Annotated in this window: 53 protein-coding genes and 1 other RNA gene (2 of these 54 cut by a window edge); 20 read left to right on the top strand and 34 right to left on the bottom strand. The window is 63.6% G+C overall.

The annotated features are described in order from the left end of the window. The 12 genes in view from murB to mraZ are tightly spaced (at most 54 nt apart) and all read right to left on the bottom strand, a layout consistent with a single transcriptional unit that may run on beyond the window. Positions 1-774 carry the 5' portion of a UDP-N-acetylmuramate dehydrogenase gene (gene murB, locus FJ941_RS00755; protein ID WP_140502424.1) on the bottom strand. It extends 192 nt beyond the left edge of the window, so only the first 774 of its 966 coding nucleotides appear in the window; its start codon is at positions 772-774; the stop codon falls past the left edge of the window. Further along, positions 771-2,171 (bottom strand): UDP-N-acetylmuramate--L-alanine ligase, encoded by a 1,401-nt coding sequence (murC, locus tag FJ941_RS00750; protein WP_140502423.1) that lies wholly within the window; start codon positions 2,169-2,171, stop codon positions 771-773. Before murC ends, murB begins: the two co-directional genes overlap by 4 nt. Then, complete coding sequence (gene murG, locus FJ941_RS00745; RefSeq protein WP_140502421.1) at positions 2,168-3,295, bottom strand: undecaprenyldiphospho-muramoylpentapeptide beta-N-acetylglucosaminyltransferase; 1,128 nt, start codon at positions 3,293-3,295, stop codon at positions 2,168-2,170. The genes murC and murG overlap by 4 nt, the downstream gene beginning before the upstream one ends. Position 3,296: 1 nt before the next feature. Then, a complete protein-coding gene (gene ftsW / locus FJ941_RS00740) occupies positions 3,297-4,448 on the bottom strand; it encodes a putative lipid II flippase FtsW (protein ID WP_140502420.1) in 1,152 nt (383 codons plus the stop codon). Further along, entirely contained in the window at positions 4,448-5,848 is a 1,401-nt protein-coding gene (gene murD, locus FJ941_RS00735; protein WP_140502419.1) for a UDP-N-acetylmuramoyl-L-alanine--D-glutamate ligase, read from the bottom strand. The genes ftsW and murD overlap by 1 nt, the downstream gene beginning before the upstream one ends. Before the next feature lie 8 nt (positions 5,849-5,856). Further along, complete coding sequence (gene mraY, locus FJ941_RS00730; RefSeq protein WP_140502418.1) at positions 5,857-6,939, bottom strand: phospho-N-acetylmuramoyl-pentapeptide-transferase; 1,083 nt, start codon at positions 6,937-6,939, stop codon at positions 5,857-5,859. 17 nt (positions 6,940-6,956) lie between these two features. Next, complete coding sequence (locus FJ941_RS00725) at positions 6,957-8,438, bottom strand: UDP-N-acetylmuramoylalanyl-D-glutamyl-2,6-diaminopimelate--D-alanyl-D-alanine ligase (protein WP_140502416.1); 1,482 nt, start codon at positions 8,436-8,438, stop codon at positions 6,957-6,959. Then, positions 8,435-9,883, bottom strand: coding sequence for a UDP-N-acetylmuramoyl-L-alanyl-D-glutamate--2,6-diaminopimelate ligase (locus tag FJ941_RS00720; protein WP_140502414.1), 1,449 nt, complete (start codon positions 9,881-9,883; stop codon positions 8,435-8,437). Before FJ941_RS00720 ends, FJ941_RS00725 begins: the two co-directional genes overlap by 4 nt. A 54-nt stretch (positions 9,884-9,937) precedes the next feature. Further along, a complete protein-coding gene (locus FJ941_RS00715; protein WP_140502413.1) occupies positions 9,938-11,662 on the bottom strand; it encodes a penicillin-binding protein 2 in 1,725 nt (574 codons plus the stop codon). Further along, positions 11,659-12,054, bottom strand: coding sequence for a hypothetical protein (locus tag FJ941_RS00710; protein ID WP_140502412.1), 396 nt, complete (start codon positions 12,052-12,054; stop codon positions 11,659-11,661). The genes FJ941_RS00715 and FJ941_RS00710 overlap by 4 nt, the downstream gene beginning before the upstream one ends. 4 nt (positions 12,055-12,058) lie before the next feature. Further along, positions 12,059-13,075: a 16S rRNA (cytosine(1402)-N(4))-methyltransferase RsmH gene (gene rsmH / locus FJ941_RS00705; protein WP_140502410.1), complete on the bottom strand. Its 1,017-nt coding sequence runs from the start codon at positions 13,073-13,075 to the stop codon at positions 12,059-12,061. Beyond that, entirely contained in the window at positions 13,072-13,545 is a 474-nt protein-coding gene (gene mraZ, locus FJ941_RS00700; RefSeq protein WP_140502409.1) for a division/cell wall cluster transcriptional repressor MraZ, read from the bottom strand. Before mraZ ends, rsmH begins: the two co-directional genes overlap by 4 nt. Before the next feature lie 406 nt (positions 13,546-13,951). Between mraZ and FJ941_RS00695 the strand changes: the two genes are divergently transcribed. Beyond that, positions 13,952-15,067 (top strand): cystathionine gamma-lyase, encoded by a 1,116-nt coding sequence (locus FJ941_RS00695; protein ID WP_140502407.1) that lies wholly within the window; start codon positions 13,952-13,954, stop codon positions 15,065-15,067. Positions 15,068-15,126: 59 nt separating this feature from the next. On the opposite strand, the gene FJ941_RS00690 is transcribed toward FJ941_RS00695, so the two are convergent. The 3 genes from FJ941_RS00690 to FJ941_RS00680 form a co-directional block, all read right to left on the bottom strand. After that, a complete protein-coding gene (locus FJ941_RS00690; RefSeq protein WP_246673649.1) occupies positions 15,127-15,441 on the bottom strand; it encodes a type II toxin-antitoxin system RelE/ParE family toxin in 315 nt (104 codons plus the stop codon). A 36-nt stretch (positions 15,442-15,477) separates the two neighbouring features. Then, positions 15,478-15,877: RNase P RNA component class A (rnpB, locus tag FJ941_RS00685), an RNA gene on the bottom strand. 65 nt (positions 15,878-15,942) lie between these two features. Further along, positions 15,943-16,527, bottom strand: a complete 585-nt coding sequence (locus FJ941_RS00680) for a transglycosylase SLT domain-containing protein (protein WP_246673663.1) — start codon at positions 16,525-16,527, stop codon at positions 15,943-15,945. On the opposite strand from FJ941_RS00680, the gene FJ941_RS29275 reads away from it, so the two are divergent. Next, on the top strand, positions 16,448-16,666 hold the full coding sequence (locus FJ941_RS29275; RefSeq protein WP_246673665.1) for a hypothetical protein: 219 nt from the start codon (positions 16,448-16,450) through the stop codon (positions 16,664-16,666). The two genes, FJ941_RS00680 and FJ941_RS29275, sit on opposite strands and share 80 nt — an antisense overlap. 208 nt (positions 16,667-16,874) lie before the next feature. On the opposite strand, the gene FJ941_RS00675 is transcribed toward FJ941_RS29275, so the two are convergent. From FJ941_RS00675 to FJ941_RS00665, 3 genes are all read right to left on the bottom strand, one after another. After that, on the bottom strand, positions 16,875-17,630 hold the full coding sequence (locus tag FJ941_RS00675) for an N-acetylmuramoyl-L-alanine amidase (protein WP_140502405.1): 756 nt from the start codon (positions 17,628-17,630) through the stop codon (positions 16,875-16,877). Continuing rightward, positions 17,627-18,346 (bottom strand): DnaJ family molecular chaperone, encoded by a 720-nt coding sequence (locus tag FJ941_RS00670; RefSeq protein WP_140502403.1) that lies wholly within the window; start codon positions 18,344-18,346, stop codon positions 17,627-17,629. The genes FJ941_RS00675 and FJ941_RS00670 overlap by 4 nt, the downstream gene beginning before the upstream one ends. Before the next feature lie 149 nt (positions 18,347-18,495). Next, a complete protein-coding gene (locus FJ941_RS00665) occupies positions 18,496-18,708 on the bottom strand; it encodes a hypothetical protein (RefSeq protein WP_140502402.1) in 213 nt (70 codons plus the stop codon). A gap of 184 nt (positions 18,709-18,892) precedes the next feature. Here FJ941_RS00665 and FJ941_RS00660 point away from each other — a divergent pair, with 184 nt between their 5' ends. Genes FJ941_RS00660 through FJ941_RS00650 form a run of 3 tightly spaced genes read left to right on the top strand, consistent with a single transcriptional unit; the run spans position 18,893 to position 24,518 of the window. Next, complete coding sequence (locus FJ941_RS00660; protein ID WP_140502401.1) at positions 18,893-22,525, top strand: hydantoinase B/oxoprolinase family protein; 3,633 nt, start codon at positions 18,893-18,895, stop codon at positions 22,523-22,525. 32 nt (positions 22,526-22,557) lie between these two features. Then, complete coding sequence (locus FJ941_RS00655; RefSeq protein WP_140502400.1) at positions 22,558-23,856, top strand: DUF3419 family protein; 1,299 nt, start codon at positions 22,558-22,560, stop codon at positions 23,854-23,856. After that, positions 23,853-24,518 (top strand): class I SAM-dependent methyltransferase, encoded by a 666-nt coding sequence (locus FJ941_RS00650; protein WP_140502398.1) that lies wholly within the window; start codon positions 23,853-23,855, stop codon positions 24,516-24,518. Before FJ941_RS00655 ends, FJ941_RS00650 begins: the two co-directional genes overlap by 4 nt. Here FJ941_RS00650 and FJ941_RS00645 read toward each other — a convergent pair whose 3' ends face one another. After that, positions 24,519-25,898 (bottom strand): serine hydrolase, encoded by a 1,380-nt coding sequence (locus FJ941_RS00645; RefSeq protein WP_140502397.1) that lies wholly within the window; start codon positions 25,896-25,898, stop codon positions 24,519-24,521. Between the two features lie 288 nt (positions 25,899-26,186). On the opposite strand from FJ941_RS00645, the gene FJ941_RS00640 reads away from it, so the two are divergent. Next, entirely contained in the window at positions 26,187-26,987 is an 801-nt protein-coding gene (locus FJ941_RS00640; RefSeq protein WP_140502396.1) for a GH25 family lysozyme, read from the top strand. Between the two features lie 342 nt (positions 26,988-27,329). Continuing rightward, complete coding sequence (locus FJ941_RS00635) at positions 27,330-28,508, top strand: lytic murein transglycosylase (protein ID WP_140502395.1); 1,179 nt, start codon at positions 27,330-27,332, stop codon at positions 28,506-28,508. A gap of 19 nt (positions 28,509-28,527) precedes the next feature. Here FJ941_RS00635 and FJ941_RS00630 read toward each other — a convergent pair whose 3' ends face one another. After that, the gene (locus tag FJ941_RS00630; RefSeq protein WP_348640733.1) at positions 28,528-29,205 is read right to left on the bottom strand and encodes a LysR substrate-binding domain-containing protein; all 678 of its coding nucleotides are present in this window, start codon (positions 29,203-29,205) and stop codon (positions 28,528-28,530) included. 351 nt (positions 29,206-29,556) lie between these two features. On the opposite strand from FJ941_RS00630, the gene FJ941_RS00625 reads away from it, so the two are divergent. Continuing rightward, positions 29,557-30,288 carry an SDR family oxidoreductase gene (locus FJ941_RS00625; protein WP_140502393.1) on the top strand — a complete coding sequence of 244 codons (732 nt, stop codon included), beginning with the start codon at positions 29,557-29,559 and terminating at the stop codon, positions 30,286-30,288. On the opposite strand, the gene FJ941_RS00620 is transcribed toward FJ941_RS00625, so the two are convergent. Next, on the bottom strand, positions 30,285-31,505 hold the full coding sequence (locus FJ941_RS00620) for an alanine racemase (RefSeq protein WP_140502392.1): 1,221 nt from the start codon (positions 31,503-31,505) through the stop codon (positions 30,285-30,287). The genes FJ941_RS00625 and FJ941_RS00620 overlap by 4 nt on opposite strands. A gap of 311 nt (positions 31,506-31,816) precedes the next feature. On the opposite strand from FJ941_RS00620, the gene FJ941_RS00615 reads away from it, so the two are divergent. Further along, the gene (locus FJ941_RS00615; RefSeq protein WP_140502391.1) at positions 31,817-32,734 is read left to right on the top strand and encodes a DMT family transporter; all 918 of its coding nucleotides are present in this window, start codon (positions 31,817-31,819) and stop codon (positions 32,732-32,734) included. 439 nt (positions 32,735-33,173) lie between these two features. On the opposite strand, the gene metF is transcribed toward FJ941_RS00615, so the two are convergent. Next, positions 33,174-34,091 carry a methylenetetrahydrofolate reductase [NAD(P)H] gene (gene metF, locus FJ941_RS00610; protein WP_140502389.1) on the bottom strand — a complete coding sequence of 306 codons (918 nt, stop codon included), beginning with the start codon at positions 34,089-34,091 and terminating at the stop codon, positions 33,174-33,176. Next, complete coding sequence (locus FJ941_RS00605) at positions 34,091-35,113, bottom strand: metalloregulator ArsR/SmtB family transcription factor (protein ID WP_140502388.1); 1,023 nt, start codon at positions 35,111-35,113, stop codon at positions 34,091-34,093. The genes metF and FJ941_RS00605 overlap by 1 nt, the downstream gene beginning before the upstream one ends. A 225-nt stretch (positions 35,114-35,338) precedes the next feature. On the opposite strand from FJ941_RS00605, the gene tsaA reads away from it, so the two are divergent. The 4 genes from tsaA (at position 35,339) to FJ941_RS00585 (ending at position 38,258) form a co-directional block, all read left to right on the top strand. Continuing rightward, entirely contained in the window at positions 35,339-35,863 is a 525-nt protein-coding gene (gene tsaA / locus FJ941_RS00600) for a tRNA (N6-threonylcarbamoyladenosine(37)-N6)-methyltransferase TrmO (protein WP_140502387.1), read from the top strand. Beyond that, positions 35,860-36,174: a DUF2293 domain-containing protein gene (locus FJ941_RS00595; protein ID WP_140502386.1), complete on the top strand. Its 315-nt coding sequence runs from the start codon at positions 35,860-35,862 to the stop codon at positions 36,172-36,174. The genes tsaA and FJ941_RS00595 overlap by 4 nt, the downstream gene beginning before the upstream one ends. 133 nt (positions 36,175-36,307) lie before the next feature. After that, positions 36,308-37,264 carry a D-amino acid aminotransferase gene (locus FJ941_RS00590; RefSeq protein WP_140502384.1) on the top strand — a complete coding sequence of 319 codons (957 nt, stop codon included), beginning with the start codon at positions 36,308-36,310 and terminating at the stop codon, positions 37,262-37,264. Between the two features lie 154 nt (positions 37,265-37,418). Next, a complete protein-coding gene (locus tag FJ941_RS00585) occupies positions 37,419-38,258 on the top strand; it encodes an SDR family oxidoreductase (RefSeq protein WP_140502383.1) in 840 nt (279 codons plus the stop codon). A gap of 74 nt (positions 38,259-38,332) precedes the next feature. Here FJ941_RS00585 and FJ941_RS00580 read toward each other — a convergent pair whose 3' ends face one another. Next, positions 38,333-38,950 carry an MOSC domain-containing protein gene (locus tag FJ941_RS00580; RefSeq protein ID WP_140502382.1) on the bottom strand — a complete coding sequence of 206 codons (618 nt, stop codon included), beginning with the start codon at positions 38,948-38,950 and terminating at the stop codon, positions 38,333-38,335. A gap of 4 nt (positions 38,951-38,954) precedes the next feature. Continuing rightward, on the bottom strand, positions 38,955-39,596 hold the full coding sequence (locus FJ941_RS00575; RefSeq protein ID WP_140502380.1) for a TetR/AcrR family transcriptional regulator: 642 nt from the start codon (positions 39,594-39,596) through the stop codon (positions 38,955-38,957). Positions 39,597-39,714: 118 nt separating this feature from the next. Here FJ941_RS00575 and FJ941_RS00570 point away from each other — a divergent pair, with 118 nt between their 5' ends. The 3 genes from FJ941_RS00570 to FJ941_RS00560 all read left to right on the top strand — a co-directional run bounded on the left by FJ941_RS00570 (position 39,715) and on the right by FJ941_RS00560 (position 41,248). After that, positions 39,715-40,137: a hypothetical protein gene (locus FJ941_RS00570; protein WP_140502379.1), complete on the top strand. Its 423-nt coding sequence runs from the start codon at positions 39,715-39,717 to the stop codon at positions 40,135-40,137. Between the two features lie 11 nt (positions 40,138-40,148). Beyond that, positions 40,149-40,565 carry a glyoxalase/bleomycin resistance/extradiol dioxygenase family protein gene (locus FJ941_RS00565; protein ID WP_140502763.1) on the top strand — a complete coding sequence of 139 codons (417 nt, stop codon included), beginning with the start codon at positions 40,149-40,151 and terminating at the stop codon, positions 40,563-40,565. Positions 40,566-40,681: 116 nt separating this feature from the next. Further along, positions 40,682-41,248 carry an isoprenylcysteine carboxylmethyltransferase family protein gene (locus FJ941_RS00560; protein WP_140502377.1) on the top strand — a complete coding sequence of 189 codons (567 nt, stop codon included), beginning with the start codon at positions 40,682-40,684 and terminating at the stop codon, positions 41,246-41,248. 11 nt (positions 41,249-41,259) lie between these two features. On the opposite strand, the gene FJ941_RS00555 is transcribed toward FJ941_RS00560, so the two are convergent. The 3 genes from FJ941_RS00555 to ettA form a co-directional block, all read right to left on the bottom strand. After that, positions 41,260-42,381, bottom strand: coding sequence for a beta-ketoacyl-ACP synthase III (locus FJ941_RS00555; RefSeq protein ID WP_140502376.1), 1,122 nt, complete (start codon positions 42,379-42,381; stop codon positions 41,260-41,262). Between the two features lie 118 nt (positions 42,382-42,499). Beyond that, positions 42,500-43,270, bottom strand: a complete 771-nt coding sequence (gene tam, locus FJ941_RS00550; RefSeq protein WP_140502375.1) for a trans-aconitate 2-methyltransferase — start codon at positions 43,268-43,270, stop codon at positions 42,500-42,502. 45 nt (positions 43,271-43,315) lie between these two features. Further along, positions 43,316-44,965: an energy-dependent translational throttle protein EttA gene (ettA, locus tag FJ941_RS00545; RefSeq protein WP_027141609.1), complete on the bottom strand. Its 1,650-nt coding sequence runs from the start codon at positions 44,963-44,965 to the stop codon at positions 43,316-43,318. Positions 44,966-45,214: 249 nt separating this feature from the next. Between ettA and FJ941_RS00540 the strand changes: the two genes are divergently transcribed. Then, positions 45,215-46,501, top strand: a complete 1,287-nt coding sequence (locus tag FJ941_RS00540; protein ID WP_140502373.1) for a GGDEF domain-containing protein — start codon at positions 45,215-45,217, stop codon at positions 46,499-46,501. A gap of 49 nt (positions 46,502-46,550) precedes the next feature. Here FJ941_RS00540 and FJ941_RS00535 read toward each other — a convergent pair whose 3' ends face one another. Continuing rightward, a complete protein-coding gene (locus FJ941_RS00535) occupies positions 46,551-47,558 on the bottom strand; it encodes a ribonuclease (protein ID WP_140502372.1) in 1,008 nt (335 codons plus the stop codon). A gap of 186 nt (positions 47,559-47,744) precedes the next feature. On the opposite strand from FJ941_RS00535, the gene FJ941_RS00530 reads away from it, so the two are divergent. From FJ941_RS00530 to FJ941_RS00520, 3 genes are all read left to right on the top strand, one after another. Further along, positions 47,745-48,677 (top strand): alpha/beta hydrolase, encoded by a 933-nt coding sequence (locus FJ941_RS00530; protein ID WP_140502371.1) that lies wholly within the window; start codon positions 47,745-47,747, stop codon positions 48,675-48,677. Positions 48,678-48,776: 99 nt separating this feature from the next. Further along, complete coding sequence (locus tag FJ941_RS00525; protein ID WP_140502369.1) at positions 48,777-49,952, top strand: CaiB/BaiF CoA-transferase family protein; 1,176 nt, start codon at positions 48,777-48,779, stop codon at positions 49,950-49,952. Then, the gene (locus tag FJ941_RS00520; RefSeq protein ID WP_140502368.1) at positions 49,949-51,598 is read left to right on the top strand and encodes a thiamine pyrophosphate-binding protein; all 1,650 of its coding nucleotides are present in this window, start codon (positions 49,949-49,951) and stop codon (positions 51,596-51,598) included. Before FJ941_RS00525 ends, FJ941_RS00520 begins: the two co-directional genes overlap by 4 nt. Before the next feature lie 54 nt (positions 51,599-51,652). Here the strand turns inward: FJ941_RS00520 and FJ941_RS00515 are convergent, their stop codons facing one another. From FJ941_RS00515 to FJ941_RS00495, 5 genes are all read right to left on the bottom strand, one after another. Beyond that, positions 51,653-52,096: a CHRD domain-containing protein gene (locus FJ941_RS00515; RefSeq protein ID WP_140502367.1), complete on the bottom strand. Its 444-nt coding sequence runs from the start codon at positions 52,094-52,096 to the stop codon at positions 51,653-51,655. Positions 52,097-52,289: 193 nt separating this feature from the next. Further along, complete coding sequence (locus FJ941_RS00510; protein WP_140502365.1) at positions 52,290-53,261, bottom strand: ABC transporter substrate-binding protein; 972 nt, start codon at positions 53,259-53,261, stop codon at positions 52,290-52,292. Positions 53,262-53,301: 40 nt separating this feature from the next. Continuing rightward, entirely contained in the window at positions 53,302-54,456 is a 1,155-nt protein-coding gene (locus FJ941_RS00505; RefSeq protein WP_140502364.1) for an ABC transporter permease, read from the bottom strand. Next, entirely contained in the window at positions 54,453-55,331 is an 879-nt protein-coding gene (locus FJ941_RS00500; protein ID WP_140502363.1) for an ABC transporter permease, read from the bottom strand. The genes FJ941_RS00505 and FJ941_RS00500 overlap by 4 nt, the downstream gene beginning before the upstream one ends. A gap of 293 nt (positions 55,332-55,624) precedes the next feature. After that, positions 55,625-56,415, bottom strand: the 3' portion of a protein-coding gene (locus FJ941_RS00495; protein WP_140502361.1) for an ABC transporter ATP-binding protein. It continues 1 nt past the right edge of the window; the window shows 791 of its 792 coding nt (coding positions 2-792); its start codon straddles the right edge of the window (only 2 of its three bases are visible, at positions 56,414-56,415); its stop codon occupies positions 55,625-55,627.

The following is a 56,415-nucleotide window of genomic DNA, read 5'->3' as shown; positions in this document are numbered from 1 at the left end:
CTGCGCGCCACCGATCATTAGGCCGCGGCAACCCGCCTTGTCGATTTCCTTCCAGGCCGAGGTGCCTTCCGGATTCTTGAAGGTCGAGCCGCCGGTCTTCTCGCGGATCGGCTGCACGGTCTCGCGATGGTTCTGCACCGCATCCATCGCCGTCTTGATCACCGCTTTGTCCTCGGCAAAGCCTTCGAAAACGGCCGAGGTGAAGATCAGCCCGACGGGCGCCGCCGAATGGCGGTAGGCATATCCCATCTCGGCATTGCTCAGCGTCTGGACATTGCCCTTGCGGTCGAGCGCCCGCACCTCGACGACGTGCTCGCGCGTCTCGACGCCATTGGCGCCGGCATTCATCCTGAGCGCCCCGCCGATGGCGCCTGGAATGCCGTGGTAGAAATGGAAGCCGCCAATGCCGGCCTCGAGCGCCACCGCCGCCACACGCTTGTCGGGCGTGGCGGCACCTGCCTTGATCCTGATCGGGGAAATGACTTCAGCCTCGCCAAAGCCCTTCGCGGAAAGCCTGACGACAAAACCCGGGATGCCGCCGTCGCGGACCAGAAGGTTCGAACCGACGCCGACGATCGTCAGGGGGATCTCTTCGGGAACCGCCCTGAGGAACGCCGCAAGGTCCTCCTCGTCCGCGGGCTGGAACAGCGCCTCGGCAAGGCCGCCTGCCCGGAACCAGGTGATCTTGTCCATCTCGGCATTCGGCGTGATGCGACCGCGCAGGCCGGCCAGCCGGTCGCCAAGTCTGTCGATCAGGGCCTGGCCGTTCATCATGAGGCGGCAAGCTCCTTCGGCAGAGCATAGGCCCATTGGGTGATATTGCCGGCGCCCAGGAAGACGACGAAGTCGCCGGGCTTGGCGATGTCACGGATGACGGGTGCGATATTAGCCGGACCCTCGATATAGCGGGCGTCGCGATGGCCACCGGCGCGGATGCGCGACACCAGCGCGTCCGAGGTCACGCCGTCGATCGGCTCTTCGCCGGCGGCGTAGACCGGGGCGACCATCACCGTGTCGGCATCGTTGAAGCAGGCGGAGAACTCATTGAACAGATCGTGCAGCCGGGTGAAGCGGTGCGGCTGGGCAATGGCGATGACACGCCCATTGGTGGCGCTGCGCGCCGCCTTCAGTACCGCCGAAATCTCGACCGGGTGGTGACCGTAGTCGTCGAACACGTCGACACCATTCCAGGAACCGGTATGCGTGAAGCGGCGCTTGACGCCGGCGAAGGAAGACAGGCCCTTCTTGATCGCTTCGGCGGAGAGGCCGAGTTCGTGCGCGACCGCGATCGCGGCCGTCGCGTTGGATACATTGTGGTGACCAGGCATCGGCAGGCGCAGGCCCGCTATCGTTGTCTGGCCGCGCCCCTTGCGGTCGCGGATGATGACATCGAACTCCGAGGTCGCCCCCGCCATGCGGTGGTTGGTGAAGCGCACGTCGGCCTGTGCGTTCTCGCCATAGGTGATGACGCGCCGGTCCTCGATGCGGCCGACCAGCGCCTGCACTTCCGGGTGATCGGTGCACATCACGCCGAAGCCATAGAAAGGCACGTTCTCGACGAACTGGCGGAACGCTTCGCGCACATTGTCGAAATTGCCATAATGATCGAGATGCTCGGGATCGATGTTGGTGACGACCGCGATGTCGGCCGGCAGCTTGAGGAAGGTGCCGTCGCTTTCGTCGGCTTCGACCACCATCCACTCGCCGTCGCCCATGCGCGCATTGGTGCCATAGGCATTGATGATGCCGCCATTGATGACGGTCGGGTCGAGCCCACCGGCTTCAAGCAGTGTCGCCACCATCGAGGTAGTCGTCGTCTTGCCATGCGTGCCGCCGATGGCAACAGCCTGGCGGAAACGCATCAGCTCGGCAAGCATCTCGGCGCGGCGCACGATCGGCAACAGTTTTTCACGCGCCGCCTTCAGTTCGGGATTCGACTTCTTGATCGCGGTCGAGACCACGATGACCTCGGCGTCACCGAGATTCTCGGCCTTGTGGCCGACGAAGCATTCGATGCCCTTGTCGCGCAGCCGCTGCACATTGGCGCTGTCGGCCTGGTCGGACCCTTGCACCTTGTAGCCGAGATTGTGCAGCACCTCGGCGATGCCGCTCATGCCGATGCCGCCAATGCCGATGAAATGCACGAGGCCAATGGTCTGCGGCATCTTCATGGGTGCGTTCCCTTCCTGAAATCCGATACTGTTTTGCGGGACGCAATAGCCTCTGTGAGGTCGGCGAGCAACCGTGCCGCGTCGGGCCTGCCGACCGACTTGGCCGCGGCGGCCATCGTCGCAAGCCGCTCCGGTTGGTCCATCAGGGCGCCGAGCAGTGCCGCGATACGCTCGGACGAAAGCGACGATTGCACATACACTTCGCCGCCGCCAGCGGCAGCGAGCGCTGCCGCATTCGCTGCCTGATCGTGGTCGAGTGCAAAGGGATAGGGGACCAGCAGCGCCGGCCGGCCGATAACTGCGATCTCCGAGACAGTCGAGGCGCCGGAACGCGAGATCACCAGATGCGCCGCCGCAATGCGCGCCGCCATGTCGGTAAAAAACGGCGAGACCTCGACGGCGACGCCAAGCGCGGCATAGGCCGCCTTCACCCGCGCCACGTCGTCCGCGCGAGCTTGTTGAGTAATGACAAGGCGTCTGCGCTGTGCATCGGAAAGCAGCGCGACTGCCCCCGGCATCGCATCGGAAAAGAATTGGGCGCCCTGGCTGCCGCCGAACACCAGCAGGCGGAAAGGCTCATCCCTGGTTGAAGCGACGTAAGGTGTCCTGGCTGCTTCGAGCACAGCCGGCCTGACCGGATTGCCGGTCGTCACCGTCTTGGCGCCGGCCGCACTCTCATCCTGCGGCAGGAAGCCGCCGGCTATCGCATCGACATGGCCCGACAGCGCCCGGTTGGCGCGCCCCATCACCGCGTTCTGCTCATGGATCAGCGTCGGAACCTTGCGCCGCGTCGCCGCATAGAGCGGCGGCAAGGTCGGATAGCCGCCAAAGCCCACGACGGCCTCCGGCTTGATCCTGCCGATAATGGCGGAGGCCTGACGCACGCCGCTCCAGATTTTCCAGAAGGCGCCAAGCAGGGTGAAGGGATTTTTCGAGCCTAACGTCGCCGACTGGATCGGATGGACGGCCGCCGCCGGGAAACGGGCGGCAAACCGCTCGGCCCGGGTGTCGGTCGCCAGATGCACCGCCCAGCCGCGCTCGATCAGTTCGTGCGCCAGCGCTTCGGCTGGAAACAGATGTCCGCCGGTTCCACCCGCCGCGAGAAGGATAACGCCTCTGGCCATGTCACTCCGCCGGCATGGTGCGCTGCGGCAGCGCAAAGCCCATCTGCTTGCGCTTTTCCGGCCGCTTGCGCGTCAGCGCCAGCACCATGCCCATCGAGATGGCGATGGCGATCTGCGAGGAGCCGCCATAGGAGATGAAGGGCAGCGTCATGCCCTTGGCCGGCACCAGTTGCAGGTTGACGCACATGTTGATGACGGCCTGCAAGCCGAACACGGTGACCAGACCGCCGACGGCATAGCGGGTGAAGTCGTCATGCTCCTTGAGCGCCGTGTTGAGACCGCGCAGCACGATGAAGGCGAAGATCGACATGATGAAGAAGCACATGATCAGCCCGAACTCCTCGCCCGCGACCGAGAAGACGAAGTCGGCATGGCTGTCGGGGATGACCCGTTTGACGGTGCCCTCGCCCGGCCCGACGCCGAACCAGCCGCCATTGATCAGCGCATCGCGGCCCATGTCGACCTGGAACGTGTCGCCTTCGCCGGTGAGGAACTTGTCGATGCGCAGCGCGACGTGCGGAAACACCGTATAGGCGGCGAAGACGCCGCCGACGCCGGCGGCTCCCAGCACGATGATCCAAAGCCATGGCAGTCCCGCCATGAAGAACATAATGCCCCAGGTGCCGGTGGTCAGCATGGTTTGACCAAGGTCCGGCTGCGCTACCAGCAGCGACACGACCAAGACCAGGAGCAGCATGGCGAACAGATTGCCGGGAATGTCGGGCTGGCGCTTGTGTTCGGCGAACAGCCAGGCGCACATGATGACGAAGGCCGGTTTGAGGAATTCCGAAGGCTGGATCGACAGGCCGGCGAGCGACACCCAGCGGCGCGCGCCCTTCACCTCGACGCCGACATAGAGCACCGCCACCATCAGCACCAGCATGAGGCATAGCATGATCAGCGACATGCGCCGGATCTGCCTGGAATCGAGGAAGGAGACCGCCAGCATCACGCCGAGCGCAGGCACGGTGAAGATGATCTGTCGGGTGGCGAAATGGAAACTGTCGAGGCCGATGCGTTCGGCGACCGCGGGGCTTGCCGCGAAGGACAACACGATGCCGAGCCCCATCAGCGACAGGAACGCCGCCAGGAACCAGCGATCGATGGTCCACCACCAGGTTGCGACCGGACTTTTGTCGAGACGGCTCTGCATTATCGTGCCCCTCCGATGGGTTTGACACCATCTATAGCGCTCGCAGCTTGCCTGAAGGCTTCGCCGCGGACCTCGAAATTCTTGAACTGGTCGAAACTGGCGCAGGCCGGCGACAACAGCACCACTGCCTCGCCGCTGTCGTCTTTGGCTGCGTCATGCGCGGCGTGCTCGACCGCGGCGGCCAGCGTGCCCGAGATCTCATAAGGCACGGCCTCGCCGAGCGTCGCCGAAAAGGCGGGTGCGGCCTCGCCGATCAGAAAGGCCTTGGCGATGCGCGGGAAGAAGCCGCGCAGCGGCTCGATGCCACCTTCCTTCGGCAGGCCGCCGGCGATCCAGTAGATGCGGCTGAAGCTGGACAGCGCGGGTGCCGCGGCATCGGCATTGGTCGCCTTGGAATCGTTGACGAACAGCACATGGTCCTTGCGGCCAACCTGCTCCATGCGATGGGCGAGACCCGGAAAGCTTTCCAGTCCGGACTGGATCTCGCCGAGGTCGAGCCCGACCTTGAGGCAGGCGGCGACGGCGGCTAGAGCGTTCTGCGCATTGTGCTGGCCACGCAGCGAGCCGATGCCTTCGAGGAAGGCGACCCGGCTGTAGCGGCCATGCACGGCCTCCATCATGTTGGTGCCGTCGGCGAAATAGCCGTCGGTCAGCGGCAGACGCTTGGAAATGCGGATGACCTGCCGCCCTGCCCGCTCCAGCCGATCGGCGATCTGCGCGCACCAGGAATCGTCGATGCCGATGATCGCCGTCTCGCTGCCTGCCACCAGCCGCTCCTTGATCGAGGCGTAGTGCTGCATGGTGCCGTGGCGGTCGAGATGGTCGGGCGTCAGATTGAGCAGGATACCGGCCGTCGGATTGATCGAGGGCGCAAGGTCGATCTGGTAGGACGAGCATTCGACCACGTAGTGGCGATCGGGCTTCGGCGGATCGAGCGTCATCACCGCGCGGCCGATATTGCCGCCCATCTGCGTGTCGCGTCCGGAGGCCTTGAGAATATGCGCCGTCAGCGCGGTCGTTGTCGACTTGCCGTTGGTGCCGGTGATGGCGATGAAGGGAGCATCCGGCGAACGCTGCGTCCGCTCCCTGCAGAACAACTCGATATCGCCGATGACCTCGACGCCCGCCCCGCGCGCCAATTCCACGGTCCAGTGCGGCTTGGGATGGGTCAGCGGCACGCCGGGCGACAGCACGAAGGCGGAAAACCCAGCCCAGTCGGCGCCACGCAGATCGCCAGTGGCGATACCGGTGGCTGCCGCCTTGGCGACACTGTCGGGATTGTCATCCCAGGCCAGCACCTCAGCGCCGCCCTCGATCAGCGCGCGCGCCGTGGCGATCCCCGAGCCGCCGAGTCCGAAGAGCGAAACACGCTTGCCTGCGAAGGATGCGGCGGGGATCAAATGGCGGCCTATCTGAGCTTGAGGGTGGAGAGGCCGACCAGCGCCAGGATGACGGCGATGATCCAGAAGCGGATCACCACCTGGCTTTCGGTCCAACCGAGCTTTTCAAAATGATGATGGATCGGCGCCATCAGGAACACGCGCTTGCCGGTCATCTTGAAGTAGCCGACCTGGATGATGACCGAGAGGATTTCGACCACGAACAGGCCGCCGACGATGACGAGCACGATCTCGTGCTTGGTGGCGACCGCGACCGTGCCGATCAGACCGCCCATGGCGAGCGACCCGGTGTCGCCCATGAAGATCGCCGCGGGCGGCGCGTTGAACCAGAGGAAGCCGAGGCCGGCGCCGATGACCGCGCCAAGCACGACCGCCAGTTCACCGGTGCCGGGCACGAAATGGATCTGCAGATATTCGGCGAACACCGCGTTGCCCGAGAGATAGGCGATGACGCCGAAGGACGCCGCCGCGATCATGATCGGCACGATCGCCAGACCGTCGAGGCCGTCGGTCAGATTCACCGCATTGCCGGCGCCGACGATGACGAAGCAGGAGAACGGAATGAAGAACCAGCCGAGGTTGATGATGAATTCCTTGGCGAAGGGGAAGGTCAGCGACGACGAGAACGGCGCCTGGCCATTGTGCATGATCGCCCAGGCGGCGATGCCGGCGATAATGAATTCCAACGCAAGCCGCGCCTTGCCGGAGAAGCCGAGATGCGACTGCTTCGTCACCTTCAGATAATCGTCGTAGAAGCCGATCAAGCCGAAGCCGAGTGTCACCAACAGCACCACCCAGACATAGATGCTCGACAGGTTCGCCCACAAAAGCGACGAGCCGATGATGCCGGACAGGATCATCAGGCCGCCCATGGTCGGCGTGCCCGCCTTCTTGAAATGGGTCTGCGGCCCGTCGGCGCGGATCGGTTGACCCTTGCCTTGCCTGAGCCGCAGCGAATTGATGATGGTCGGCCCGAAGATGAAGACGATCAGCGCCGAGGTGATCAGCGCGCCGCCGGTGCGGAACGTGATGTAGCGGAAGACATTGAAGACAGAGACCTTGTCCGCGAAATCGACCAGCAGTGTGAACATGCGCTTTCGTTCCCCGACTAGGTCTGGTTACTGGTTATCGTCTTGGCCGGGAATTTGCCCAGCAGCGCATCGACCAGTTTTGCAAAACCGATGCCCTTCGACGATTTGATCATCACCACGTCGCCCGGCTTCAGCGCGGCGAGCAGCACCGGCTTCAACTCCTCGACGCCGGCGCGGTATTCCGTCCTGATATCGCCCGGCAGCGCTTCCGCCAGCGACCGCATTTCCGGCCCGCCGAGAAAGACTGTCCGCGTGCCCGTGCCGACGATGAGATCGGCAAGAGCGGCATGCAGCTTGGCCGAGTGGTCGCCGAGCTCCAGCATATCGCCAAGCACGGCGATGCGCCTGCCCTCGCCCGTCACCGGCGTCGCATTGAGCAGCGCCATGGCGGCCGCCATCGAGGCCGGATTGGCGTTGTAGCTCTCGTCGATCAGCGTGATTTGGCCACCGGGCTGGTCCGAAGCCGAGCCACCGGGCTGGCCCGAAGTCGAGCCGCCGGGGTGCCGCAGCACGTGGCGCTTGCCGCGCCCGCGCTCGGCCGAGAGATCGGCCAGCGCCAATGCAACTTTGTCGAGATCGGCGCCAATCAGATGCGCGGCGCCAAGCACCGCCAGCACGTTCTGCACCATGTGCCGGCCGGGAGCTCCGATACGGGCGATCATATCGTGGCCGCTGATCCTGGCGGCGATGTCGGAATGATCGGCATGCAACTCGCACTTGACCAGCTTGAAGGTCGAGCGAGCATTCTCGCCGAAGCCATAGACATGCTCGACGCCGGCAGCCTGTGCCATCTTGTCCAGCAGCTTGAAACGCGCATCGTCGCGGTTGAGCACCGCGGCACCGTCGGGCTCCAGACCCTCGAAAATCTCGGCCTTGGCCTTGGCGATCTCGTCCAGATTGCGAAAGAAGCCAAGATGCGCGGCCGCGATCATGGTGACGATGGCGACATGCGGCCGCACCATCTTCACCAGCGGCCGTATCTCGCCGGGATGATTCATGCCGATCTCGAACACGGCATAGTCGCAGTCAGCCGGCATGCGCGCCAGGGTCAGCGGCACCCCCCAATGGTTGTTGAAGGACTGCGCCGAGGCATGCACCTTGCCAACGGCTGAAAGCACGTGGCGAAGCGCCTCCTTGGTTGTGGTCTTGCCCGCGGAGCCGGTCACCGCGATGATCCTGGCCTGCGAGCGGGCGCGCGCCGCGACACCGAGCTTTTCGAGCGCAACCAGCACGTCCTCGACGACGATGATCGGCGCCGTCAGCCGGCCAAGAGACGGCAACTTGCCTTCCGCCACCACCAGCACGCCGGCGCCGGCCTTGATGGCGGCGGTGACGAAGTCATGGCCGTCCATCGCCTCGCCCTTGATGGCGAAGAAGGCCTCGCCCGGCTGCAGGCTGCGACTGTCGATCGAAATGCCCGATATGCCTTCGGGCATGGGGCCGAGCGGCCGCCCGTCCGTGGCGGCAACCAGCGTTTCGGATGTCCACAGCAAACTCATGCGGCACGCTCCCTGAGCGCGGCGCGCACTTCCTCATGGTCGGAAAAATGCAGGGTTTCAGAGCCGATCGTCTGGCCTTCCTCATGGCCCTTGCCGGCCACGATCAGCGTGTCGCCGGCATGCAGCATGCCGACAGCCTCGTGGATTGCCTTGCGCCGGTCGCCGATCTCGATGGCACCGGGCGCAGCGGCGAGAATGGCGGCGCGGATGGTCTCGGGCACTTCGGAGCGCGGATTGTCGTCGGTGACGATGACGACATCGGCGAGCCGGGTCGCGATCTCGCCCATGATCGGTCGTTTTCCCCGGTCACGATCGCCACCGCAGCCGAACACGACCATCACGCGCCCGGTGGTGAACGGACGCACCGAGGACAGAACATTCTCCAGCGCATCGGGCTTGTGGGCGTAATCGACATAGACCGGCGCGCCGCTCGCCGTGGTGCCGACCAGGTCTAGCCGGCCCGGCGCGCCTTTCAATTTCTCCAATGCTGCCAAGGCTTTGGCGACAGGTGTTCCTGTGGAAATGGCAAGCCCCGCCGAAACCAGCGCATTCGCTATCTGGAAATCGCCGGCGAGCGGCAGGTCGATCTCGTGGATCACACCGTCGGCCTCGACCTCGGCACGCTGGCGATGACGCTCATGCTCGACCCGCTTCAGCCTGAGGAAATCGCCATGGCGGCCGACCGTCAGCACGTCGAGCCCAGCGGCCAGCGCCGCCTTTATCGTCGGTTCCGACCACGGATCGTCGGCGAAGACAACGGCCGGTGCGCCCTTCGGCAGCAGCGTGTCGAACAGGCGCAATTTGGCGCGATGATAATCCTCGATCGTCGGGTGGTAATCCATGTGGTCGCGGCCGAGATTGGTGAAGCCGCCAGCCGAGAGCTTCACCCCATCGAGGCGGCGCTGGTCGAGCCCATGGCTGGAGGCCTCCATCGAGGCGTGGGTAACGCCGGCATCGGCCAATTCCCTCAACAACTGGTGCAGGGCGACCGGATCGGGTGTCGTCAGCGAACCATATTCGTTGCGGCCGGGCGCGACCACGCCGGTGGTGCCGATCGAGGCGGCTGCGTATCCCGCCTGCTCCCATATCTGCCTGGTGAAGGCGGCGACCGACGTCTTGCCGCTGGTACCGGTCACGGCGACCATGGTTTGCGGCTGTCTGCGGAAGTAGCGGGCGGCACTCAACGCCAGTGCCAGGCGCGGATCATCGACCGCCAGCACCGGAACCGGCAAATCGGCAAGGGCGCTGCCCGCGACGATCGCGGCAGCGCCACGCCGGGCCGCGTCGGCGGCGTAGCTGGCGCCATCGGCCCTGGTGCCGGCAAGCGCGAAAAAGAGGACGCCCGGTTTTACCTGGCGGGAATCCGACGAGATGCCGGAAACCTCCAGATCGGCGGAAGCTGTTCCTTCGACTGGCAGGATACCGGCTAGATCTTTGAGCTTCATCGAGTCCCGTTCACCGCAACAAAATAGCGCGCAGTTGCCGGCGCGCCCCAAGAATCACTGATAGGAAACCAGCGTTGCACCATTTTCATGGCTGAAATCTGGCTTCACGCCAAGCATGGCCGCTGCACGCCTGATGATATTGCCTGCCATTACCCCTGCATTGTTGGCCGCGACGTCGGTCATCCCGGGCTTTTCCGGATGCGGGGCGTCGGCGATCGTGAACACCAGATATTGCGGATCATCCATCGGGAAGGCGGCGACAAAGGTGTTGAAATTCAACTCCTTCGAGTAACGGCCATTGATGACCTTCTCGGCCGTTCCGGTCTTGCCGCCGACGCGGTAGCCGGGAACCCGGGCGTTTCTGGCCGAACCCTTCTCGGCGTTGAGCGAATAGAGGTAGCGCATGCCCTCGACAGTTTTTTCGGCAACCACTTTCTTGGCCGCCGCCATCGCATCCTCTTGGCTGCGGACCAGGAATGTCGGCTGCATCAGGAATCCGCCATTGACCAGCGCCGCGCAGCCGACAGCCGCTTGCAGCGGCGTCGTCGACACGCCATGGCCGAAGGCGATGGTGAACGAATTGACCTGCTTCCAGACCTTCGGCTCGGTCGGGCGGGCAACTTCGGGCAGTTCGGTCTGCATCTTCTCCAGAATGCCGAGGCGATGCAGGAATTCGCGATGCGCCTCGATGCCGACCAGCTCGGCCTCCCTGGCCGACCCGATATTGGAGGAATAGAGGAACACCTCCGGCAACGACAGCACGCGGTTCTTGCCGTGGAAATCGTGAATGGCCTGGTGGCCGACCCGGATTGGATGCGAAGCGTCGAAGCGGCTCGACATCGTCGCCTTGCCGGAATCGAGCGCCATGGCCGAGGTGAAGCTCTTGAACGTCGAGCCCATCTCATAGAGTCCCGCCGACATCCGGTTGAGCCGGTCCTTGTCCTGCGCATTGTATGGATTGTTCGGATCGAAATCCGGCACCGACGCCATGGCGACCACTTCGCCGGTCTTGACGTTGAGCACGACGGCGCCAGCCCCCATGGCGCGATAGCGTTCCAGGCCGGCGGCGATCTCGTCGCGCACCACATGCTGGACGCGCAGATCGATCGAAAGCTTGACCGGTCTGAGATCCTTCGCCACCGCCAGGCCCGACGCCTGCAGGTCGCTCAGGCCCTGCTCATCGATATATTTCTCCATGCCGGAGATGCCCTGGTTGTCGATGTTGGTCAGGCCGACAATGTAGGATGAGGTTTCGCCGCTCGGATAAAAACGGCGCTTTTCGGTGCGGAAGCCAAAACCGGGAATGCCGAGCTGCATAATGTCGGCCTGCTGCTTGGGCGTCAGCTGCCGCTGCAGCCAGACGAAGCCGGCGCCGCTCTTCAGCTTGTGATAGGTCTGCTCATAGTCGATCTCGGGCAGCACCGTCGACAGCTTTTCGATCGCCTCGTCGGCATCGACGATGCGGCGCGGCTCGGCGAACAGCGACGCTGTCTTGATGTCGGTGGCCAGCACTTCGCCGTTGCGATCGACAATGTCGGGACGTGACGCGGTCACCCGGCTTTGCGGACCGCCCGACAGGTCGGGTGTCTGGAAACCGAGATAGACCAGCCGTCCGGATATAGTCGAGAAAATGCCGAAGAATACCGCCATCGTCATCACGATGCGCGCCTTGCCCTTGCCGCCGGTCGCCTTGCGGGCGCCTTCGACCACGATCGACCCGTCCTCGCCCGTCCTGGCGCGGCCTACCGTGGCGAAGCGTTTCAGCAGTTTGCCGATCATTGGGCGATGTCTCCGGTCACGACGGGATCCTTGTCGCCCAAGGGCGCCTTGTCGGAATTGTCGGCCATGGCGCCTTGGCGCCCGTTCAGGATGTCCTGGATGTCGAGGGCCTTGGCCGGCAGGTCGCCCAGGCCCACGATCTGCCGGGCACTGACCGGCTCCAAAGCGAGCTGCGATTTGTAGAGCTCGGCGAGCTTCTGCAGCCGCGACGGCTGGGTGAGCAAGCTCCAGTCGGCCTTGAGAAGGTCGATCGTGTCCTCCTCGTAACGTATCTCGGCATGGATCTTCTGCACGGCCGCCAACTGGTCCTCGGCCTCGCGCTTGGCCTTGTAGGTCAGGGCGGCGGCCGAAACCATGACGGCGATCAGGACAATATCGCTGGTACGAAACACGTGCTTACCTCTCCCCCGGCCGGTCGATGCCAGGAAGTTTTGGAAGACCGAAGATCGAGAAATCGCCGCTGCGCGCCGGAGCCTCGGTGCGGATCGCCGCACGCAGTCTGGCCGAGCGGGCGCGCGGGTTGGCCGCAACCTCGGCGTCGCCTGCCGTCACGCCGCCACCAGCCTTGCGGAAAGTCGCGGTGCGCGCCTGCGCCTCCGGCATGTGGCGCGAGCCGGTCATGGCGTCGGCGCGGTCGGCGATGAAACGCTTGACGATGCGGTCTTCCAGCGAATGGAACGTCACCACGACAAGGCGGCCGCCGGGCTTCAGCGCGCGTTCGGCCGCGAACAGTGCCCTGGCCAATTCACCAAGCTCGTCATTGACGAAGATGCGCAGCGCCTGGAAGACGCGCGTCGCCGGATGGATCTTGTCCTTCGGCGCGCGGCCGATATGCGTCTCGATCGCGTCGGCGAGTTCCAGCGTTCGCTCGAACGGGCGTTTTTCCCGGCGCGCCTCGATCATGCGGGCGATACGGCCGGCGTGACGCTCCTCGCCGAGGAAGCCGAAGATGCGGGCAAGGTCGCCCGGCTTGAAACTGTTGACGACATCGGCGGCGCTCAGTCCCGCCTGCGCCATGCGCATGTCGAGCGGTCCGTCGTTGCGGAAGGAAAAGCCGCGCTCGGCCTGGTCGAGCTGCATCGAGGAGACGCCGATGTCGAGCACGACGCCGTCGGCGCTTTCGACGTGTTCGTCGAGCGTCGAGAACGGCGCCTGCACGAGCCGCAGCCGGCCCCCGGACCACGCCTCGAGGTCGCGGCCGGCCGCGATGGCATCCGGATCGCGGTCGATGGCAACGACGGACGCGCCGGCCGCCAGGATGGCCTTGGTGTAGCCGCCGGCGCCAAACGTACCGTCGATGATGATGTCGCCCTCTGCCGGCGCCAGCGCTTCCAGCACTTCGCCAAGGAGGACCGGAATGTGGCGGACCGATCCGCCAACGGCGTTGATATCATCGCCGTGGCCCACCGTCATTCCGGTCGCTCCCCAGCCTTGGCCTCGTGAGCCTTCGTCCGCTGCCGAAGCTGCAAAAGCCTGGCCCGCGCCTGCGCTCCATAGGTCGCAAGCCGTCCCGGCTCCCAGATCTGAAAGAAATTGCCGCGCCCGACAAAGGCCACCTCCGCCGAGATGCCGGCATGCTCGCGAATGAAATCGGTCATGGTGATGCGGCCGTCCTGGTCGAGTTTCAGGAATGCGCCGTCGCCATGGCAGAAGAACGACATGTCGTCCGCAGTCTGCAGGAACGGGTCTTCCCGCGCGATGCGCTGCTCGTAGCGGTCGAGCAGATCGAGCCCGCCGACATCCATCGCCGGCAGGTCCAGGCAGCGCAGCGCGTAGAGCTCCGAATAGCCGCGCTTCTGCACCACGGCACGAAAATGCGCAGGAACGGACACCCGCCCCTTCGCATCGATCCTGCTCACCGTGTTCGACAGAAACCGGTCCATCACACGTTGCGGCCGCTTGCGCCGCCGCACCCCTCTTCATCGTGCCGCACGCGCCACCGCCGCGCATTGCCTGCCCCGCACCCACCTCGTCCACACGGGCGAAAACCGGCAAACGCACAGCCGCCGCGGCTGCCCGATTGGCGTACGCTCTACCCTGACGCGGAACGAAGGCTTTGATGTCTGGATGGGATATCATGGGGCACTATGGGCGTCAACGGGAATAGGCTTCTCAAACACGCGCACCATGCCGACGAGAAGGCTTTGACAGCACGTCTCGTCTTTATGGTCTATTAAGCCTAACGAACCGTTTAGAGCCTGCCTGGCCCAACTTGAGGCGCCTTGCCGCGAGCCGCGGCCGGGCATAGCGTCTCGCCCTTCTCACCGATCACCAAGGGATTTGAAATCGATGTCTGAAACTGCGAAGTCGCGCGCTGCAGCCCTTCCCCATTTGCGTCGCGGCGGGTTTGCCATGGGCGATTCCATTCCCCTGCCCCTGACCATGGCCGCCATTTTCCATGCTCCGGGCGATGCCACCGGCTTCAACCAGTACGGCCGCTTCAGCAACCCGACCTGGGATGCCGTCGAACACATGTTGTCTCATTTGGAAGACGCGCCTTGCGTCGGTTTTCCCTCGGGGATGGCGGCGATCTCGGCGGCATTCTTTGCCGTGCTCAAGGCCGGCGACCATATCCTGCTGCCTTCGGACGGCTACCATACCACCAGGGCGCTGGCCGATCGTTTCCTGAAGCCGCTCGGCGTCACCTACGATGTCAGACCGACATCGACTTTCCTCGACGGCGGCTTCGATGGCTACCGCCTGGCCTTCGTCGAAACGCCAGCCAATCCGGGGCTGGACATCTGCGATATCGCAGCTGTCTCCGAAGCCGTTCACAAGGCCGGCGCGCTGCTGGTGATCGACAACACGACGATGACGCCCTTCGGCCAGCGCCCTCTCGATCACGGCGCCGATATCGTTGTCGCCGCCGACACCAAGGCGCCCAATGGCCATTCCGACGTGCTGTTCGGCCATGTCGCCAGCCGCAATGCGGATATCATCGCCGCCGTGACCGGCTGGCGCGAGGTCTCGGGCAGCATCCCCGGCCCATTCGAAGCCTGGCTGGTGCATCGCGGCCTGGAAACACTCGATGTGCGCTTCGACCGTATGTGCTCATCGGCGGAAGTGATCGCGCGGCGCCTGCAGGGGCATCGGGCGATCACCGGCCTGCGCTATCCCGGACTGGAAGGCGATCCCTCGCACAATCTTGCCCGCGCCCAGATGGAGCGCTTCGGCTTCCTCATCTCCTTCGAACTCGCTTCCGAGCAGAAAGCCGAGGATTTCATCAACAATTGCAGCCTGATGCAGGCCGCGACCTCCTTCGGTGGCGTCCACACTTCGGCTGAGCGGCGGCTTAAGCGAGGCGATGCGGTTCCGGCCGGCTTCGTTCGCTTGTCGGTAGGCTGTGAGCCCGTGGAAGAACTCTGGAAGGCGATCGAGGCCTCGCTGGGCAGGATCAGCGGCTGACAAATCGACAAGCGGTTCAGTGTTTGATAGACTCGCCGAACCGCTCTAACTCTTTGTCTTTACGCAATTCCGCCAGGGAAAGCGCTACGCGCTTTTCCCGGGAAAGGCGCTGCGCGCTTTCCTGGAATCGCTCTACGAGCCGAGGTCATCGGCTTCGATGTTGCGACGACCATGCAGCACGCGAAGAATTTCGATCGCATCACCGCCGACCGGTACAAGGTGAGATATTCGCCGACAATCAGATGGCGGATACCCGGCGCTATGTCGTCGCGCGGCGCACCTGAGAAGGGATGCAAGGTCAGCAAATCCCAACGTCTTTCCAGCGCATCCACGAGGCGAACAGCAGCGCCGCGCCGTTGGATCAGAAGCTGCACCCATGGGTGCAACCTTCCTAGATGTAGCGGAGAGAAACTGCCAGCTGGCCTGTAAGCCGGGTTTTGTATGGCCCTCGCCCCTTGCGAGACGAGAACGTGGCGGCCATTCATCTTGGGCGCATGTTGCCATGCGCCTCACGCAACCTACCCGGACGGTGAGCTGGAAACAGCCCTCGAGAGTTTCCCCTCGCACCGCCCCTATTCGGTCTTGCTCCCGGTGGGGTTTACCGTGCCGCTCCTGTTGCCAGTCGCGCGGTGGGCTCTTACCCCACCCTTTCACCCTTACCCCGACAAAGTCGTGGCGGTTTGCTTTCTGTGGCACTTTCCCTGGGGTCGCCCCCGCCGGCCATTAACCGGCACCGTGTCTCCATGGAGCCCGGACTTTCCTCACCCGCGGCCTTTCGGCGTTTGCGGGTGCGGCCGCCCGGCCAGCTGGCAGGGCGTATAAAGGGGTTCACACCACAAAACGCAACCAAAAAAGCCGGTCGGGACCGGTTCTTGTCAAGCCGGCGCGCCGACGGCCGCCAACTGAACCTTGACCTTGCTGCAGTAAGCCGCCGAAACCGGGTTCATCCGGGTGGCGCCATGGCCGGCATTGTATTTCAGGATCGTGCCGCAGGTCGTGCCACCGCCGAGGTCGCGCGCCATAGCGAGGTACTTCATGCCGTATTTGATGTTGGTGTCGGGATCGAACAGGCCTTTGGCCGACCCGCTGTAACCCATCATGCGCGCGGTTGCCGGCTTGATCTGCATCAGGCCGATCTCGCCGGCGCCGCCGACCATGTTCGGCCGGTAGTTGCTTTCGATCTGGATCACGGCGTTGGCCAGCGACACCGGAACGCCGTAGCTCGCCGCGTAGCGGGCGACAATCGCGGAATACTGGCCGCCGCTCGTCACTGCCGCGGTCGCCGCAGCGACGTTGCTGAGACCGATCGATGCCGTCGTCGTCATGTCCACGGTTTTGCGACCGCGCTTTGTCTGCCTCTTGGCAGAGGATTTCCTTGCCTTGGTCCAGCTTGCCTTTTCCACTTTCGCGGAAGCGTGCTTCGTCGTCGCCTTAGCACTCTTGCTGCTTTTGGCCGAAATGGCCTTGCCTTTGGCGGGTGCCGCGACGAAGCCCTGGTCGGCCCGCGGGCTGAACGGCGCGGCGTCGGCCGCACCGAAGGCAAAACTCATTACGCCGGCAGCAAGAGCTGCCGTTAAAACCGTCAATTTCTGCATGTGATCCTGTTCTGTTGGGACCGCGCGAAGATCTTCGCGTGGCATCGCTTGATCAATATCGGAACACCCGAGGGGCTGGACGTCCGACAAACTGTACGAAAAGCCCTTTGAAGCCCGATTTGGCGCCAATAAAGGCGGGGCAAGTCACTTTAAGTGACAGTTTGTAACTTTAGGGCCAGGGAGGATTACTTGAATCAGGAATTGACCCAGGGTCAACTCCTGACGGAAGCAAGCAGCTTCTGCAGTGTGCGCATCGTCGAGCCGTCGGCAACTCCGTCGATCCGGCGCGGCCGGAAATGCCGTTGGAAGGCCTCGACCACGACCCGTGTCCGATCGTCGAAAACGCCCGATATCTCGACACCATAGCCATAGAGCGACAGCATCGACTGCAGTGTCTCGACATCGGCACCGCGGTCGCCGGGCTTCAGCGCGGCTCCGCGCCTGACGGGAGAGGCTGGCACGAGATGGCCGACCCCTGCCTTGAACAGCGCGGCCCATGGAAACTTCTCGCCGGGATCAATCTTGCGGCCCGGCGCCACATCGGAGTGCGCCAGCACCCGCTCGGCGCCGATCGCATGCCGCGCGGCAATCCCCTTGCACAGCTCGATGACCGCCGTGATCTGACGTTTCGGAAAGCCGGGATAGCCCAGTGAATGGCCCGGATTGACGATTTCGATGCCGACCGAGCAGGAATTGATGTCGGTGCGTCCGAACCAGGAACTCTGGCCGGCATGCCAGGCGCGGTCGCTTTCCCGGACCATCTGCACGATATGGCCATTCTCATGGACAAGATAATGCGACGAGACTTCACTCGCCGGGTCGCACAGCCAGGCTTCGGCCCCGGTACCACTCGCCATACCGGTATAGTGCAGCACGATCATGTCGGGCTTCTGCGCGTCGCGCCTTGGCCCGAAATTCGGCGATACCCTGACCTCGGCGCTCGGCTCGTCGGGCAGGAAGCCGGTCATGCGTGCCGCAGGCCCCGCTCGATCATCTCATAAGCGGCGTTGATCGCCGCGACCCTGGTCGTCGCGATCTTGATGAATTCCTGCGGCAACCCGCGCGCGATCAACCGATCCGGATGGTTGTCCGACACCAGCTTGCGATAGCGTTTTCTAACCTCCTCGAACGGCTTGCCGCGCTCGATGCCGAGCACGACATAGGGGTCGCCTGCGCCAAGATTGACGTGCCGCGCCAAGATCGATTCGTAATGCGTTTCATCGATGCGGAAGATCTCGGCGATACGATGCAGGAAGATGCCTTCGCGCTCATGCACCAGCCCATCGGCCTTGGCGATGTGGAACAGGCCGTCGAGTATGTCTTCCAGCATCACGCAATTGGAGTGCCCGGAGCCGCAGAGCTGCGCCATGCGCTCGGCATAGGTTTCGAAACCGGCCACGTCCCGCTGGGCGAGATCGAACAGCCGCGCAACGTTGCGCGTCTCTTTCGGCGGCACTTCGAAGATTTCCTGAAAGGCGCGTACCTCATCCTGGGTGACGATGCCGTCGGCCTTGGCCATCTTGGCCGAAAGCGCGATCATCGCCACCGAGAAGGCGACGCGGCGGCGCAAGTCGGCGTCGCCGGAAAAAACCGTGCGCACAGCCTCGACCACATCGGCGACACCAGAGGTGGTTGAAGACGAAACCCGCGTGATGAAGTCGCCGAGGCGGTCCCAAATCGACATGGCCCGCTTCATAGAGCCAACCGATCCCCGCTATCAAGTCAATAACAGCCATCTGTCGGGTCTGTGAACGAGAGGCGCATTGCCGGTGCCTATGCGAGAAAGGCCGGCGTAGAGCCGGCCTCTCTCCCAAGGCACTTACTGCTTACAAACTACTGCGCGGGCGCAGGAGCAGGCGTTGCCGGAGCCGGCTCGGCAGGCTTGGTCGAATTGTCAGCCGGAGCCGCGGGCTTCATCGGCTGCTCGGCAGGCGGCGGATTGGTGCTCTGCGTTGTGGTGTTGTCGGTGCCTGTGCCGCTGTCGCTGCAGGCCGCGACGCCCAGCAGGGCAAGGGCGGACAGGGAAGCAAGAACGAGCTTTTTCATTACATCTCTCCTTCGACACACGTTCACGTTGCGGTGAACGGTCGAGACACAAATGCCCGAGATTGCTATGGGTTTCGTAACGTTGCATTTCCACCTGTAACATCAATGGCATGCAAGCGTTATTGCTGCCGACGCTTCGGCGCTTTAACAACGACACCGGAAATGGAATACCGGAGACAGCCGCATGACCGCGAAATGGGATTTCTGGATCGATCGCGGCGGCACCTTCACCGATATTATCGGCCGTGACCCGCAAGGTGGGCTGCATCCGCGCAAGCTGCTGTCTGAGAATCCCGAAGCCTATGCCGACGCCGCCATTCAAGGCATTCGCGACCTGCTCGGCCTTGACACGGTCGCCGCGATCCCGTCCGGCCTGATCGGCGACATCAAGATGGGAACCACGGTGGCCACCAACGCCCTTCTGGAACGCAAGGGCGACCGCGTCTTGTTGCTCATCACCAGGGGGTTTCGCGATGCGCTCAGGATAGCCTACCAGGCACGACCCGACATTTTCGCCAAGGAGATCATCCTCCCCGAGCAACTCTACGAGCGCGTCATCGAGATCGACGAGCGTGTGCTCGCCGACGGCTGCGTCGAACGGTTGCTCGACATATCAGCTTGCCGGCCGGCCATAGAACAAGCGAAAGCCGATGGCATCGATGCCGTTGCGATCGCCTTCATGCATGCCTGGAAATATCCTGATCACGAGAAGGCGGTGGCCAAGGTCTGCCGCAAGCTTGGTTTCGGCCAGGTCTCGGTCAGCCACGAGGTCTCGCCGCTGATCAAACTGGTCGGCCGCGGCGACACCGCGGTGGTGGATGCTTATCTGTCACCCATCCTCTCACGCTACGTACAGCGGGTGGCGGGAGAACTGGGTGCGGCGGGAGAAAACGACGAATCCCCTCGCCTCATGTTCATGATGTCTTCTGGCGGCCTCACCGCCGCCGACATGTTCCAGGGCAAGGACGCGCTGTTGTCGGGCCCGGCCGGCGGCGTGGTCGGCATGGTCGAGACGGCGAAGCTCGCCGGTTTCGACAAGGTCATCGGCTTCGACATGGGCGGCACGTCCACGGACGTCGCCCACTATGACGGCGATTATGAGCGTGCCTTCGACACCGAGGTCGCCGGCGTGCGTGTCCGCGCGCCGATGATGCGCATCCACACCGTCGCCGCCGGCGGCGGCTCGATCCTGCATTACGAGGCCGGCCGCTTCCGCGTCGGACCGGACTCCGCTGGTGCCAATCCCGGCCCCGCCGCCTACCGGCGCGGCGGCCCGCTGGCCGTCACCGATGCCAACGTCATGCTGGGCAAGCTGCGGCCCGATTTCTTCCCGTCGATCTTCGGCCCCGGCCAGGACGCGCCGCTCGACGCGGAAACCGTGCGCGCGAAATTCACGGCTCTTGCCGCCGGGATCGGTGACGGCCGCTCGGCGGAAGCGGTCGCCGAAGGCTTCGTCACCATCGCGGTCGAGAACATGGCCAATGCGATCAAGAAGATTTCCGTGCAGCGCGGCTACGACGTCACCGAATATCTCCTGAACTGTTTCGGCGGCGCCGGCGGACAGCACGCCTGCCTGGTCGCCGACGCGCTCGGCATGGAGGCGGTGCTGATCCATCCCTTCTCCGGCTTGCTGTCGGCCTATGGGATCGGCCTGGCCTCGATCTTTGCCTCGCGCCAGCAGGCGCTGCTGAAGCCTCTCGCCGAAGAATCCAGAACAGAAATCGGCGGCCTCATCGCCACCTTGAAAAAGGCGGTGATCGCGGAGTTGGCGGCGCAAGGCATCGCCGAGGGCTCGGTTTCCACCAGGCCCGTACTGCACATTCGCTATGACGGCACTGACACGGCACTGCCGGTGAATTTCGAGGCAGACTCGATCTTCCAGGCCAGGCGCGATTTCGAAATCGCCCACAAGGCACAATTCGGCTTCGTTTATGACGACAAGCCAATGATCGTCGAGACCGTCGGCGTCGAAGGCACCGAAACCGGCCAGACCAGCGCCGGGGCCTTTGCGCCTGCCGGACCTGCAAGGGTCAAGTCAGCCACTTCCGATACCCGGCGCATCTACACGGAAGGCCGGTGGCGTGAAGCTGGCGTCTACCGTCGCGAGACCCTCGGACCGTCCAATCTGGTCGCCGGGCCCGCCTTGATCATCGAGCCGAACCAGACCATCGTCGTCGAGCCGGGCTGGCAAGCCGAAATCACCAACCTCAATCACGTTGTCATACGCCGTACGGAAAAGAAAGCGCGCGCCGCTGCCCTTGGCACCGAGGCCGATCCGGTGATGCTCGAAGTCTTCAACAATCTCTTCATGTCCATCGCGGAGCAAATGGGCGTGACGCTGCAGAACACCGCCTACTCCGTCAACATCAAGGAAAGGCTCGATTTTTCCTGCGCCGTCTTCGACCACACCGGGGCGCTGGTCGCCAATGCGCCGCACATGCCGGTGCATCTCGGCTCCATGGACCGTTCAGTCGAAACCATCATCCGGCTGAACTCCGGCGACATTCATCCCGGCGACGTCTTTGCCTTGAACGCCCCCTATAATGGCGGTACGCATCTGCCCGACATCACCGTGGTGACGCCGGTCTTCGACGATGCCCGGAAAAGCATTCTCTTCTGGGCGGCCTCGCGCGGGCATCATGCCGACATTGGCGGCACCGCGCCGGGCTCGATGACGCCGCTCGCCACCACGGTCGACGAGGAAGGCGTGCTGTTCGACAATTTCCGCATCGTCGACCGCGGAAAATTCCGCGAAAAGGAGCTGCACACGCTGCTCACGGACCACCGCTACCCAGCCCGCAACCCGCACCAGAACATCGCCGATCTGAAGGCACAGATCGCCGCCAACGAGAAAGGCGTGGCGGAACTTCGCAAGATGGTGGGGCATTTCGGCCTCGACGTCGTCGAAGCCTATATGGGCCATGTGCAGGACAACGCGGCCGAGAGCGTGCGCCGCGTGCTGGAGCGGCTGCCGGACACGTCGGAATATGAATATCCGACCGACACCGGCCAGGTCATCAAGGTGAAGATCACCGTCGACCGGCAAAAACGCGAGGCGACCGTCGACTTCACCGGCACGTCGCCTGTCATGAAGAACAACTTCAATGCGCCCGAGCCGGTCGCCCGCGCTGCGGTCCTCTATGCGTTCCGCGTCATGGTCGAGGACATGATCCCGATGAATGCGGGATGCCTCAGGCCGATCAATATCGTCATTCCCGACGGCTGCATGCTCAAGCCCACCTACCCTGCCGCCGTCGTCGCCGGCAATGTCGAGACCTCGCAGCACGTCACCAACGCCCTGTTCGGCGCCATGGGCGCGATGGCCAACGCGCAGGGCACGATGAACAACCTGACCTTCGGCAACAAGCAGTATCAGTATTACGAGACGATCTGCTCCGGCTCGCCGGCCGGCCATATGAACTCCGGTCGCGGCTTTGCCGGTACCTCCGGCGTCCACACCCACATGACCAATTCGCGCCTCACCGACCCGGAGGTGCTGGAACTGCGCTTCCCCGTGGTGCTGGAGGATTTTCACATCCGCCAGGGATCCGGCGGTAAGGGCAAATGGAACGCCGGCGACGGCACCAAACGCACCATTCGCTTCCTCGAGAAGATGGAATGCGCGATCCTGTCCTCGCACCGCAACCGCCCGCCGCAAGGGTTAGACGGCGGCGGCGACGGCGAGGTCGGCTCGACCAAGGTGCGCCGCAACGACGGCACGGTCGACGTGCTGAAGGCTTGCGATCAGACCGTGCTCGACGCCGGTGAGGCCGTCATCGTGACCACGCCGACGCCGGGCGGGTTCGGTACGCTATAAAGAAGGCGTCAACAGGCTGTCACCGGCCTGTCATGACCCTGCGTTACCCGCTTGCGCCAAAGCAAATGGGGAATCACTTTGCCATGACGGACGTCTCCGCAGATCTGGTTTTTCGCCGCGGCAAGGAAGTTGGAAAAGCCGTTTACCAGAACCGCCCGCTTTCGAAAGCCGGCATCTCCGAGCGGCTGTTCGCCTTCCTGTTTTCCGGCCTCGTCTATCCGCAGATCTGGGAAGACCCTGACGTCGACATGGAGGCGATGCAGCTTGGCCAGGGCCACCGGGTCGTCACCATCGCGTCGGGCGGCTGCAACATCCTCGCCTACCTTACCCGCTCGCCGGCACAGATCGACGCCGTCGATCTCAACGCGGCCCACATCGCGCTGAACCGCATGAAGCTGGAGGCGGTTCGCCATCTGCCTTCGCAAGGTGACCTGTTCCGTTTCTTCGGTGCGGCGGACATGAGCCACAATTCCGAAGCCTACGATCGCTTCATCGCCCCGCACCTCGATCCGGTCAGCCGTCATTACTGGGAGCGCCGCAACTGGCGTGGCAACAGGCGCATTGGCGTTTTCGACCGCAATTTCTACCAGACCGGCCTGCTCGGCCTGTTCATCGCCATGGGCCACCGCACGGCGAAATTCTTCGGCGTCAACCCGGCCCGCATGATGGAAGCCAGGAACATCGGCGAACAGCGCCGCTTCTTCAACGAGGAGCTGGCGCCGGTCTTCGACAAGAAGCTTCTGAAATGGGCGACGTCGCGAAAAGCCTCGCTGTTCGGCCTCGGCATCCCTCCGGCGCAGTATGACTCGCTGATCACCTCCGGCGACGGCACCATGGCCAGCGTGCTGAAGGCCCGGCTGGAAAAGCTCGCCTGCGATTTCCCTTTGGAAAATAACTACTTCGCTTGGCAGGCTTTCGCCCGCCGCTATCCCGAGCCCGGCGAGGCCGCCTTGCCCGCCTATCTGGAAAAGCGCAACTACGAGACCATCCGCGGCAATATCGACCGCGTCGCCATCCACCATGCCAACCTGATCGAATTCCTCGCCGGCAAGGATGCCGGCGCCGTCGACCGCTTCATCCTGCTCGACGCACAGGACTGGATGACCGACGACCAGCTCAACGCGCTGTGGTTGGAGATCACCCGCACCGCCTCCGCCGGGGCCCGCGTCATCTTCCGCACCGCCGCCGAGCCGAGTCTGCTGCCGGGGCGCGTCTCGACATCGCTGCTCGATCAGTGGGACTATCAGAACCAAGCATCGCGCGAATTCTCGGCCCGCGACCGCTCCGCCATCTATGGCGGCTTCCACCTCTATGTGAAGCGCGCGGCATGAGCACGACGGAGCTGCCGGCCAGCCATGCCGAACTGATGGACGGCGTCTACCGCTGGCAGCGCCATATCTACGACCTGACCCGCAAATACTACCTGCTCGGCCGCGACCGGATGATCGCGGGGCTGGACGTGCCGCAAGGCGGCACCGTTCTGGAGCTCGGCTGCGGCACCGGCCGCAACATCATCCTCGCCGCCCGCGCCTATCCCGACACCCGTTTCTTCGGCCTCGATATTTCGGCCGAAATGCTGGAAACGGCCGGCAAGGCAATCGACCGCGAAGGCCTCTCGGATCGCGTCACGCTGGCAAGGGGCGACGCCACCGATTTCGATTCAGAGGCGCTTTATGGCGTCGAACGGTTCGACCGCATCTTCGTATCCTATTCGCTATCGATGATCCCGGGCTGGGAGAAGACGGCCTCGGCAGCACTTGCCGCGCTGGCCCCGACGGGCTCGCTGCACATAGTCGATTTCGGCCAGCAGGAAGGTTTGCCGGGCTGGTTCCGCACCTTGCTGCGCGGCTGGCTGAAAAAATTCCACGTCACGCCGCGCGAATCCCTGTGCGACGTTCTGGAATCGGAAGCCGAGCGAACCGGCGCAACCTTCCGTTTTCGCACGCTTTATCGTGGCTATGCCTGGCTGGCCGTGATCGGGCCACGGAGCTAGTTAATGCAGCGCCTTCACCAGCGCCCCCACCAACGCCTGCGGCCGATAATTGAGCTTGGCCGGCGTTAGCCCGAGCCGCACCACCACCAATTGCTCGGATGGAATGATGGCGACGGTCTGCCCGTCATGCCCTTCCATCCAGTAAGTGTCCTTCGGCAGGCCGGCGGCGACACCGGCACCGGGGTTTTCCTCGTCGCCCGGTGCTTCGATCCACAACTGGCCCTTGCCGTAGACTTTCGAGGCGGATGCCGGCTCACGCATCCAATCGACGAAGCCGGCCGGCAGGACCTGGTTGCCATTCCATACCCCGCCCTGCAGCAGGAACTGGCCGAACCGGGCCCAGTCATGCGCCGTGGCGTAGAGATAGGACGAGCCGACGAAAGTGCCCTGCTCGTCGGTTTCGAGCACCGCGCTGTGCATGCCGAGCGGCTCGAACAGCGCCATGCGCGGCCACGTCAATGCCTTGGCCTTGTCGCCGATCGCGTCCTGCCAGAGGCGCGACAGCATCACCGCCGTGCCGCTGGAATAGGAAAACACCTTGCCGACCTCGCCGGTGAGGGGTTTGGAGCCGGCAAAACCCGCCATGTCGGGTTCGAGGTAGAGCATGCGCGTCACATCGGCGACGTCGCCATAGTCTTCGTTGAACTCCAGGCCGCTCGACATCGCCATCATGTCGGCAAGGCTGATCGCGGCGCGGCCATCCACCTTCCAGGGCGTGAACAGGCCCTTGTTGTCGACCGCCAGCTTGCCGTCCCTGATCAGTGTGCCGACGATGGCGGCGTTCACCGTCTTGGTCATCGACCAGCCGAGCAATGGCGTCTTGACCGAAAAGCCGTCGCCATAGCGTTCCGCGACGACCCGCCCGTTCTTGACCACGACGATCGCGCGCATGCCGGTGCCGGCCATCGCATTGTCCGCGACGATCTTCAAGATTTCAGGGTTCTGCGAGGCATCGACCCGTTCGCCCTCGGGCCACAGCGCATCCTGGCTTGTTGCCGCGGGTTCGGCATAGACCGCGGTGCGCCGCGCCTTGCCGACATCGCCGTCGGGAACCGAGGCGCAGCCCAGCCCGTCGCGGGCAACCGCCTCGCTCTTGCCGAGGAAACCAAGCAGGCCGGCCGACACCGTCCCCCGGTTCTTGTCGACGGAAACCCGCATCAAGCGCAGCAGCGGATGGCCGGGCGCCTGCACATCGACGGCCAGCACCTCGTTGGGATCGCGCCCGGCGATGAAGACGTTGGAGCAGACGATCTTGGCCGAATAGCCCGAGCCGACGCGGATGAGTTCCGGCGGCGCGAAATAGAGCCAGGCAACCAGCGCGGCGATAGCCAGCACGATCAGGCCAAGCAGCCATTTGACGATCTTGACGATGATCCGCATCCATTGCCTCCCAGACACTCGCCTGACGTTTATGTCATCGAATTGCCGCCATTGCTTCCGCAAAATCGGGCTTCTTGTCGAGCGCCATAAACCAGATATCAACCATGATCGGCGATCACAGGGATGCATGTCGCCCAAAGTGCGCAGCGGTTTTGCGACGACGACATGCACGAAAAACGAATAGGCTGGGCGATGCGTGGGGCGATCGCCTGGAGGGGGCCAGACCAACTTCGGCCATCAAGTGCACAGACCCATCAGCGACCGGCTGATTCCGGCTTGGAAGTTGCGATGCGCCGTCTTGCGGTCCTTTTCATGCTGACGCTGCTCGGCGCTTGCTCGACCGTGGACGATCTCTCGCCGCTGTCGCCGTCCGCGTCGAGCAGTCCGACGGTGGCCGTGCGCGCGCCGCGCTTTGCCGATTCCAAGCCGCATGAGTGGGACAGCGGCGCGCCGTGGAACTATGCCGTCCATGGCACCGACGTCTCCAAATACCAGACATCGATCGACTGGCCGACCGCCAAGGCCAGCGGTATCTCCTTCGCCTTCATCAAGGCAACCGAAGGCGGCGACCGATTCGATGAATATTTCAGCGAGCACTGGGCGCGCACGAAAGCCAACGGAATTCCACGCGCGGCCTATCATTTCTTCTATTTCTGCACGCCCGCCGCCGTGCAGGCGCGCTGGTTCATCCAGAATGTCCCCGTCGACCGCTCCGCATTGCCTCCGGTTCTCGACATGGAATGGAACCCGAACTCGCCGACCTGCCACCTGCGCCCCGACCCAGCCACGGTGCGCGCTGAGATGACCACCTTCCTTGAGATCGTAGAGCGGCGTTATGGCAAGAAGCCGATCATCTACACCTCGGTCGATTTCTTCGAGGACAACGAACTGTCGAGCTTCCGCGGCTATCCCTACTGGCTGCGCTCCGTCGCCGGGCACCCGCGCGAGAAATATGGCAGCCACCCCTTCACTTTCTGGCAGTACACCGGAACCGGCATCGTCCCCGGCATGACCGGCAAGTCCGACATCAACGTCTTCAACGGCTCGGAAGCCGCCTGGAATAAATGGTTGCGGCAGAACACCCGCTGACCCCGTGGCAACGGCAGCGAAGCCGCCTGGAAGAGGGGCCGCGGCAGAAGACCCGTTGACACCGTGGCAACGGCAGCAAGGGCGCCTCAAATAGGGCTGAAGCAGAAGACCCGTTGACGCCGTGGCAACGGCAGCGAAGCCGCCTGGAAGAGGGGCCGCGGCAGAAGACCCGTTGACGCCGTGGCAACGGCAGCGAACCCGCCTGGAAGAGGGGCCGCGGCAGAAGACCCGTTGACACCGGGCCTGCCGCCTGCTTTTCGACACTGCCAGCGGTAAAGAGTGCAACCGCAGGGCGTTGGGCTCTAGGCACGATAATGCCCTCTTCGTTTCGAAAGGAAGCTGATGCGACTGCGTTCCCAAGCCCTCGCGGCGCTATTCTTGTGCGCCACGGCCTTGCCGGCGATGGCGCAGGAATGCGGCGGCGATTTCGAAACCTGGAAACAGGGCGTGGCGGCGGAAGCCAAGGCGGCTGGTGTCGGCGCCGTCGGTCTCGATGCGCTGGAGGACGCCAGGATCGACGAGAGGGCTCTGGCGCGCGACCGCGCGCAGGGCGTCTTCACGCAAACCTTCGTCCAATTTTCCAATCGCATGATCTCTGCCTACCGGCTGAAGCAAGGTGCGGCGAACATGAAGAAATACGCCGATGTCTTCGCCCGCGCCGACCAGCAGTTCGGCGTGCAGGCGCCTGTCATCACCGCCTTCTGGGCGCTTGAAACGGATTTCGGCGCCGTGCAGGGCGACTTCCATACGCTGAACGCACTGGTGACGCTGTCGCATGACTGCCGCCGCCCGCAGCTTTTCCGCCAGCAACTGGTGCCGCTGCTGGAACTGATCGATCGCGGCGTGCTGCCGGCCGATGTCACCGGCGCCTGGGCCGGCGAGATCGGCCAGACGCAGATCCTGCCGTCCGACTATCTTGCGCGCGGCGTCGATGGCGACGGCGACGGCGAGATCGACCTTAGAAACAGCGTGCCGGACGTGATCATGACCACGGGCAACAAGGTGCTGTCGCGCGGCTGGAAGCGCGACGAGCCCTGGATCCAGGAAGTGCGCGTGCCCGACGAGATGCCGTGGGACCAGACCGGCCGCACCAATAAATTGCCGCTGACACAGTGGGCGCAGTGGGGCGTCACCAACCCAGACGGTTCGCCGCTGATCGACAAGGGCCTGAAGGCCGGCCTGGCGCTGCCCATGGGCCGCAAGGGTCCGGCCTTCCTCACCTACGACAATTTCGACGTCTATCTCGAATGGAACCAGTCCTTCACCTACGCGCTGACCGCGGCAAACCTTGCCGCGCGGCTCGCCGGCACGCCGCCGCTCGATCCGCGCAATCCCGAGCCGGGTCTCGACAACGAGCAGATGAAGGCGTTGCAGACGAAGCTCGAGGCCAGGGGTTACGACGTCGGCACGGTCGACGGCATCCTGGGCACCAATACCCGCGAAGCCATCCGCAAGGAGCAGATGCGGCTAGGCCTGCCGGTGGATGGCTGGCCGACGCCGGAGCTGCTGGGAAAGTTGTAAGCGAAGGTCGATAGGCAAGCTACCCACCACACACTCCCTTCCTCTCCCGCACAAAATCGATGAACGCCCGCAAGGCTGGCGGCACATGCCGCACGCTCGGATGGTACAGATAGAAGCCGGGGAAGCTGGGCGACCAGGCCTCCAGAAACCGGACCAGTTGACCGTTCTCGATCCAGGGACGGACCTGATAATCAATCATGTATGCAATACCGGCACCACTCAGCACCGCGTTGAGCAGCAAGTCGGTGTCGTTGACGGTCAGCCTGCCTTCGACCGCGATTTCCAGCACCCTTTTGCCACGCGCGAACTCCCATCGGTAGATGTTGCCGCCGCCTGGCCATTGGAAGTTGATGCAGCGATGCTGGTGCAGATCGCCGGGATGACGAGGCGTGCTGCGTCCCGCGAGATAGGCGGGAGCGGCCACCGCGGCCATTTGCAGGTTCCCGCTCAGCTTCACCGCCACCATGTCTTTTTCCAGCCGCTCGCCGAGCCGAATGCCGGCATCGAAGCGTCCTTCGACAATGTCTGTCAGCATGTCGTCGACGATGACCGTCAGGCTGATATCGGGATAGACGCGCTGGAAATCGCCCAGGATCGGCGCGATGAACCGCATCGCGGCCACGCGCGGCACGTTGATGCGCAGCGAACCCGCCGGCTGATCGCGCGAGGCATGAATATCGGCGACCGCGCCTTCCAACTCCCTGAAAACGGAGCCAAGCCGCGTGAACAGCGTATCGCCGGCCGCGGTCGGCGATACGCTGCGTGTCGTGCGATTGAGCAGGCGGACACCGAGACGTGCCTCCAACTGCCGGATTGTCTGGCTGAGGGCCGGCGGCGAAATCCTGAGCCTGGCGGAAGCGCGGATGAACTGCCCTCCTCCACGATCGTCGCGAATGCCTTGAGTTCGGAAAATTCAGACCCGCGCATTGTGTATCCCAGGCTTAACAGGCAGGTCAGATAATAGCTCATTATACGATCAATAGCTTCGGCCTATTTTCGACCGTGGAAGCCACATCGCGCGGTCACGAACGGTCGAAAGGAATTGATCATGTCTCAAACGCTTCAGGGCAAAACCGCGATCGTCACCGGCAGTTCGCGCGGCATCGGCCGCGCCATTGCCGAAGGGCTCGCCGCCAACGGTGCCAGCGTCGCCGTCAACTATGTCGACAATGCCAAGGCCGCTGACGATGTTGTGGCGGCCATCATCAGCAAGGGTGGCAAGGCAATCGCCATCCAGGCCGACATTTCAAATGTCTCCGACGTCCGCCGTTTGTTCGACGAAGCAGAAAGCCAATTGGGCGGTCTCGACATCGTCGTCGCCAATGTCGGGGTCGCCGTGATCAAACCGCTGGTCGAGGCCAGTGAAGCGGATTTCGACCTTGTTTTCGATACCAACGCCAAAGGCACGTTCTTCACGCTTCAGGAGGCCGCTCGCCGTGTGCGGGACGGCGGTCGCATCATCGCGGTCTCCACGGGCGGGACAAAAATGTTCTTCACCCACACCGCACTCTATCTCGGCAGCAAGGGCGCCGTGGAACAATTCGTGCGCGTGCTGTCGCGCGAGGTTGGTCCACGCGGCGTCACCGTCAATAGCTTATCGCCAGGCTTCACCGACACGGACCTGCTGCCGGAGCGCGATCGCGCCGTGGCGGCCGGCATGTCGCCCTTCGGTAGGATTGGTGCGCCGCGCGATGTCGCCGACGTTGCCGTATTCCTGGCCAGCGAGGAGGCCCGCTGGTTGACTGGCGAGAACATCCAGGCCGGCGGTGGCGTGGCTTAATCCGCCATCGTCTCCAGGCTCGCAAACCCTTGCGGCGCGTCGCCCTCGTCGAAGGGCGTCGTCACCTCGACGAACGTGTCGGGATAAAAGCCGTTGAAGCGAGTCCTGAGCGACAGCGAGTAGGCGCCGATATGGCCGATCTCGATCCAGTCGCCGGTATCGACGGTCTCCGGCAGCCAGAACGGCCGCGACAGGATGTCGACAGAATCGCAGGTCGCGCCGCACACCTTGAACGGCACGATTTTGTTCTCGTCGCCATTGCGCGCGCGGATCGCCGGATCGGGGATGAAGCGTGCCGGCAGCGTGATCTTGCCGGTCCATGAATCCGACAGCGACGCCCAGATGCCGTCATTGATGTAGAGCCGCTTGCCCTTGCGCAGGAGCACGCGCACGATCAGCGACAGGCAGCGCGCCACGATGACCCTGCCCGGCTCCGCCACCAGCGGAATCTGGTCGAACTGATATTCCTTCAGGTCGCCGGAGAGCCGCGACATGATCTGGCCGAGCGACGGCATCTCGATTTGCTTGCGGTTGGGATCATGTCCGTATTCGGCCGGAAAGCCGCCGCCGACATCGAGCCCTGCGATGTCGAAGGTCAGCCGGTTACGCACCCAGTCGGCCGAGGCCAGTGCCCGCTCATAGGTGTCGGGATCCTCGATTTGGCTGCCGACATGGAAACAGAGGCCGACCCTATAGCCGGTGCGGTTCAGCCGCTCGGCGAGTTCGACCGCATAGGCCGGCCCGGCGCCGAATTTCTTCGACAGTTCGTAGGCGGCATGTCCCTTGGTCTGCACACGCACGAAGACGCTGACCGCGCCTGGGTCGATATCGAGCGCCCGCACCACCCGGGTCAGCTTGGTGATCTCGTCCTCATGGTCGAGCGAAATGACGCGGATGCCGTATTTTTCCAGCGCCAGCTTGATGTCCGACTGCGCCTTGACCGGGTGCATGTAGAGCATCTCGGCATCGGGCGAGACGGCGCGCACGGCGGCGAACTCGGCTGGTGAAGCGACGTCGAAAGCGGTGACTCCGGCCTCGACCAGCGTCTTCAGCACGATCTGCTCGCCATTGGTCTTCACCGCGTAGGCGGTCTTGCCGGGGAACATGCCCATGAACTGCAAGGCGTCGGCCTTGAGCACCTGTGGGCGGAAGCAGTAGACCGGGTCGTCCGGGCGAAGCGCCAGTGCCGCCTCGCTTGCATTCTCGAATCGCTGCATGGACGAATCCCCGACTTCAGCTCGCATAATTAATCCAAGCTAGCGGCTAGCGCATGACCCCGAAAGTCAATTCGACTTTCGGAAAGGATCATGCGCCAGGAATGAATCTCGCAGCGTCCTTTGCGCGTCTCTGGAGACGCGCGGCGCTGCAATGAAAACAATTCTGTGTCTCGCGCTGCTGACGGTGCGGCACCAGCCTTTTGCCGGGAAGCTTGGCTGTCGGTCAAGTTTCGGGTGGCCCTTGCCGCCGGACCCGATATGGCTTCTGCCTGGTTGGCCGGCATTCGAGCCGTCCGGGGAGGATAAATCACATGGCTATGGCAGCGGCATCTGCAGCACGCGGACCGATGACGCTCAGGGACTGGGGGCAGTTGCTGTTGCTCGGCGCGATCTGGGGCGGCTCGTTCTTCTTCGCCCGCATCGCGGTGGCTGAACTTCACCCGCTGGTGCTGGTTCTGTTTCGCGTCGCCATCGCCGCATTGGCGCTGCAGCTCTATCTCGGCTTGCGCGGCCCCTCCTTCCGTCCCGCCCTGCCGTATGCCGGCCTGTTCTTCCTGCTGGCCTTCACCAACAACGTCGTCCCCTTCTCGCTGATCTTCGCCGGCCAGACCCAATTGGGTGCCGGCGTCGCCTCCGTGCTCAATGCCACGACGCCGTTCTGGACGCTGATCCTCGCCAACGCTCTGACATCAGATGAAAAGCTGTCCTGGAACAAGCTCGCCGGCATCGCCCTCGGTGTCGCCGGCACGGCTGTGATGATCGGTCCCGGCCTGCTCGCGGGGCTTGGCGGCCCGGTCTGGGCCAAATTCGCGCTGATCGGCGCCTCGCTCTCCTATGGCGTTGCGCTGATGGTCGCCCGCTGCTTCAAGGGCGTGCCCTCGCCGGTCGTCGCCACCGGACAATTGACGGCTTCGACCATCATCATGATCCCGATCGTGCTCTTCGCCGACGGCCCGGCCGGCTTGTTCTCGGCCTCGCCGCCGGTGTGGACGGCGGTGCTGGCGCTGGCGCTTCTGTCGACGGCCTTCGCCTACATCCTCTACTTCAATCTCGTCGCCTCGGCCGGGGCCACCAACGCCTCGCTGGTCACGCTGATCGTGCCGGCCAGCGCCATGCTGCTCGGTCTTCTGTTCCTTGGCGAACGGCTGGAATTGTTCGAGATCGGCGGCGTGGTGCTTATCGGACTCGGTCTTCTCACAATCGACGGACGAGTGTTCGGTCGCCGTTAGGGCCGGGCGAGGGATGGTCGCCGCGAAAGTCGAATGCGACTTTCGCGGCGGTAGCGCTGCCATGACACAGCATCGACACGCCACCGCCATAATTTATACACAGGCCTAAGCGGGTTTTTCCCGAAGGGTTTCAACGGTTAAAGGCAAAACAGAGGTCGCGAATCTCACAATCACGTCGCAATGCAGCATATTTTCCGCTTGCCTGTGGCACAAATGAACCTAGACTCCAGGGCATAGCTCTTTAAGAGGAGGCTATGTCATGGGACTTACGAGGCCAATCAACGCATTGATGATTTGTGCTGCGTTTGCTTTCATCGGCGCCCTCATTATGGGCGTCCTTCCCTGAACCCGCCAAGATGGGGAAGACCAGCACCAGATAGTCTAACCAATTCGAAAGGCCGGGGTTTTTTACCCGGCCTTTTGCTTTTCCAGCCGAGCCTTACGCAGCAGCGGAACCCGCCACCTCCGCCTCGTGCGAGCGGATGCCGATCATATGGCAGACGGCGAACACCAGATCGGCCCGGTTCATCGTGTAGAAGTGGAAATCGCCCACACCGCGCTCGACCAGGTCCAGCACCTGTTCGGCGGCCACGGCGGATGCCACCAGCGCATGCGTCTGCGGGTCGTTCTGCAGGCCGTCGAAACGCTCGGCCAGCCATGCCGGCACCAGCGCGCCGCAGCGCGCCGAGAAATTGGCGACCTGGGTGAAATTGTGCACCGGCAGGATGCCGGGAACGATCGGTATGTAGATGCCGGCGCGGCGGGCGCGCTCGACGTAACGCTCGTAGAGATCGTTGTCGAAGAAGAACTGGGTGATCGCCCGTGTCGCGCCATTGTCGACCTTGCGCTTCAGCATGTCGATGTCGGTGGCGAAGTCAGGGCTTTCCGGATGCTTTTCCGGATAGGCCGAAACCGAGATGTCGAAATCGCCGGCGTCCTTCAGCGCCCCGACCAGCTCGGCACCATTGGCGTAGCCATCCGGATGCGGCCGGTAGGCGGTTCCGACGCCCGCGGCCGGATCGCCGCGCAAGGCGACGAAGCGTTTGACGCCCATGTCGGTGAATTCCTGGATCACCGCATCGACCTGATGGCGGGCAGCATCGACGCAGGTCATGTGCGCGGCCGGCGTCAGGCTGGTCTCCTTCAGGATGCGGCCGATGGTGCGCGCCGTGCGCTCGCGTGTCGAGCCGCCGGCGCCATAGGTGACCGAGACGAATTTAGGCTTCAGCGGCTCCAGCCTTGTGACCGTGTCCCATAGCCTCGCTTCCATCTCGTCGTTCTTCGGCGGGAAGAACTCGAACGAAACCCTGACCTTGTCGCCGATATCGGGACGGCGGGAAAAACGAAACTGGTTCATCAGGCGATTTCCCCTATCGAGCTCACTCTGGTCTGCTGGCTGGCGTTGGCGGGATCGGCGATCAGCAGGCGCCGGTCGCGGCCAAGCCAAAGCTTGACGGTGAGCCTGGCCTCGTTACCGCTGCGCGGTTCGAATTCCTGGGCATCCTCAAGATCGAGGCCGGCTTCGGAGAACCAGTCCGCGATCTGCCGGTCGGAAAAGCCGAGACGCATATGCGCGTGCTCGTCACGCAGGAACTCCAGCGCGTGCGGCGCGAAATCGACGATGACCAGACGGCCGGCCGGGCGCAAAAGCCGCGCCGCCTCATGGATGGCGCGGGCCGGATCGTCGAGATAGTGCAGCACCTGGTGGATGGTGACGAGATCGAAGGCATCGCGCTCGACAGGCGGCGAAAAAATATCGCCCTGCCGCACCTGCGCATTCGAAACGCCGGCCTTGTCGAGATTGGCGCGCGCCACCGTCAGCATCTCGCGCGACATGTCGATGCCGATGCCGCGCCGGTAGAGCGGCGAGAAGATTTCGAGCAGCCGCCCGGTGCCGGTGCCAAGGTCGAGCATGGACTGGAACGGCCGCTTGCCGACCAGCTTCAGCATCGCGGCCTCGACGGCGCGGTCGGGCACATGCAGCGAGCGGATATGATCCCAGCTTGCGGCGTTCTGCGAAAAATACGCGGTGGCGCGGTCCTGACGCTTGCGCTTGACCGAGGTCAGCCGCTCCAGATCGCGCTCGACCTGCGGGTCGGCGCCGCGAATGCTGGAAACCAGCCCCATCACGAAGTCTCGCGCCGAATCTGCGTCCGACAGGCGGAAGAATGCCCACGACCCTTCCTGGTAGCGGCCGATCAGCCCGGCCTCGAGCAGCAGTTTCAGGTGTCGCGAGACACGCGGCTGCGACTGGCCGAGAATTTCGGTAAGGTCGGAAACCGTGAGGTCGCCGCGCGACAACAGTGCCAATATGCGCAGGCGGCTGGATTCGGCCGCCGCCTTAAGCGTATCCACCATGGTGTCGAGCGAGACATGCATCAGCGTATTCTCTTTGAAAAAGATATAAACATATGTTTATGTCGATTTTGGCAACCTTGCAAGCGCTATGTCGCTTCCGGACCAGAAAATGCCGCATGCGTGATTTCCCAGTCCAGGTCACCCGAAACGTCAAGCGGTTTGAGACAATGGCAGGCACCAGCACAGAGTCAGGCCCGGCACAGAGACAGGCCCGGCACGGAGACAGGCCCGGCACGGAGACAGGCAATGACCGGACAGCGTGACATGTTCGAGGCACGTGAAGGCGAGCAGAGGCTGGACCAGGATCCGGCAACGATGCCACCCGATAGCGGCATCGTCTTCATCGGCCGTATCGCCTCGCCATGGACTACCCGGGAAAGCTGCCCGAAAAACATGCGCGCCGCGCGCGAAACGGGACAACCGGCGGCGCTCACCATCGAAGCGCCCTATCGCGAAGGGCTGTGTGGGCTGGACCGCGCCAGCCACGTCGTCATCCTGTCCTGGCTGCATCACGCGCCGCGGAATCTGGTCGTTCAAAAACCCCGCCATGCGGCTGAAGCAAAAGGCGTATTCGGGTTGCGCTCCCCGGCCCGGCCGAACCCGATCGGCCTGCATGTAGCCAAACTCGTCGGTCTGGACATTGCCACCGGGCGCATCGATCTCGACGCCATCGACGTGCTCGACGGCACGCCGGTCATCGACATCAAGCCATATTTCGCCTCGACCGACGCTATATCGGAGGCGACCGTTGAGGGGCGCGAGGAGCGATGAGCGCGCCGACCGGCCGCCGCCGCGCCATCGCCAAGGCGCTGACAGCACTTTTGCCGCTGGCGCCTTATGCCGACATGGAGAATATCCGCACCTACGCCGGCTCCGTGCATATGAAGACCTTGCCGCCGACAATCGCGGTCTGGCTGGCGACGATTGCCCATATTCGTCACATGCACACCGACTACGAAAAGCTGCTGGCCGAAGGCTATGATCGCGACTCGGCGCGTTTCTTCGTCATCGAGCAAACCAACATCGTGCTCACGCGCTGGCGCGCCACCCGCCTGCTCGACGCCGATGACGAGGAGGAATGACGCTATTGCCGGGCGGAATGGTGCTCACTCGTAAATGCTGGCGGGATCCTCGAGGATGAGTGAAGTCGGAGTGCTGGCTCTATGCACTCGGCCCGCCGCCGATAGCTTGTGACCCCATGGCAAGGAGCTGCCGATGAGCCAAATCGCACAGGATACACCGCCGCTGCCTGTGGTGGGCGACCGTCATGTCGACCCGCACGCCTATCCCGACGGCATTGCCTTCCTCGACGGCCAGTATGTGCCGATGTCACAAGCCAAGGTCTCGGTGCTGGATTGGGGTTTTCTGCACTCTGACGCCACCTACGATACAGTGCATGTCTGGAACGGTCGCTTCTTCCGCCTCGATCTGCATCTCGACCGTTTCTTCGACGGCTTGCAAAAGCTGCGCATGACGATCTCGTTCGATCACGATGGCGTGGCCGAGATCCTGCACAATTGCGTTGCGCTGTCAGGCCATCGCGCCGCCTATGTCGAGATGCTGTGCACGCGCGGCGCCTCGCCGACATTCAGCCGCGACCCGCGCCAGGCGATCAACCGCTTCATGGCGTTCGCCGTGCCGTTCGGCTCGGTCGCCAATGCCGAGCAGTTGCAGCGCGGGCTGCGTGTCGCCGTCAGTGACAAAGTGCGCATTCCGCCGGCCTCGATCGATCCGACGATCAAGAACTATCACTGGCTCGACCTCGTGCGCGGCCTTTATGATGCCTACGACCGTGGCGCCGAGACGGCGCTCATCCTCGACTTCAACGGCAATGTCGCCGAGGGCCCGGGCTTCAACGTCTTCTGCGTCAAGGACGGCAGACTGTCGACCCCGGCCATCGGCGTGCTGCCGGGCATCACCCGCCGCACCGTGTTCGACCTTTGCGCAGAGATCGGACTCTCGGCGACGGCCATGAATGTTAGCGTGGCCATGCTGCGCGGCGCCGACGAAGTCTTCATCACCTCGACCGCCGGCGGCATCATGCCGGTGACGGAGGTTGACGGTGCCGACATCGCCGACGGCAAGGTCGGGCCGATCACCAGCCGGCTGATGGCGCTCTATTGGCAAAAGCACGACGACCCGGCCTGGTCGAGTTTGGTGAACTACCCCTGATTCACACGATTTCTTGTTCTACTGGAAAGCCCCAAGTTCAAAAAGATTTCCGCCCGCCTCTGGAAAATCACGGGACAGCCCGTATATGCCCGGAAGCGGAGAAGCCTCCGCTTCCATCCAGAAATTGCGCCCGCAGGGGCAAGGATTCCACATCATGACATCAAAGGTTTGGTTCATCACCGGATCGTCGAAAGGCTTTGGCCGCGTCTGGGCGGAGGCCGCGTTGGCGCGCGGCGACCGCGTCGCCGCGACCGGCCGTGACGTCGGCACGCTCGCCGATCTGGTCGAGAAATACGGCGACAACATCGCCGCGCTAAAGCTCGACGTCACCGACAAGAAAGCCGTAGATGCCGCTGTCGCCGAGGCGCACAAGCGCTTTGGTCGGCTCGACGTCGTCATCAACAATGCCGGCTACGGCCATTTCGGCGCCATCGAGGAAGTCAGCGAGCAGGAAGCCCGCGACCAGATCGAGACCAATGTGTTCGGCGCGCTGTGGGTCACCCAGGCCGCCCTACCGATCATGCGGGCGCAGCGGTCCGGCCACATCATCCAGATCTCGTCGATCGGCGGCGTCAACGCCTTTGCCTCGCTTGGCCTCTATCATGCCTCGAAATGGGCGCTGGAAGCTTTCAGCCAGTCGCTCAGCATCGAGGTCGCGGAATTCGGCATTCATGTCACGCTGGTCGAGCCGGGCGGCTTCTCCACCGACTGGTCGGGAGCATCGGCGAAGGTTTCCAAGCCGATCGAGGCCTATGCGCCTGCCCGCGCCAGGATGGCCGAGCGCCGCGCCAACTCGGTCGCCGGCGATCCCGAGGCGACCGGTCCGGCCATGCTGGCCATCGTCGATGCCGACGAGCCGCCGCTGCGGGTATTCTTCGGCGATGGCGGCCTGCCGATGATACGCCAGGAATACGCCAACCGCCTCGCCACCTGGGACAAGTGGGACCACGTCTCCGTCATGGCGCAAGGCGCCAACAAGAACCGCAAGGGCTAAAGCCCGGCGACTTCTGCTACGCCGCCTCGCTGGCGGCGTAGCTCCTACCCCTCCGCCACGACGTGAGCGCGCGGCTATACCTGATAAATCCATTGTTCCGGCACCCGCACCGAAATCTCTTCGCCGGCCCTGACGATGCCGGGCCTTTCAACCCAGGCGACCACGCCGCGCAACCGCTTCGCCGCCTTGGGAAACAACAGCGCGCCGGCTTCGATGTCGGCCATTCCAGCGTTTTCAGCGATCGATCGCCCGGCGAAGCGGCATGGCCCGTTCTGGGCGTCGACCTTGAGCGTCACGCCGCCCTTGAAGAACAGTAGCGTGCCGGCCGGCAGCATCGACAGATGCGGCACGTCTTCGATCACCAGATTGGCGCCGATCCATTCCGGCTTGATTTCGGCGAGTTCCATCCGTTCAGCGACGATGCCCAATTCGTCCGCCGCCACGATCGATATCTGCCGTTCGTTGCGCATCTCGGTGCCGCGCGGATACCAGGGTTCACGCCCGCCGGAACGGCGCGTCGGTCCTGCATGGAAGTCGCCTGAAATGCCGTCGAAGCCGAGCCGCAATTCGTCCACCGGACGCGTCTGGAAATCGTCCGCTGGCGCGACATACAGCGCCGCCGCGCGGCCGGCAAGCTTCTTCGAGGGAATGATTTCGACCGGCTTTTCAGCCTCGGGAAAGAGATCCAGCATGGCTTCATTCCTTGGATGATGTGCCCTGGCTTTGCCCTCTACCCGGCAAGGCCGCAAGAGCGGTTCGGGCCAAAACGCGCAACTCTTCGACCGATGCGCCGTCCCGTGCCTGGATCGACATGCCGTTCATGACGCCTGCAATATATTTGGCGAAGCCTTCGACGGAGAGGTTTTCCGGCACATCGCCTTCCGCCTTGCCTTTGGCCAGCCGCGCCGCGATCGCCGCCTCGCTCGCCTTGCGATAGGCCTTGAGTTCATCCGCAATGGCTTGTGCCTGCGGCGAGGCCGCCAGCGCACCGCTGACGAAAAGACACCCGCCCGGCTTGCCGGGCCTGGAATAGGCCGCCGCGGCGCCCAGCAGCAAGCGCCGGATCGCCTCCCCCGTCGATACCGGCGCGCTCAGCGCTTCCAGCGCGAAGCCTATCTCGGTCTCGTGGTAGCGCTTCAACGCCTTGCGAAACAAAGTCTCCTTGTCGGTGAAGGCGTTGTAGATCTGTGGCGGCGTCAGCCCCATCGCTTCGCGCAGCATGGCCAGCGACGTCGCTTCATAGCCGTGCTCCCAGAAAAGGTGCATCGCGGCGTCGAGCGCCCGGTCGGGGTCGAATGCGCGCGGCCGGCCGCCGCGTGGTTTGTCCGAGTTTTCCATAGCGATCGATACGAAACCTGTTGACTCACCTTTCCCTCATAACATATCAATCGATACGCAACCAGGCAAACCGGAAGATGACCTCCCGGCGAGAGCCGTGCAACCCAAGGAGAAAACAATGCCGATCACCGTGACCGCACCGGAAGGCGTACTCATTCCCGCTGGAGAGCGCGAAATCCTGCCACGCCTGAGCGCTGCCCTCATCGAAGCCTCCGGCGCCACCGGCAATTCATTCTTCACCGCGATCGTCGGCGGCACCGTCCATATCCTGCCGCCGCGCCACATTTATGCAGGTGGCGCCAACCGGCCGGTCGTCATGGTCGAGTTGAAGCTGCCCAATATCGCCCTTGGCTCAATCGAAGCCCGCAAGATCTTCATTGCCGCCGCCGCCCGGATTGTCGGCGAACTCTGCGTACCCCGCCACAAGCCGGAAAACACCTGGATCAACATCGTCAACGCGCCCGACGGCGGCTGGGGCATCGGTGACAGGCAATATACCGGCGACGCGCTCATCGCGGCCGCCACCGCCGCCGCGCGGTGATGAACAGGATGATGCGGCTCTCCCCTTCGCTGTTCTTCACCACCAACTGCGAGCCCGCGCTGGCCTTCTACGAACAATGCGGCCTTGGTCGGGCAACGATCCTGCTGCGCTGGGGCGACAACAATATGCCGGTGCGCACCGAAGCCATGCGCGGAAAAGTCCTGCATGCACGCTTCGAAGGTCCGGGTGTGCTGTTCCACGCCTCGGACAATGACGACGCGGAGCCGATGAAGGGCTCCGCCATGATGCTGGAATTCGATGGACCGATCGCGGCACCAGGGGTTTTCGCCCGCGAGGAGCTTTTCGCACACATGGCCGAGGGCGGCCGGATCACAGTGCCGTTTGCCCGGCAATATTGGGGGACCAGCTTCGGCATGCTGGTCGACGCCTTCGGCGTGCAGTGGATGTTCAGTTGCTCCAAAGAATAGACGCCGGTCGCAGACCGCTCGATCACAACCTTCTTACCGAAAAACGGCGCCGCGCCGCATTGTCGCCGCGCTGCATCGGCTTCATGGTGAAGCCCGGACCGTCGACGGAGGTTCTCATGCGTCCCGGAGCGGCGATCGCAGCGCTTTGGTTGATCTGGGTAGTCACATGGATGGCGGCTGCCCTATGGGCCGATCCGGCGCAAAAGCGCGCCACCATCGGGGCGGAGGCTCGCTATCGCGTCTTCTGGCTGGCAGGCACCGTCCTGCTGTTCGTTCCAGCGCATGGCTATGAAGGCAGGCTGAGATTGTGGACGCCGACCTTTGCCGAAGCCTGGGCCTGCGTTGCCCTGATCGCGGTCGGCATCGGCTTCGCGTGGTGGGCGCGAATCCATCTCGGGCGGTTGTGGTCCGCCACGGTCACCGCCAAGGCGGATCATCGCGTGGTCGACACCGGCCCCTATCGCCTGGTCCGGCATCCGATCTATACCGGGCTGCTTCTGGCAGTGCTCGCCACCATGGTGGCGAAGGGCACGCTCTGGGGCATCGCAGGTACGGCCCTGCTCATCATCGGCGTCGTCATTAAGGCGAGGCTGGAGGAGCATTTCCTGCGCGACGAACTCGGCCCCGCCTACGACGACTACGCCAGGCGGGTGCCGATGCTGGTTCCGTTCACGCCGGCCTGACGCGACATTACTCAAAGCATTCTGATAAGCGCGCCGCCTATCGAATACCCGGCGCCGAAGGCGCAGATCAGACCGAAATCGCCGGGCTTCATATCCGCATGATTCTCCGACAGCGCGATGATGGCACCGGCGCCCGCCGTGTTGCCGAGCCGCTCCAGCACCATAGGCGCGCGGTCATGGCCGACATCATGGCCGAAGGCCAGTTTCAGGATCATGGCATTCATGCGCGCATTGGCCTGGTGCAGCCAGAAGCGTCGGACCGCCTGTGGCGTCAGCCCATGCTCGGCCAGGAATTCGACGATGAATTTGTGCCCGGCGACGGTGACTTCCTTGAACACCTTGTTGCCGACCTGCTTGATGAGGTTGCCCTCCAGGTTGATCATGTAGGGATCGTCCTGGGCGGTACGCGTGTGGTAGCCGAGATTGGTGCGGATGTTGTTCGACATCTGCGTCCAGATACGCGTGTCCAGCACCTCGAAGCGACCCGGCCGCTTCTCGCCCTGGGCGAGCCCTTCCACCACCATCGACACCGAAGCGTCCCCGAAGATGAAATGCGTCTGCCGGTCGCGGAAATTGAGATGGCACGTGATGATCTCGGGCGTGGTCACCAGGATGCGCTTGTGCGCGCCCGAGCGCACCAGATTGACCGCCATGTGCAGCGCAGCCGCCGCGGACGAACAGCCAAGTCCCATATCGAAGCCGGCGCCCCTCGTGCCCAGCGCCTCCTGCATTTCGATGGCGATGGCCGGATACGGCCTCTGCTGATGCGAGGACGAGCAGATCACCAGATCGATGTCCGACGCCTCGATGTCGGCGTGCTCGATCGCCTTCCTGGCCGAAGCGACACCGAATTCCGCCTGCAGCGAGAGCGCGTCGTCCGGGCGCGCCGGAATGCGCGGCGCCATGCGGGTCGGGTCGAGAATGCCTTCCCGCTCGATCACATGGCGGGCGCGCACGCCCGAGGCATGGACGATGAAGTCGGCATCGGATTTCTGCAGCAGCGTCTCGCCGGCAGCCTGGCGCCGCGCGTTCTCGGTGTCGACCCAGGCATTGAAGCTGGCGACCAGTTCCTCATTCGTGATGACAGGCTTGGGTATTTCAGCGCCGATGCCGCTGATGATGACGCGATGCATGTTTCCAGTCCGTCCCGTCCGCGGGCATTGCGGCTTCATGTGGGCGCCGAAACGCTTCGGCGCAACACTTTTCTCACTCGGCCGGTTTACGCAGGCTTAAACCAAGGTTTACGCCAGCCTATCCCGCCCGCTTGGCGACGATGAAAATGCGGGGGAAACGCAGCAGCACCTTGCTATCGGCGGTCTTCGGATAGGCCTTGGCGACCTTGGCCGTGTAGTTGTCGAGGAACAGCTTGCGCTCGTCCGCGTCCAACGGATCGAGGAACGGCTTCAGCCCGGTCGACTTCACCCATTCGACGATCGCCTCGGCGTCGGCCAGCGGATGGTTGTAGATGGTGTGCCAGATGTCGAGCCGAGCGGAGAGCGGCGACAGCAGGTCGTAATAGAACGACACCGGCGGCAGCGGTGCGCGGGCCGCATCCCTGATCTTTGCCGCAAAACGCACTTGCGCCGCGGTTTCCCGCATCAGCTGATGCGAATCCTCGGCCATATTGTCAGGCATCTGGACGGCCAGCGCGCCACCGGGCGCCAGAAAACCCATCAGACGCTGGAACACCGCCGGATGCTCCGGCAGCCACTGGAAGACCGCGTTGGCGAAGATCACGTTGACCGGCTCGGCCGGCTGCCATGTCGACGCATCGGCGAGGTCGAAGCTGACATTGGGCAGGCGCGCCCTTGCCTTTTCGATCATGTCGGGAGACGTATCGAAGCCGCTCACCTGCGCATCCGGCCAGCGCTCGACCAAAAGTTCGGTCGAATTGCCCGGCCCGCAGCCGATGTCGACGACGCGGCGCGGAAAATCCACCGGCACTTGGGCTGCGAGATCACGCGCCGGCCGTGTGCGCTCGTCCTCGAATTTCAGATATTGGGCGGCGGACCAATCAGACATTCGAGCTCCTCATGCCAGCTTGAGAGTTCGCCGCCCCGGTGCCCCTTACCGCGTCAGCCTCTTATACGTCATCCTGTGCGGGTTGACGGCTTCGGGCCCGAGCCGTCGGATCTTGTCCTGCTCGTAGTCCTCGAAGTTGCCTTCGAACCATTCGACATGGCTGTCGCCCTCGAAAGCGAGGATGTGCGTGGCCAGACGGTCGAGGAACATGCGATCGTGCGAGATGATGACGGCGCAGCCGCCAAAATTTTCCAGCGCGTCTTCGAGTGCGGCCAGCGTTTCCGTATCGAGATCGTTGGTCGGTTCGTCGAGCAGCAGCACATTGCCGCCGGTCTTCAGCATCTTGGCCAGATGCACGCGGTTGCGCTGACCACCGGAGAGATTACCGACCTTCTGTTGCTGGTCGCCGCCACGGAAGTTGAACGAAGCGCAGTACGCACGGGTGTTGGCCTCGAACTTGCCGAGCTTGACCACTTCGGCGCCGCCCGAGATCTCTTCCCAGACGGTCTTCGACGGATCGAGCGCATCGCGGCTTTGGTCGACATAGCCGAGCTTCACCGTCTCGCCGACGCGCACTGAGCCCGCATCCGGCTTTTCCTGGCCGGTGATCATGCGGAACAGCGTCGTCTTGCCGGCGCCGTTCGGGCCGATGACGCCGACGATGCCGCCCGGAGGCAGCTTGAATTCGAGGCCTTCGATCAACAGCGTGTCGCCGAAGCCCTTCGACAGGCCCTCGACCTCGATGACCACGTTGCCGAGCCGCTCGCCATGCGGAATGACGATCTGCGTATCCGTCGGCCGCCGCTTGTCGGCTGCATCCAGCAGGTCCTGGAACGCCTGGATACGCGCCTTGGACTTGGTCTGTCGGGCCTTCGGGCTCGACTGGATCCACTCGCGCTCGCGGCCGATGGCGCGCTGGCGGGCGTCATCCTCGCGGCCCTCCTGCTTGAGGCGCTTGGCCTTGGCTTCGAGATATTTGGTGTAGTTGCCCTCATACGGGATGCCGCGGCCGCGATCGAGTTCCAGGATCCAGCCGGTGACATTGTCGAGGAAGTAGCGATCGTGGGTGATGATCATCACGGCGCCGGGATAGGCGCGCAGATGCTTTTCCAGCCATGCCGTCGTCTCGGCGTCGAGATGGTTGGTCGGTTCGTCGAGTAGCAGAAGATCAGGCTGGCGCAGCAGCAGCTGGCAGAGCGCGACGCGGCGGCGCTCGCCACCCGACAGCTTGGTGACATTGGCATCCTTGGGCGGGCAGCCCAGCGCTTCCATCGCCATCTCGACCTGCTGTTCGAGATCCCAAAGGTTCAGCCGGTCCATCTCGTCCTGGAGCTTGGCCGACTCGTCGGCCGTCTCGTCGGAATAGTTCATCATCAATTCGTTGTAGCGCTCGATGATGGCGGTCTTGGCCGCGACACCTTCCATGATGTTCTCGAACACGGTCTTGTCGGGGTCGAGCGCCGGTTCCTGCGCCAGGTAGCCGACCGTGGCGCCTTCGGCGAGCCACGCCTCACCACTCCACTCCTTGTCGATGCCGGCCATGATCTTGAGGATCGTCGACTTGCCGGCGCCGTTCGGGCCGAGGATGCCGATCTTGGCGTCGGGGTAGAAGGACAGATGAACGTTCTCGAGCACCTTCTTGGTGCCGTAGGCCTTGTTGAGGCCGGCCATGTGATAGATGAACTGGCGTGCCACGCGCGCTTCCCTGAATGACTGGATTTGTCGAATTGAATGGAGGTTGGCCGCTATGTAGGCGATGCGACGCCGGACGGCAATCGCTTTTGCCACATCGAGCCAACCACACGGACAAGTGTGCACCGACAGCCAAGTTTTCAACCGGTCGATCGCGCACGGAAATCCCTGGTTAACCCTTCCGCGTCAAAACAGGATCGGGTGGAATCGCCGGCTTGCCGCGATTTCCAGAGAAAGATCGGATCGACGGCATTGCTGAACAGTTTCCTGCTCCTTGCCGAAGCGGTCGTCTACTTCAGCGTCATGGTGACGCTTTTCCGCTTCCGCAAGCGCATCGGCCTTGGCGTCTTCGTCTGCGCGCTTGGCGTCATGCATTTCCTGGAGACCTATCTGGCCAGCGTCTTTTATGTCGCCCTGCCGTTCGGCATGGTGTCGCCGGGCTCGGCGGTGCTCTTTTCCGGCAAGCTCGTGATGCTTCTTCTGCTCTACATGAAGGAAGATGCCGCCACCGTGCGTCAGCCGATCTATGGCCTGCTGCTCGGCAATGCGTTGATGATCGGGCTGGTTCTGCTCCTGCGCCTGCACGCCATCGCTCCGCTTCCCGATGGCCGGCTCCCCGACATCGGCTTCATCGACGAGATGGGCTGGCTGATGTTGTGGGGCACGACGCTGCTGGTCATCGACGCCATCCTGATCATCCTGCTCTATGAAAAGCTTGGGCGTACGCTGCGCAAGGCGCGGTTCGTGCGCATCCTGGTTTCGGTTGCCTGCGTGCTCACCTTCGACCAGGCCGGCTTCTTCACCGCGCTGCATTTTGTTGCCGGCGCCCCGATTGCGGTCTTCTTCGGCGGCTGGTTCGCCAAGATGGCGGCGGCACTGACTTTCAGTGCCATGCTGGTCGCCTATCTCAAATGGTTCGAGGTCCGGGACGTCCAGATGCCGCGCGGCCTGACCGACATTTTCGAGACGTTGACCTATCGCGAACGCTACGAAGCGCTGGTCGAGCATGTCGGCCGCGACGGCTTGACCGGCCTGCTGCACAGGGGACGCTTCGATGCCGACGGTGAAGCCGCCGTCCAGGCCAGCCTGCGCACGGGGAGGCCGCTCAGCCTGCTCATCGTCGATGTCGACCACTTCAAGTCGATCAACGACCGTTTCGGCCATGCCGAGGGCGACAAGGTGCTGAAGGCGGTTGCAACCGTACTTTGCGAGGCGGCAGGCGCCGAGGACCAGGTGTTCCGGATCGGCGGCGAGGAATTCGCCATCCTGAGTTCGCGTCCGCATTCCGTCGCCAGGCTGTTTGGCGAAAGCGTCCGCACCGCGCTCAAGGCATCGGCCGCCACCAGCCGCTTCGAGCTGACCGTCAGCGCCGGCGTTTCCACCGTCAGCGAAACGACGCAGTGCCTGGCCGATCTGTTCGCGCTCGCCGACCAGCGCCTTTACAAGGCGAAATCGACCGGACGCGACCGCGTCGTCGGCGAACCCGGTGGGCATGAGGCCGACGCCGCCATTGCCTGGACCAGGTCAGCCCAGATCTAGCTCTCTCCGCGACGGCCGCGCCGGCTTACCGGAAGCGGCGATCCCGCACTTACTGGAACCCGATCGGATCGACCGTCCCGGTCGGGCAACCGGCCTTGTTGGTCGGCACCGAGGCCAGCAGCAGGTCCTTGAGCGAACTGTTCGGGCCGATCGAACCGGCAAGGCCGAGCGTCAGTTCGCCGATCAGCCGCCGGCCACTCGACGGATCGATAAGGCAGGACACCCGCACCCGGTCCCCTGCTCCCGCGCCGAAGGCCTGGTCGAAGGCGCTGCGGATCTGATCCGCGGTCAGCTTGCCACCGATATTTTTGGCGAAGAGGTCGCGCACCGGCGAGCTGTTGACCTCACGCATCAAATGAAGGGCGTCGGAAAAATACTCCTGCTGGCTTTTGCCGTAGCAGGTGCCATGCTTGATCCATTCATGCCGTTCCAGCTTCGAGGCCGTGCCGGGCATCACCTTGTCGAGCTCGGCGCGGGTGTCGGCATCGAGGTTGACCGGTGGCAGGTCCTGCCAGTGAGCCGGATTGTCATTGGCCTTGTCGCTGGCCGAAGCCTGGCAATAGAAATTGCCGTTCGGCTGCGGCCAAAGACCGTGCAGCGTGAAGTTGGTGGCATCGAACTCACTAGGGTTTTGCGCCTTGCATTCGGTCTTGTTCGACTTGGTCTCGCAGAAGGCCGGCTGCCAGCTCAACGCGAAAACGTATTCGGGTTTCCCCGAGGGCGCGGGCTTGCCTTGCCCGCCCGGTGCCGCCGGCAGGGTCGCGGCACTGCTGCCCGAGAGATGGCCGCAGCTGACCTTCACCCAGCGGCGCTCGGGATCGGCGCCCGGCACCAGGATGAGGTAGTGGGTCGGAGCGTCCTTGTTGCCGGCCAGCAATTGGTAGGTCTTGCCCGCATCCGTCGAGACATTGCCGGGGTTCTTGCCGTTCTTGATCGCCTGCGTCGCCGGACAGGCAGCGTCGGCCACGAAGGTGCCGCGCATCTTGACGTCGGCATGCGCCGCGCCCGCCAGCGATCCCGCCAGCAAGGCCAATCCGAGAACAACAGCAATGCGCATGGAGAATCCCCTGCTGGAAAGTGGCGACAGACTGAAGCTGTCTCCATGTCAGAATTGCGATATTTTGCGGGCTCGTGGCAAGAAAGATCGTCGCGGAAAAGCCCGCAGGCCGGATTGACGCAAATCTGGCACCGGCGCACACAGTTTGGACATCACGAGGGCGGAACCAGGGAGAGACCGGCCGGCATGCCATTCAGCCAGCAGCGCATGGTTCGCTCGCCGACCGGCGCCGACCTCAATCTGTTCGTCCGGCAGGCCGACAGCTCTCCGCGTGCGGTGGTCCAGATCAATCATGGCCTGGCCGAACACGCCGCGCGCTACGACCGCTTCGCCGGTTTCCTCGCCGCCCGGGGCTTCCATGTCTATGTCCATGACCACCGTGGCCATGGAGCGACCAAGGCGCCCGACGCGCCGCTCGGCAGATTCGCCGACAAGGACGGCCCGGCCAAGGTGATCGCCGATATCGACGCCATCCACGATCTCATCGCCCGCGAGCGGCCTGACCTGCCGGTGATCCTTTTCGGCCACTCGATGGGCGCCTCCGTGGCGTTGAGCTACCTGTTACACCACTCGCAACGCATCCATGCCACCGCGATCTGGAACGGCAATTTCTCGCAAGGCCTCCTCGGCCAGGTGGCGCTCGGTATCCTTGCCTGGGAACGGATGCGGCTGGGCTCCGATGTCCCGTCGCGCCTGCTGCCGAAACTTACCTTCCAGGCCTGGGGCAAGGCGGTGCCCAACCATCGCACCTTGTTCGACTGGCTGTCGCGCGACGAGGCGGAGGTAGCGAAATATATCGCCGATCCGCTCTGCGGCTGGGATGCCTCCATCTCGATGTGGCACGATGTGGTCGCCTTGGCGCTGAACGGCGGCAAGGATGCAGGCTTTGCCGCCGTTCGCCGCGACATCCCCGTCGCCATCGTCGGCGGCGAAAAAGACCCTGCCTCGGACTATGGCAAGGGCATCACCCATCTCGCCAGTCGCATGCGCAGGATGGGCTTTTCGAATCTGGTTTCAAAGGTTTACGCCGAAACCCGCCACGAAAGCCTGAACGAGGTGAACCGCGACACGATCATGGACGATTTCGCCAACTGGGCGGACACTGCCTTGAACGCGTGACGGGTTGGCCCATTGCAAGGACCGTGACAGCCGCTGCCGGGCTTGATAGAGGCTGTGCTTTCGCAGCAATCAGGATGATTGCGGCAAACACGGTGATTTATGGCCGAACCCCCGCTGAAAGGCGTCCGCGTCGTCGAACTCGCCCGCATTCTTGCCGGGCCCTGGGCCGGGCAGTTGCTTGCCGATCTCGGCGCCGATGTCATCAAGGTCGAGAGCCCCGATGGCGGCGACGACACTCGCAAATGGGGACCGCCCTTCGTCATGAGCCATGACGGCGAGAACCTGTCGGCCGCCTATTACCATTCCTGCAATCGCGGCAAGCGTTCCATCGCCATCGACTTCTCGACGCCGGAAGGCGCCGAGACGGTGCGCCGGCTGGTCGCGACGGCGGATGTGCTGATCGAGAACTTCAAACTCGGCGGCCTGAAGAAATACGGGCTCGACTACGGCAGCCTGAAGACGATCAACCCTCGCCTGGTCTACTGCTCCATCACCGGCTTTGGTCAGGATGGGCCTTATGCGCCCCGCGCGGGCTACGACTTCATCATCCAGGCCATGGCCGGCATGATGTCGATCACCGGCGAGGCCGGCCGCGAGCCGCAGAAGGCCGGCGTCGCCATCTCGGATATCTTCACCGGCCTCTATTCGGTCATCGCCATCCAGGCCGCGCTTCGCCATGCCGAACAGACCGGCGAAGGCCAGCACATCGACATGGCGCTGTTCGACACTCAGATCTCGGCGCTTGGCAACCAGAACCTCAACTATCTCGTCTCCGGCAAGTCGCCGGTGCAGATGGGCAATGCGCATATGAACATTGCCCCGTACGAAGTGCTTCCGGTCAGGGATGGCCACATTATCCTGGCTGTCGGCAATGACGGCCAGTTCGCCAAATTCTGCGCCGCGGTCGGGCTGGACGATTTGCCGGCCAATCCCGATTTCACCACCAATCCGGTCCGCGTCGCCAACCGCGTAGACCTTCGCGCACGCATCATCGAGGCGCTTAAGACCTGGGATCGCGATCCGCTGCTGGCGAAGCTCGAAGCCGCGAGCGTGCCGGCAAGTCCGATCAATACGATCGGCCAGATGTTCGCCGATCCGCAGACCATTGCCCGCGGCATGCGGCTCGACCTCGACGACGGCCATGGCAACCGCCTGCCGTCGGTGCGCGCGCCGATGGTGATGTCGGGCACACCGCTCACCTATGAGCGCCCCTCGCCGCGCCTTGGCGAGCACACTGACGAAATCCTTGCCGAACTGGAGAAGTCTGGGAAATGAAGACCGGTGGACAACTGATCGTCGACGCCCTCGAAGCCAACGGCACAGACCGTATCTTCTGCGTGCCGGGCGAATCCTACCTTGCGGTGCTTGACGCGCTGCATGATTCCTCGATCCGCACCATCGTCTGCCGCCAGGAAGGCGGTGCTGCCATGATGGCCGACTGTCAGGGCCGGCTGACCGGCAAGCCCGGAATCTGCTTCGTCACCCGCGGCCCTGGCGCCACCAACGCTTCGGCCGGCATCCACATCGCCATGCAGGATTCGGTTCCCCTCATCCTGTTCATCGGCCAGGTCGCCAGCCACGCCAAGGAGCGCGAGGCTTTTCAGGAGGTTGATTACGTCAGGTTCTTCGGCGACATCGCCAAATGGGTGGTCGAGATCGACGACGCCTCGCGCATCCCTGAATTCGTCACCCGCGCTTTCGCCGTGGCGACGTCGGGCCGTCCCGGCCCGGTCGTCATCTCGCTGCCGGAGGATATGCTGACCAGCATGGTCGAAGCGCCGGAAGCACTTCCGCACACGCCCGTCGAGACCTATCCCGGGGAGGCCGAACTCGACGCACTGGAAATGCTGCTTGCCGGCGCGAAGCGTCCCTTCGTCATCCTGGGCGGCACGCGCTGGAACGCGGATGCCGTGGCGCGGATACATGAGATCGCCGAGGTCTGGTCGCTTCCTGTCGGCTGTTCATTCCGCCGCCAGATGCTGTTCGACCATCTTCATCCAAACTATGCCGGCGATGTCGGCATCGGCATCAATCCGAAGCTAGCGGGGGCCATCAAGCAGGCCGACGTCGTTCTCTTGATCGGCGGCCGCATGGGCGAGATGCCATCTTCGGATTACACGTTGCTGAAGAGCCCCTATCCCGACCAGGCACTGGTGCATGTCCATGCCGATGCCGGCGAACTCGGCCGGGTCTACCGCCCGACGCTGGCGATCAACGCTTCGCCAGCGGCTTTCGTCGAGGGTTTCGCCAAGCGCAAGCCCGCCGGAACGCCATCATGGGCGGCCGAGACGCCTAGGCATCACGTGGCCTATCTCGAATGGTCGACGCCACCACAGACCGGCCCCGGCGCGGTCCAGATGGGTCCGATCATGGACTATCTGGAAAAGGTGTTGCCCGACGATGCCATCCTGACCAATGGCGCCGGCAATTATGCGACCTGGGTTCATCGCTTCCACCGCTCCCGCCGCTTCGGCACGCAAGCCGCGCCGACGTCGGGCTCGATGGGTTACGGCACGCCGGCGGCGGTCGCGGCCAAGGCGCTTTATCCGGAGCGCACCGTGGTCGCCTTCGCCGGCGACGGCTGCTTCCTGATGAACGGGCAGGAATTCGCCACTGCTGTGCAGTACGACCTGCCGATCGTGGTGATCGTCGTCAACAACGGCATTTACGGCACCATCCGCATGCATCAGGAGCGCGAATATCCCGGTCGTGTCGTCGGCACCGATCTGAAGAACCCCGATTTTGCAGCACTTGCCCGCGCCTATGGCGGCCATGGCGAGACGGTGGAGAAAACAGCTGATTTCGCGCCTGCCTTCGAGCGCGCGCGAACCAGCGGCAAGCCGGCGATCGTCGAGATCAGGCTCGATCCCGAAGCGATAACCCCGACCCGGACGATGACGCAGATACGCGACAAGGCCTGAGAGCCGCCAGGCGAGTTCCCTGGCGCCTCCCTCTGTCCCGCCGGCCTTCGGCCCCTACATCGCCTTTTCGATCTGACCGCGGATCTCGCCGTCCTTGTGGGCCGCCGTGTGTACGTTGACATAATATTTGCCGGCCTCCAGGTCGGCGGCCTGCGCATCCGTCAGCGTCGCCGACCCCTTGATCGGGCTCTTGAGCTTGCCTTTGAACGGGATCACGGGATCCGCGTTTTCACCCATTGCCGCCGGGCCGTGGATATGCGCAGCCGACGCCGGGCCGCTGAGGCCGGAATACTTCACGTTCCAGCTGAGCTTCTTCTTCGTGGTGTCGAAGGTGAGAGTGGCCGTCCCCTTGCCCTTGGTTGTGACGGCTGGGCTCTGCTGGCCGCCATCCAGGGTCGCCTTGTATTTTACCATCTCGGCCATGGCCGGTGATGCGAACAGGAAAGCGGTGGAAATGGCGAGCGCCGATAGCGCCGGCAGGAAGGAGTGTGCGCGCATGAAGAACCTCCGATTGAAGCTATGCGTCGCGGCTCCCCGCCGCGCGCATGCTTCAATGCAACGGCTGGTTGGCACAATGTATCCCCGCACACGGTTTTGTGATCGGAGCGAATGGAAAAGGGGCGGTCGCCCGCCCCTTTTTGGTGTCAGCCGTCGAACCGCTCGCAGGCGCAGTTGATTGCGCCTGCCAGGCTTATTTGACCGCCTTGTCGGTGATGGCGGTGGTATAGGCGCCTTTCGGCTCCTTGGTGATGATCTTCTGGTCGAGCAGAGCTTTGGCGGTGCGCTCGTAGGTCGCCGGGTCGAGCTTGCCGTCGGCGTTGTCGATCAGCTTGGCGACTTCGCTCATCATCCGCTTCTGGTGGTTTTCGTCCTGGCCGCCGCCGTCCATGACGATGCCTGCCGCCTCGTCATTGTTGTCGATGGCGTATTTCCAGCCCTTCATCGAAGCGCGCACGAAACGCACCATCTTGTCCTCGAAGGCCGGATCCTTGAGCTTGTCTTCCGAGGCATAGAGGCCGTCCTCGAGCAGGTCGTTGCCCATGGCCGAGTAGTTGAAGACGGTGAGTTGTTCGGGCTTGTAGCCGGCGTCGATCAGCTGCCAGTACTCATTGTAGGTCATGACCGAGATGCAGTCCGCCTGCTTCTGGATCAGCGGCTGCACATCGAAACTCTGCTTGAGAACGGTGACGCCATCGGGACCGCCATCGGTCTTGAGGCCTAGCTTGTTCATCCAGGCGTAGAACGGATATTCATTGCCGAAGAACCAGACGCCCAGCGTATGACCCTTGAAATCGGCTTCGCTCTTGATCGGGCCGTCCTTCGGGCAGACCAGCTCCATGCCGGCCTTCTTGAACGGCTGGGCAATGTTGACCAGCGGCACGCCCTTTTCGCGCGCGGCGAGCGCGCCGCCCATCCAGTCGACGATGACATCGGCGCCGCCGCCGGCGATCACCTGCTCGGGGGCGATGTCGGGACCGCCCGGCTTGATCTCGACGTCGAGGCCCTCAGCGTCATAGAAACCCTTCGCCTTGGCGACATAGTAGCCGGCAAACTGCGCCTGCGTGACCCATTTCAGCTGCAAGGTCACCTTGTCGGCGGCCATTGCCTGGAACGCGGCCAGCGACATCGCGCCGGCCAGAACTGGAATAATAAGTCTTTTCATTTTTTTACCCTCTGAAGTTAGTGCCCTGAACCCACCGCCCCTATCCACCACGGACAGAGGGATGCCAAAACGTGACGGCCCTTTCGACAAGGGCGACCACGCCATAAAAGACCGAACCCGCAAGTGCTGCAACTGCGATTTCGGCCCAGACCATGTCGATGTTCATCCGCCCGACCTCGGTCGAAATGCGGAAGCCCATACCGACGACCGGCGTGCCGAAGAACTCGGCGACGATGGCGCCGATCAGCGCCAGCGTCGAGTTGATCTTCAGCGCGTTGAAGATGAAAGGCGCTGCCGCCGGCAGCCGCAGCTTGATGAGCGTCGGCCAATAGCCAGACGCATAGGTGCGCATCAGATCGCGCTCCATATGGCCGGACGCGGCGAGCCCGGCGACCGTGTTCACCAGCATCGGGAAGAAGGTCATGATGATGACGACAGCCGCCTTGGACTGCCAGTCGAAACCGAACCACATGACCATGATCGGCGCCACGCCGATGATCGGCAGCGCCGAGACCATATTGCCGATCGGCAAGAGCCCGCGCCGCAGGAACGCCACGCGGTCGGCGAGAACAGCGGTGACGAAGCCCGCACCGCTGCCCACGACATAGCCGAAAAGAACTGCCTTGAAGATGGTCTGCCGGACATCGGCGCCGAGGATCGGCAGCGAACCGGCGATGCGCGCGCCGATGGCGCTCGGCGGCGGCAACAGGATGAAAGGAATGCCGGCGCCACGCGTTACCGCCTCCCAGATGATCAGGATCCAGGCACCGAAGATCGCCGGAATGATCAGACGCAAAGCGGTCCTCGTCGAGCCGTCCGTCGGGCGCAGTCCAGACAAGACCGCGACACAACGCCAGCCAAGCAGCCAGGCGGCCGCGAGCAGCAGGAAATATGGCGCCCGCGCCAGACCTTCGAAGCCGGCAATGCCCCCGATGAGCAGCCAGGCCGCCAGATGCGCACCGATGAAAAGCACGACAGCTTCGGCCATGGGCGGCACTTTGGCCATCGGGATCAAAGCGGCGAGAAGCAGCGCGCCGAAGATCAGCCAGCTCGTCGCGGCATAGGGATAGATCAACGTCCCCGCAGGCTGCGCCAGCGGATCAACTTTTGGCGCTGCGATCGCTCCGAGCGCAACGGCGATCAGGCACGCCAGGATCGCCAACGCCGCTTGCCAGGAAGGTTTCAGCCGGTTCATGCCGGCCTCCCGCCCATGGCGCGGTCGACGAGGCGGCCGGCGATGCCAACCACCATCACAAGCAGCCCCGCCACGATCGAACCGGCGACCAGCGCCGACCAGATGTCGATCGACTGGCTGTAATAGGCGCCGGCCAACAGCTTGGCGCCGATGCCGGCGACAGCACCCGTCGGCAGTTCGCCGACGATGGCGCCGACAAGGCTTGCCGCCACCGCAACCTTCATCGAGGTGAACAGGAACGGCACCGAGGCCGGCACGCGCAGCTTCCAGAAGGTCTGGGCCTGGCTGGCATTGTAGGTGTGCATCAGGTCGAGATGCATGATCTCGGGCGAGCGCAGCCCCTTCACCATGCCGACCGTTACCGGAAAGAACGAAAGGTAGGTCGAGATCATCGCCTTCGGGACCAAGCCGGTGATGCCGACCGCCGCCAGCACGACGATGATCATCGGCGCCACCGCCAGGATCGGAATGGTCTGCGAGGCGATGATCCACGGCATCAGGCTGCGGTCGAGCGTCGCCACATGGACGATGCCCACCGCAATGACGATGCCCAGCGCGGTGCCGAAGGCAAAGCCGAGCAGCGTCGAGGACAGCGTCACCCAGGCGTTGTAGACAAGACTGCGGTTCGAATTGATGGGCCGCAGAAACGTATTCTCGAAGAAATTCACCGCCACCTGGTGTGGCGCCGGCAGCGTCGGCTTCGGCTGCGACAACGTCTTGCCGATGAGTTCGCTGAACGTCGAGGTTTCGTTGGCCCGCCGGTCGAGATCGCGCTGGAAGGGCGTGTTGAGGATGACGGCGAAAACGTACCAGAGCACGACCACGCCCAGAAGGATGGAGGTTACGGGGACGATCTTGGAGCGGAAGCTATCCATGGGCGAAGTCTCGCGGATCACACGCCTTCGTCACATGCGCCTTCGTCATTCTAGGGCGGAGCAAGGAGCGGAGCGACGCGGCGCAGACCCTAGGATCCATGCCGTTACATTTCCGCTCCGCAGCGGTGCGGAATACGGCTCCCTGCGCCCCACTCTGTTTGGCCGGTATTCTCAGCTGCTTACGCCCCTCGGCCAATGTCGCGGCATGGATCCTAGGGTCTGCGCAGGCTGCTACGCGCCTGCTCCGCCCTAGGATGACGAAGGCGCAGTACGCCGTGCGCTTGTCACCCGCTTCAATCATCATAGCTATGCCCTGCCCTCAACCCGTCCCGCACCCGTGCGGCGATCGCCAGGAACTCCGGCGTCTCGCGGATGCCGAGCGGCCGCTCTTTCGGCAGCGTCGATTCAATGACATCGCTGACCCGGCCCGGACGTGGCGACATGACGACGATGCGTGTCGACAGATAGACCGCCTCCGGGATGGAGTGCGTGACGAAGCAGATGGTCTTGTTCGTCCGTCCCCACAGTTCCAGCAATTGCTCGTTGAGGTGGTCGCGAACAATCTCGTCCAGCGCGCCGAACGGCTCGTCCATCAACAGGAGGTCGGCGTCGAAGGCGAGCGCACGGGCGATCGAGGCGCGCTGCTGCATGCCCCCGGAAAGCTGCCAGGGATATTTCTTCTCGAAGCCGCTGAGATTGACGAGGTCGAGCGTGCGCTTGATGCGCTCCGCCTGCTCGGCCCTGGACAGGCCCATGATCTCCAGCGGCAGCGCGACATTGCGCTCGATGGTGCGCCAGGGAAACAGGGCGGCGGCTTGGAACACATAGCCATAGGCGCGTTTCTCGCGCGCCTGTTCAGCTGTCATGCCGTTGACCGAAATCGCCCCCGAGGTCGGCTTCTCCAGATCGGCGATGACGCGCAGCAAAGTGGTCTTGCCGCAGCCCGACGGCCCGATGAAGGAGACGAACTCCCCCTTGCCGATGGTCAGGTCGACATTGGACAGCGCCTGCACCGGTCCGTCATTGGTCTGGAAGGTGAGCCCAAGCTTGCTTGCCGAAACGACGGCTGGCGAAGTTCCCGTCA

Origin of the sequence: Mesorhizobium sp. B2-3-13, assembly GCF_006442195.1 — a bacterium.
Lineage (GTDB): Bacteria > Pseudomonadota > Alphaproteobacteria > Rhizobiales > Rhizobiaceae > Mesorhizobium > Mesorhizobium salmacidum.
Note: the sequence above shows the minus strand (reverse complement) of the source record. Positions and strands in the feature narration are given on the sequence as shown.

What these genes read in the sequence shown, in the direction of transcription:
- murC (WP_140502423.1), bottom strand. Translation starts at nt 2,171, where the DNA reads ATGAAGATGCCGCAGACCATTGGCCTCGTGCATTTCATCGGCATTGGC.
- murG (WP_140502421.1), bottom strand. Translation starts at nt 3,295, where the DNA reads ATGGCCAGAGGCGTTATCCTTCTCGCGGCGGGTGGAACCGGCGGACAT.
- ftsW (WP_140502420.1), bottom strand. Translation starts at nt 4,448, where the DNA reads ATGCAGAGCCGTCTCGACAAAAGTCCGGTCGCAACCTGGTGGTGGACC.
- mraY (WP_140502418.1), bottom strand. Translation starts at nt 6,939, where the DNA reads ATGTTCACACTGCTGGTCGATTTCGCGGACAAGGTCTCTGTCTTCAAT.
- FJ941_RS00725 (WP_140502416.1), bottom strand. Translation starts at nt 8,438, where the DNA reads ATGAGTTTGCTGTGGACATCCGAAACGCTGGTTGCCGCCACGGACGGG.
- FJ941_RS00720 (WP_140502414.1), bottom strand. Translation starts at nt 9,883, where the DNA reads ATGAAGCTCAAAGATCTAGCCGGTATCCTGCCAGTCGAAGGAACAGCT.
- FJ941_RS00715 (WP_140502413.1), bottom strand. Translation starts at nt 11,662, where the DNA reads ATGATCGGCAAACTGCTGAAACGCTTCGCCACGGTAGGCCGCGCCAGG.
- rsmH (WP_140502410.1), bottom strand. Translation starts at nt 13,075, where the DNA reads ATGACGGTGGGCCACGGCGATGATATCAACGCCGTTGGCGGATCGGTC.
- mraZ (WP_140502409.1), bottom strand. Translation starts at nt 13,545, where the DNA reads ATGGACCGGTTTCTGTCGAACACGGTGAGCAGGATCGATGCGAAGGGG.
- FJ941_RS00695 (WP_140502407.1), top strand. Translation starts at nt 13,952, where the DNA reads ATGTCTGAAACTGCGAAGTCGCGCGCTGCAGCCCTTCCCCATTTGCGT.
- FJ941_RS00675 (WP_140502405.1), bottom strand. Translation starts at nt 17,630, where the DNA reads ATGACCGGCTTCCTGCCCGACGAGCCGAGCGCCGAGGTCAGGGTATCG.
- FJ941_RS00670 (WP_140502403.1), bottom strand. Translation starts at nt 18,346, where the DNA reads ATGTCGATTTGGGACCGCCTCGGCGACTTCATCACGCGGGTTTCGTCT.
- FJ941_RS00665 (WP_140502402.1), bottom strand. Translation starts at nt 18,708, where the DNA reads ATGAAAAAGCTCGTTCTTGCTTCCCTGTCCGCCCTTGCCCTGCTGGGC.
- FJ941_RS00660 (WP_140502401.1), top strand. Translation starts at nt 18,893, where the DNA reads ATGACCGCGAAATGGGATTTCTGGATCGATCGCGGCGGCACCTTCACC.
- FJ941_RS00655 (WP_140502400.1), top strand. Translation starts at nt 22,558, where the DNA reads ATGACCCTGCGTTACCCGCTTGCGCCAAAGCAAATGGGGAATCACTTT.
- FJ941_RS00650 (WP_140502398.1), top strand. Translation starts at nt 23,853, where the DNA reads ATGAGCACGACGGAGCTGCCGGCCAGCCATGCCGAACTGATGGACGGC.
- FJ941_RS00645 (WP_140502397.1), bottom strand. Translation starts at nt 25,898, where the DNA reads ATGCGGATCATCGTCAAGATCGTCAAATGGCTGCTTGGCCTGATCGTG.
- FJ941_RS00640 (WP_140502396.1), top strand. Translation starts at nt 26,187, where the DNA reads ATGCGCCGTCTTGCGGTCCTTTTCATGCTGACGCTGCTCGGCGCTTGC.
- FJ941_RS00635 (WP_140502395.1), top strand. Translation starts at nt 27,330, where the DNA reads ATGCGACTGCGTTCCCAAGCCCTCGCGGCGCTATTCTTGTGCGCCACG.
- FJ941_RS00625 (WP_140502393.1), top strand. Translation starts at nt 29,557, where the DNA reads ATGTCTCAAACGCTTCAGGGCAAAACCGCGATCGTCACCGGCAGTTCG.
- FJ941_RS00620 (WP_140502392.1), bottom strand. Translation starts at nt 31,505, where the DNA reads ATGCAGCGATTCGAGAATGCAAGCGAGGCGGCACTGGCGCTTCGCCCG.
- FJ941_RS00615 (WP_140502391.1), top strand. Translation starts at nt 31,817, where the DNA reads ATGGCTATGGCAGCGGCATCTGCAGCACGCGGACCGATGACGCTCAGG.
- metF (WP_140502389.1), bottom strand. Translation starts at nt 34,091, where the DNA reads ATGAACCAGTTTCGTTTTTCCCGCCGTCCCGATATCGGCGACAAGGTC.
- FJ941_RS00605 (WP_140502388.1), bottom strand. Translation starts at nt 35,113, where the DNA reads ATGCATGTCTCGCTCGACACCATGGTGGATACGCTTAAGGCGGCGGCC.
- tsaA (WP_140502387.1), top strand. Translation starts at nt 35,339, where the DNA reads ATGACCGGACAGCGTGACATGTTCGAGGCACGTGAAGGCGAGCAGAGG.
- FJ941_RS00595 (WP_140502386.1), top strand. Translation starts at nt 35,860, where the DNA reads ATGAGCGCGCCGACCGGCCGCCGCCGCGCCATCGCCAAGGCGCTGACA.
- FJ941_RS00590 (WP_140502384.1), top strand. Translation starts at nt 36,308, where the DNA reads ATGAGCCAAATCGCACAGGATACACCGCCGCTGCCTGTGGTGGGCGAC.
- FJ941_RS00585 (WP_140502383.1), top strand. Translation starts at nt 37,419, where the DNA reads ATGACATCAAAGGTTTGGTTCATCACCGGATCGTCGAAAGGCTTTGGC.
- FJ941_RS00580 (WP_140502382.1), bottom strand. Translation starts at nt 38,950, where the DNA reads ATGCTGGATCTCTTTCCCGAGGCTGAAAAGCCGGTCGAAATCATTCCC.
- FJ941_RS00575 (WP_140502380.1), bottom strand. Translation starts at nt 39,596, where the DNA reads ATGGAAAACTCGGACAAACCACGCGGCGGCCGGCCGCGCGCATTCGAC.
- FJ941_RS00570 (WP_140502379.1), top strand. Translation starts at nt 39,715, where the DNA reads ATGCCGATCACCGTGACCGCACCGGAAGGCGTACTCATTCCCGCTGGA.
- FJ941_RS00565 (WP_140502763.1), top strand. Translation starts at nt 40,149, where the DNA reads ATGCGGCTCTCCCCTTCGCTGTTCTTCACCACCAACTGCGAGCCCGCG.
- FJ941_RS00560 (WP_140502377.1), top strand. Translation starts at nt 40,682, where the DNA reads ATGCGTCCCGGAGCGGCGATCGCAGCGCTTTGGTTGATCTGGGTAGTC.
- FJ941_RS00555 (WP_140502376.1), bottom strand. Translation starts at nt 42,381, where the DNA reads ATGCATCGCGTCATCATCAGCGGCATCGGCGCTGAAATACCCAAGCCT.
- tam (WP_140502375.1), bottom strand. Translation starts at nt 43,270, where the DNA reads ATGTCTGATTGGTCCGCCGCCCAATATCTGAAATTCGAGGACGAGCGC.
- FJ941_RS00535 (WP_140502372.1), bottom strand. Translation starts at nt 47,558, where the DNA reads ATGCGCATTGCTGTTGTTCTCGGATTGGCCTTGCTGGCGGGATCGCTG.
- FJ941_RS00530 (WP_140502371.1), top strand. Translation starts at nt 47,745, where the DNA reads ATGCCATTCAGCCAGCAGCGCATGGTTCGCTCGCCGACCGGCGCCGAC.
- FJ941_RS00525 (WP_140502369.1), top strand. Translation starts at nt 48,777, where the DNA reads ATGGCCGAACCCCCGCTGAAAGGCGTCCGCGTCGTCGAACTCGCCCGC.
- FJ941_RS00520 (WP_140502368.1), top strand. Translation starts at nt 49,949, where the DNA reads ATGAAGACCGGTGGACAACTGATCGTCGACGCCCTCGAAGCCAACGGC.
- FJ941_RS00515 (WP_140502367.1), bottom strand. Translation starts at nt 52,096, where the DNA reads ATGCGCGCACACTCCTTCCTGCCGGCGCTATCGGCGCTCGCCATTTCC.
- FJ941_RS00510 (WP_140502365.1), bottom strand. Translation starts at nt 53,261, where the DNA reads ATGAAAAGACTTATTATTCCAGTTCTGGCCGGCGCGATGTCGCTGGCC.
- FJ941_RS00505 (WP_140502364.1), bottom strand. Translation starts at nt 54,456, where the DNA reads ATGAACCGGCTGAAACCTTCCTGGCAAGCGGCGTTGGCGATCCTGGCG.
- FJ941_RS00500 (WP_140502363.1), bottom strand. Translation starts at nt 55,331, where the DNA reads ATGGATAGCTTCCGCTCCAAGATCGTCCCCGTAACCTCCATCCTTCTG.